General features: G+C 66.4%; 63 protein-coding genes and 1 pseudogene (2 of these 64 cut by a window edge). 26 read left to right on the top strand and 38 right to left on the bottom strand.

Going from position 1 to position 53775, the window contains the following annotated elements:
• From C491_RS20950 to C491_RS20960, 3 genes are all read right to left on the bottom strand, one after another.
• A protein-coding gene (locus C491_RS20950; protein WP_005559988.1) for a TIGR00366 family protein crosses the window boundary here: on the bottom strand, positions 1-1083 show its 5' portion. Its footprint begins 348 nt before the window's first position; only the first 1083 of its 1431 coding nucleotides appear in the window; it begins with the start codon at positions 1081-1083; its stop codon lies off the left edge, out of view.
• 5 nt (positions 1084-1088) lie between these two features.
• Positions 1089-2504, bottom strand: a complete 1416-nt coding sequence (locus tag C491_RS20955; RefSeq protein WP_049892458.1) for a short-chain fatty acid transporter — start codon at positions 2502-2504, stop codon at positions 1089-1091.
• A gap of 172 nt (positions 2505-2676) precedes the next feature.
• Positions 2677-3324 (bottom strand): nitroreductase family protein, encoded by a 648-nt coding sequence (locus C491_RS20960; protein WP_005559992.1) that lies wholly within the window; start codon positions 3322-3324, stop codon positions 2677-2679.
• A gap of 227 nt (positions 3325-3551) precedes the next feature.
• Here C491_RS20960 and C491_RS20965 point away from each other — a divergent pair, with 227 nt between their 5' ends.
• Positions 3552-4964, top strand: a complete 1413-nt coding sequence (locus C491_RS20965; RefSeq protein ID WP_005559993.1) for an RNA-guided endonuclease TnpB family protein — start codon at positions 3552-3554, stop codon at positions 4962-4964.
• A 103-nt stretch (positions 4965-5067) separates the two neighbouring features.
• Here the strand turns inward: C491_RS20965 and C491_RS20970 are convergent, their stop codons facing one another.
• The 3 genes from C491_RS20970 to C491_RS20980 form a co-directional block, all read right to left on the bottom strand.
• Positions 5068-6096, bottom strand: coding sequence for a thiamine pyrophosphate-dependent enzyme (locus C491_RS20970; protein ID WP_005559994.1), 1029 nt, complete (start codon positions 6094-6096; stop codon positions 5068-5070).
• Positions 6097-6208: 112 nt separating this feature from the next.
• Positions 6209-7282 carry a methionine synthase gene (locus tag C491_RS20975; protein WP_005559995.1) on the bottom strand — a complete coding sequence of 358 codons (1074 nt, stop codon included), beginning with the start codon at positions 7280-7282 and terminating at the stop codon, positions 6209-6211.
• A complete protein-coding gene (locus tag C491_RS20980; protein WP_005559996.1) occupies positions 7279-8283 on the bottom strand; it encodes a hypothetical protein in 1005 nt (334 codons plus the stop codon). Before C491_RS20980 ends, C491_RS20975 begins: the two co-directional genes overlap by 4 nt.
• A 155-nt stretch (positions 8284-8438) precedes the next feature.
• Between C491_RS20980 and C491_RS20985 the strand changes: the two genes are divergently transcribed.
• Positions 8439-9266, top strand: coding sequence for a VOC family protein (locus C491_RS20985; protein ID WP_005559997.1), 828 nt, complete (start codon positions 8439-8441; stop codon positions 9264-9266).
• A gap of 27 nt (positions 9267-9293) precedes the next feature.
• Here C491_RS20985 and C491_RS20990 read toward each other — a convergent pair whose 3' ends face one another.
• The 5 genes from C491_RS20990 to C491_RS21010 all read right to left on the bottom strand — a co-directional run bounded on the left by C491_RS20990 (position 9294) and on the right by C491_RS21010 (position 13767).
• Positions 9294-10508: an outer membrane protein assembly factor BamB family protein gene (locus C491_RS20990; RefSeq protein ID WP_005559998.1), complete on the bottom strand. Its 1215-nt coding sequence runs from the start codon at positions 10506-10508 to the stop codon at positions 9294-9296.
• A gap of 52 nt (positions 10509-10560) precedes the next feature.
• Positions 10561-11157, bottom strand: a complete 597-nt coding sequence (locus tag C491_RS20995) for a HemK2/MTQ2 family protein methyltransferase (RefSeq protein ID WP_005559999.1) — start codon at positions 11155-11157, stop codon at positions 10561-10563.
• A complete protein-coding gene (locus C491_RS21000) occupies positions 11158-12324 on the bottom strand; it encodes a mechanosensitive ion channel family protein (RefSeq protein WP_005560000.1) in 1167 nt (388 codons plus the stop codon).
• A 79-nt stretch (positions 12325-12403) separates the two neighbouring features.
• The gene (locus C491_RS21005) at positions 12404-13243 is read right to left on the bottom strand and encodes a 16S ribosomal RNA methyltransferase A (RefSeq protein WP_005560002.1); all 840 of its coding nucleotides are present in this window, start codon (positions 13241-13243) and stop codon (positions 12404-12406) included.
• 50 nt (positions 13244-13293) lie between these two features.
• Positions 13294-13767, bottom strand: a complete 474-nt coding sequence (locus C491_RS21010; protein WP_005560003.1) for a universal stress protein — start codon at positions 13765-13767, stop codon at positions 13294-13296.
• A gap of 265 nt (positions 13768-14032) precedes the next feature.
• Here C491_RS21010 and tnpA point away from each other — a divergent pair.
• Positions 14033-14524, top strand: a pseudogene (gene tnpA, locus C491_RS21015) (IS200/IS605 family transposase).
• Positions 14476-15630: an RNA-guided endonuclease InsQ/TnpB family protein gene (locus C491_RS21020; RefSeq protein WP_049892451.1), complete on the top strand. Its 1155-nt coding sequence runs from the start codon at positions 14476-14478 to the stop codon at positions 15628-15630. Before tnpA ends, C491_RS21020 begins: the two are co-directional and overlap by 49 nt.
• Positions 15631-15643: 13 nt before the next feature.
• Here C491_RS21020 and C491_RS21025 read toward each other — a convergent pair whose 3' ends face one another.
• The 3 genes from C491_RS21025 to C491_RS21035 are packed head-to-tail and all read right to left on the bottom strand — an operon-like array spanning position 15644 to position 16951.
• Positions 15644-16234 carry a DUF655 domain-containing protein gene (locus C491_RS21025; protein WP_005560010.1) on the bottom strand — a complete coding sequence of 197 codons (591 nt, stop codon included), beginning with the start codon at positions 16232-16234 and terminating at the stop codon, positions 15644-15646.
• 45 nt (positions 16235-16279) lie between these two features.
• Positions 16280-16636 carry an RNA polymerase Rpb4 family protein gene (locus C491_RS21030; protein ID WP_005560011.1) on the bottom strand — a complete coding sequence of 119 codons (357 nt, stop codon included), beginning with the start codon at positions 16634-16636 and terminating at the stop codon, positions 16280-16282.
• A gap of 6 nt (positions 16637-16642) precedes the next feature.
• Positions 16643-16951, bottom strand: coding sequence for a 50S ribosomal protein L21e (locus tag C491_RS21035; protein ID WP_005560014.1), 309 nt, complete (start codon positions 16949-16951; stop codon positions 16643-16645).
• 120 nt (positions 16952-17071) lie between these two features.
• Here C491_RS21035 and C491_RS21040 point away from each other — a divergent pair, with 120 nt between their 5' ends.
• From C491_RS21040 to C491_RS21050, 3 genes are all read left to right on the top strand, one after another.
• Complete coding sequence (locus C491_RS21040; protein ID WP_005560016.1) at positions 17072-18187, top strand: cystathionine gamma-synthase; 1116 nt, start codon at positions 17072-17074, stop codon at positions 18185-18187.
• A gap of 42 nt (positions 18188-18229) precedes the next feature.
• The gene (locus tag C491_RS21045) at positions 18230-18916 is read left to right on the top strand and encodes an MBL fold metallo-hydrolase (protein ID WP_005560017.1); all 687 of its coding nucleotides are present in this window, start codon (positions 18230-18232) and stop codon (positions 18914-18916) included.
• A 133-nt stretch (positions 18917-19049) separates the two neighbouring features.
• Entirely contained in the window at positions 19050-19541 is a 492-nt protein-coding gene (locus C491_RS21050) for a DUF3995 domain-containing protein (RefSeq protein WP_005560019.1), read from the top strand.
• A 13-nt stretch (positions 19542-19554) separates the two neighbouring features.
• Here the strand turns inward: C491_RS21050 and C491_RS21055 are convergent, their stop codons facing one another.
• Positions 19555-20673, bottom strand: coding sequence for an RNA ligase (locus C491_RS21055; RefSeq protein WP_049892459.1), 1119 nt, complete (start codon positions 20671-20673; stop codon positions 19555-19557).
• A gap of 68 nt (positions 20674-20741) precedes the next feature.
• The gene (locus tag C491_RS21060; protein ID WP_005560023.1) at positions 20742-21134 is read right to left on the bottom strand and encodes a zinc ribbon domain-containing protein; all 393 of its coding nucleotides are present in this window, start codon (positions 21132-21134) and stop codon (positions 20742-20744) included.
• A gap of 92 nt (positions 21135-21226) precedes the next feature.
• Here C491_RS21060 and C491_RS21065 point away from each other — a divergent pair, with 92 nt between their 5' ends.
• The 3 genes from C491_RS21065 to C491_RS21075 all read left to right on the top strand — a co-directional run bounded on the left by C491_RS21065 (position 21227) and on the right by C491_RS21075 (position 23577).
• A complete protein-coding gene (locus tag C491_RS21065) occupies positions 21227-21667 on the top strand; it encodes a hypothetical protein (RefSeq protein ID WP_005560025.1) in 441 nt (146 codons plus the stop codon).
• 48 nt (positions 21668-21715) lie between these two features.
• Entirely contained in the window at positions 21716-22390 is a 675-nt protein-coding gene (locus C491_RS21070) for an RNA ligase partner protein (protein ID WP_005560027.1), read from the top strand.
• A 176-nt stretch (positions 22391-22566) separates the two neighbouring features.
• Positions 22567-23577: a Bug family tripartite tricarboxylate transporter substrate binding protein gene (locus C491_RS21075; RefSeq protein ID WP_005560029.1), complete on the top strand. Its 1011-nt coding sequence runs from the start codon at positions 22567-22569 to the stop codon at positions 23575-23577.
• 42 nt (positions 23578-23619) lie between these two features.
• Here the strand turns inward: C491_RS21075 and C491_RS21080 are convergent, their stop codons facing one another.
• The 3 genes from C491_RS21080 to C491_RS21090 all read right to left on the bottom strand — a co-directional run bounded on the left by C491_RS21080 (position 23620) and on the right by C491_RS21090 (position 25469).
• Positions 23620-24903: an MFS transporter gene (locus tag C491_RS21080; RefSeq protein ID WP_005560031.1), complete on the bottom strand. Its 1284-nt coding sequence runs from the start codon at positions 24901-24903 to the stop codon at positions 23620-23622.
• Positions 24904-25020: 117 nt separating this feature from the next.
• Positions 25021-25287, bottom strand: coding sequence for an elongation factor 1-beta (locus C491_RS21085; RefSeq protein WP_005560032.1), 267 nt, complete (start codon positions 25285-25287; stop codon positions 25021-25023).
• A 2-nt stretch (positions 25288-25289) separates the two neighbouring features.
• Entirely contained in the window at positions 25290-25469 is a 180-nt protein-coding gene (locus C491_RS21090) for an HVO_2753 family zinc finger protein (RefSeq protein WP_005560033.1), read from the bottom strand.
• A gap of 150 nt (positions 25470-25619) precedes the next feature.
• On the opposite strand from C491_RS21090, the gene nreA reads away from it, so the two are divergent.
• The gene (gene nreA / locus C491_RS21095) at positions 25620-26978 is read left to right on the top strand and encodes a DNA repair protein NreA (protein WP_005560034.1); all 1359 of its coding nucleotides are present in this window, start codon (positions 25620-25622) and stop codon (positions 26976-26978) included.
• A gap of 54 nt (positions 26979-27032) precedes the next feature.
• Complete coding sequence (locus C491_RS23470) at positions 27033-27188, top strand: hypothetical protein (RefSeq protein WP_005560035.1); 156 nt, start codon at positions 27033-27035, stop codon at positions 27186-27188.
• A gap of 77 nt (positions 27189-27265) precedes the next feature.
• Here the strand turns inward: C491_RS23470 and C491_RS21100 are convergent, their stop codons facing one another.
• From C491_RS21100 to C491_RS21115, 4 genes are all read right to left on the bottom strand, one after another.
• Positions 27266-28348: an AI-2E family transporter gene (locus C491_RS21100; protein WP_005560036.1), complete on the bottom strand. Its 1083-nt coding sequence runs from the start codon at positions 28346-28348 to the stop codon at positions 27266-27268.
• A gap of 107 nt (positions 28349-28455) precedes the next feature.
• Complete coding sequence (locus C491_RS21105) at positions 28456-28920, bottom strand: DUF302 domain-containing protein (RefSeq protein ID WP_005560038.1); 465 nt, start codon at positions 28918-28920, stop codon at positions 28456-28458.
• Positions 28921-28976: 56 nt separating this feature from the next.
• Complete coding sequence (locus C491_RS21110) at positions 28977-29675, bottom strand: CPBP family glutamic-type intramembrane protease (protein WP_005560040.1); 699 nt, start codon at positions 29673-29675, stop codon at positions 28977-28979.
• A gap of 6 nt (positions 29676-29681) precedes the next feature.
• Positions 29682-29969, bottom strand: a complete 288-nt coding sequence (locus tag C491_RS21115; protein WP_005560042.1) for a DUF5789 family protein — start codon at positions 29967-29969, stop codon at positions 29682-29684.
• Positions 29970-30087: 118 nt separating this feature from the next.
• Here C491_RS21115 and C491_RS21120 point away from each other — a divergent pair, with 118 nt between their 5' ends.
• Entirely contained in the window at positions 30088-30960 is an 873-nt protein-coding gene (locus C491_RS21120) for a DUF7139 domain-containing protein (RefSeq protein WP_005560044.1), read from the top strand.
• 3 nt (positions 30961-30963) lie between these two features.
• Here C491_RS21120 and C491_RS21125 read toward each other — a convergent pair whose 3' ends face one another.
• Together C491_RS21125 and C491_RS21130 are read right to left on the bottom strand one after the other, a co-directional pair.
• Positions 30964-31449 carry a metal-dependent hydrolase gene (locus C491_RS21125; RefSeq protein WP_049892460.1) on the bottom strand — a complete coding sequence of 162 codons (486 nt, stop codon included), beginning with the start codon at positions 31447-31449 and terminating at the stop codon, positions 30964-30966.
• A gap of 102 nt (positions 31450-31551) precedes the next feature.
• Positions 31552-32070: a CinA family protein gene (locus C491_RS21130; RefSeq protein WP_005560046.1), complete on the bottom strand. Its 519-nt coding sequence runs from the start codon at positions 32068-32070 to the stop codon at positions 31552-31554.
• 117 nt (positions 32071-32187) lie between these two features.
• Here C491_RS21130 and C491_RS21135 point away from each other — a divergent pair, with 117 nt between their 5' ends.
• Positions 32188-33288 carry a pyridoxal phosphate-dependent aminotransferase gene (locus C491_RS21135; RefSeq protein ID WP_005560047.1) on the top strand — a complete coding sequence of 367 codons (1101 nt, stop codon included), beginning with the start codon at positions 32188-32190 and terminating at the stop codon, positions 33286-33288.
• A 101-nt stretch (positions 33289-33389) separates the two neighbouring features.
• Here the strand turns inward: C491_RS21135 and C491_RS21140 are convergent, their stop codons facing one another.
• The gene (locus C491_RS21140; protein ID WP_049892461.1) at positions 33390-33641 is read right to left on the bottom strand and encodes a hypothetical protein; all 252 of its coding nucleotides are present in this window, start codon (positions 33639-33641) and stop codon (positions 33390-33392) included.
• A gap of 217 nt (positions 33642-33858) precedes the next feature.
• On the opposite strand from C491_RS21140, the gene C491_RS21145 reads away from it, so the two are divergent.
• Complete coding sequence (locus tag C491_RS21145) at positions 33859-35004, top strand: ArsA family ATPase (protein WP_005560049.1); 1146 nt, start codon at positions 33859-33861, stop codon at positions 35002-35004.
• Here C491_RS21145 and C491_RS21150 read toward each other — a convergent pair whose 3' ends face one another.
• From C491_RS21150 to C491_RS21160, 3 genes are all read right to left on the bottom strand, one after another.
• Positions 35005-35478 (bottom strand): universal stress protein, encoded by a 474-nt coding sequence (locus C491_RS21150; RefSeq protein ID WP_005560050.1) that lies wholly within the window; start codon positions 35476-35478, stop codon positions 35005-35007.
• A gap of 132 nt (positions 35479-35610) precedes the next feature.
• Positions 35611-36807: an MFS transporter gene (locus C491_RS21155; RefSeq protein ID WP_005560052.1), complete on the bottom strand. Its 1197-nt coding sequence runs from the start codon at positions 36805-36807 to the stop codon at positions 35611-35613.
• A gap of 101 nt (positions 36808-36908) precedes the next feature.
• Positions 36909-37304 (bottom strand): tautomerase family protein, encoded by a 396-nt coding sequence (locus tag C491_RS21160; protein ID WP_005560054.1) that lies wholly within the window; start codon positions 37302-37304, stop codon positions 36909-36911.
• 156 nt (positions 37305-37460) lie between these two features.
• On the opposite strand from C491_RS21160, the gene C491_RS21165 reads away from it, so the two are divergent.
• Positions 37461-39260: an SLC13 family permease gene (locus C491_RS21165; protein WP_005560056.1), complete on the top strand. Its 1800-nt coding sequence runs from the start codon at positions 37461-37463 to the stop codon at positions 39258-39260.
• Positions 39261-39425: 165 nt separating this feature from the next.
• A complete protein-coding gene (locus C491_RS21170) occupies positions 39426-39656 on the top strand; it encodes a DeoR/GlpR family DNA-binding transcription regulator (protein ID WP_005560058.1) in 231 nt (76 codons plus the stop codon).
• A gap of 11 nt (positions 39657-39667) precedes the next feature.
• On the opposite strand, the gene C491_RS21175 is transcribed toward C491_RS21170, so the two are convergent.
• From C491_RS21175 to C491_RS21190, 4 genes are all read right to left on the bottom strand, one after another.
• The gene (locus C491_RS21175; RefSeq protein ID WP_005560059.1) at positions 39668-40234 is read right to left on the bottom strand and encodes a hypothetical protein; all 567 of its coding nucleotides are present in this window, start codon (positions 40232-40234) and stop codon (positions 39668-39670) included.
• 60 nt (positions 40235-40294) lie between these two features.
• Entirely contained in the window at positions 40295-41242 is a 948-nt protein-coding gene (locus C491_RS21180; RefSeq protein WP_005560061.1) for an SDR family oxidoreductase, read from the bottom strand.
• A gap of 496 nt (positions 41243-41738) precedes the next feature.
• Positions 41739-42530, bottom strand: a complete 792-nt coding sequence (locus C491_RS21185; protein WP_005560063.1) for an endonuclease V — start codon at positions 42528-42530, stop codon at positions 41739-41741.
• 57 nt (positions 42531-42587) lie between these two features.
• Complete coding sequence (locus C491_RS21190; RefSeq protein ID WP_049892452.1) at positions 42588-43526, bottom strand: rhomboid family intramembrane serine protease; 939 nt, start codon at positions 43524-43526, stop codon at positions 42588-42590.
• Positions 43527-43792: 266 nt separating this feature from the next.
• Between C491_RS21190 and C491_RS21195 the strand changes: the two genes are divergently transcribed.
• The 8 genes from C491_RS21195 (at position 43793) to C491_RS23475 (ending at position 50541) form a co-directional block, all read left to right on the top strand.
• Positions 43793-44764, top strand: a complete 972-nt coding sequence (locus tag C491_RS21195) for a hypothetical protein (protein ID WP_005560066.1) — start codon at positions 43793-43795, stop codon at positions 44762-44764.
• Positions 44761-45135, top strand: a complete 375-nt coding sequence (locus C491_RS21200; protein ID WP_005560067.1) for a response regulator transcription factor — start codon at positions 44761-44763, stop codon at positions 45133-45135. Before C491_RS21195 ends, C491_RS21200 begins: the two co-directional genes overlap by 4 nt.
• Positions 45132-46214, top strand: a complete 1083-nt coding sequence (locus C491_RS21205; RefSeq protein WP_005560069.1) for a HEAT repeat domain-containing protein — start codon at positions 45132-45134, stop codon at positions 46212-46214. The genes C491_RS21200 and C491_RS21205 overlap by 4 nt, the downstream gene beginning before the upstream one ends.
• Positions 46205-47605, top strand: a complete 1401-nt coding sequence (locus C491_RS21210) for a glycosyltransferase family 2 protein (RefSeq protein ID WP_005560071.1) — start codon at positions 46205-46207, stop codon at positions 47603-47605. The genes C491_RS21205 and C491_RS21210 overlap by 10 nt, the downstream gene beginning before the upstream one ends.
• 44 nt (positions 47606-47649) lie before the next feature.
• The gene (locus C491_RS21215; protein ID WP_005560073.1) at positions 47650-48090 is read left to right on the top strand and encodes a DUF5788 family protein; all 441 of its coding nucleotides are present in this window, start codon (positions 47650-47652) and stop codon (positions 48088-48090) included.
• Entirely contained in the window at positions 48087-49838 is a 1752-nt protein-coding gene (gene polX, locus C491_RS21220) for a DNA polymerase/3'-5' exonuclease PolX (RefSeq protein ID WP_005560075.1), read from the top strand. The genes C491_RS21215 and polX overlap by 4 nt, the downstream gene beginning before the upstream one ends.
• Positions 49839-50303, top strand: coding sequence for a Mut7-C RNAse domain-containing protein (locus C491_RS21225; protein WP_005560077.1), 465 nt, complete (start codon positions 49839-49841; stop codon positions 50301-50303).
• A gap of 73 nt (positions 50304-50376) precedes the next feature.
• Entirely contained in the window at positions 50377-50541 is a 165-nt protein-coding gene (locus C491_RS23475; protein ID WP_005560078.1) for a hypothetical protein, read from the top strand.
• On the opposite strand, the gene C491_RS21230 is transcribed toward C491_RS23475, so the two are convergent.
• From C491_RS21230 to C491_RS21240, 3 genes are all read right to left on the bottom strand, one after another.
• A complete protein-coding gene (locus C491_RS21230; RefSeq protein WP_005560080.1) occupies positions 50535-51299 on the bottom strand; it encodes a PHP-associated domain-containing protein in 765 nt (254 codons plus the stop codon). The genes C491_RS23475 and C491_RS21230 overlap by 7 nt on opposite strands.
• A gap of 385 nt (positions 51300-51684) precedes the next feature.
• Entirely contained in the window at positions 51685-52122 is a 438-nt protein-coding gene (locus tag C491_RS21235; protein WP_005560082.1) for a transcription elongation factor Spt5, read from the bottom strand.
• On the bottom strand, positions 52122-52307 hold the full coding sequence (locus tag C491_RS21240; RefSeq protein WP_005560084.1) for a protein translocase SEC61 complex subunit gamma: 186 nt from the start codon (positions 52305-52307) through the stop codon (positions 52122-52124). The genes C491_RS21235 and C491_RS21240 overlap by 1 nt, the downstream gene beginning before the upstream one ends.
• A 146-nt stretch (positions 52308-52453) precedes the next feature.
• On the opposite strand from C491_RS21240, the gene C491_RS21245 reads away from it, so the two are divergent.
• Positions 52454-52651, top strand: coding sequence for a hypothetical protein (locus tag C491_RS21245; protein WP_005560086.1), 198 nt, complete (start codon positions 52454-52456; stop codon positions 52649-52651).
• 39 nt (positions 52652-52690) lie between these two features.
• Here C491_RS21245 and C491_RS21250 read toward each other — a convergent pair whose 3' ends face one another.
• Both C491_RS21250 and C491_RS21255 read right to left on the bottom strand, forming a co-directional pair.
• Entirely contained in the window at positions 52691-53647 is a 957-nt protein-coding gene (locus tag C491_RS21250; protein WP_005560088.1) for a TIGR03557 family F420-dependent LLM class oxidoreductase, read from the bottom strand.
• A gap of 71 nt (positions 53648-53718) precedes the next feature.
• Positions 53719-53775, bottom strand: partial view of a S1C family serine protease gene (locus tag C491_RS21255; RefSeq protein ID WP_005560089.1) — the end only. It continues 1059 nt past the right edge of the window; only the last 57 of its 1116 coding nucleotides appear in the window; its start codon lies off the right edge, out of view; its stop codon occupies positions 53719-53721.

The following is a 53775-nucleotide window of genomic DNA, read 5'->3' on the forward strand; positions in this document are numbered from 1 at the left end:
CGCGAACGTCGCCGCGTACAGCAGGAACGGGATCGCCATGTGGTTGGCCCACCGCGTCGCGTCCTCGGTCTTTTCGCGAAACGCCATCGGCGGCCCCTGCACCGCGAGCCCGACCACGACCAGGCCGAACGCCAGCCAGGGCAGGGTCAACGCGCCGCCGGTGCCGAAGTGCCACCCCAGCGAGGCGATCCCGATCGCGACGACGATCCACGTGAGCGACTCGGCGTTCTCGAGGCGGTCCCCGGGCTCCCAGTCGACGGGATCGCGAACGGGCGCGTAGTGGTCGAAGGTCTCGCTGATCGAGCCCTCGAGGATTCGGTCCCGGTCCTCGAGCGGTTCGATCTCGCCGTCGTCGTCGGGCGCCAGCCACACCAGCAAGAGCGGCAGCGTCAGGACGAACAGTATCGTTGGAGCGAGGTTCGCCGGGTGGAGGAGGAACTCGCTCATTCCGATCGTCCCGACGTCGTCGACCATGAAGTTCGCCAGCCCGGTGTCGTCGGCCGCGATCAGGGCGCCGGGACTCGAGGGGCCCTGGTTGGCGACGACCAGCGCCAGCAGCCCGCCGGTCAGCACTGACGGGTAGTGAACCGCAGTGCCGCTCTCGCGGGCGCGCCGACAGAGCCGCTGGCCCAGCAGGATGCCGCCGATCAGGCCCAGCGCCCAGTTGAGCCAGCCGAGCGCGAGCGAGACGGTTGCCGTCGCGTAGATCACGCCGGCCTGACTCGTCGGCAGCGAGGCCGCGAGACGGTCGAAGGCGGCGCCGACCCGCGGCGACTCGACGGCGGAGGCGCTGAGAATCCAGTAGAGGAGCAACAGCATGTGCAACGCGAACAGGTCGTAGACGTAGAACCCGCCGCCGAGCAGCTCGAGCTGGGTCGTCGGCTCGAGTTCGGGGACGGTGGCGACCATCGCGAGGACGGCCAGCAACAGCGCACCGACCAGCGACTCGGGGAAGTACTTCCCGAACGTCGGAACGAACGCGGTCCGGAGGTCGGTCTCGCCTTCGCGGTCGGTGTTCACCTCGGTAGTGTCGACGCCGTCGGCGGGCAGTTCGTTCTCCGTCGAGGTTGGCTCTCCCGTCATCGGGATCACCCGAGCACCCCGATCATGAGCGCGCCGGTCCCCATTACGATCCCCGAGAAGACGAACAGCACGGCGACGTAGCCCATCATATCACGGATCGTGAGTCCGGCGATCCCGAGCACCGGGATCGCCCAGAACGGCTGGATCATGTTCGTCCACTGGTCGCCCATCGCGAACGCGATCATCATGTGGTTCATCTCGGTGCCCTCGATCGACTGGGTCGCGGAGGCGTAGATCTCGCCCATCACGACCCACTGGCCGCCCCCGGAGGGGACGAAGAAGTTGACGATCCCGCCGGAGACGAACACGAGCGCGTACCACGTCGTGTCGGTGGCGTACTGGGCGGCCGTGTTCGCGATCAGTTCGACCAGCCCCGAGAACACCATGATCCCCATGATGCCGCCGTAGAACTGGAACTGGATGATGATCTGGCTGGCACCGCGGATCGCCTCGTGGAAGACGTCGATGTAGCTTCGCAGCGACATGTGTGCAAGAAAACCCAGCCCGAACATCGCCGTGATGAGGACGTTGATGTCGAGGACGTCCATGAACGGCTGGGTCGAGAACAGATAGAGGAGGTAGGCCCAGATAGCGGCGCCGACGCCGACACAGACCAGCGTGCTGTCGAGCACGGCCGCCTTGAGCCGCGAGTCCCGTAGTCGATGGGGCCGCTCGCCGACGTCGCCGCTCCGTGCGCCCTCGCCGCGGGCGGCCCGCAGCTTCTCCTCGGGGACGGTCGTGACGTTCTCCCGGTCGGGCGCCATCAGCGGCATGAGGACGACGACGACCGCGACGATGGCGGCGATCATCACGAGATTGATCGGGTGGAAGATCGTCTCAGAGACCGGGATGACGCCCATCGTTTCCTCGGCGAAGTGGCCGTCGGTCGCGACGAGTAACAGCGCCGCGCCGGACAGCCCCTGGTGCCAGGGCAACAGTCCCGCGTAAGCCGTCGCGACCAGCAGCGGGTAGTGGACGTCGGTTCCCTGTTCGGCCATCGCGATTCCGACCTCACGGGCCAGAATCGCCCCGGCGATCAGGACGACGCCCCAGTGGAACAGCCCCAGGAGCTGGCCGCAGAGCGCGACCACGAAGATCGCCTGGGTCTGGCTGTTCGGGATCGAGGCGATCCGCCGGAGCCCGCGCTTAATCGGCGGCGAGTCGGCGAGCGCCCACCCCGTCAGCAGGGCGAGGGAGGCCTGCGTCGAGAACGTGATGACCTCCCAGAACCCCTCCCCCCAATGGGTCGCGACGCTCGCCGGCCCCTCGTCGGTGACGACCACCGCGATCACCATCGTCAGCAGCGTCAACAGCAGCGCGAAGATGAACGCGTCGGGCAGGAACCGCTTGATCAGCCTGCTCGAGACCTCTCCTAGCTGCGTGAAAAACCGTCCGACGACCCCGAATCCTACCGTACTCATCGTTCGGTCCGGACGGCCGCCTTCCGAGTCCACCACTCGGAACCGGCTCGACGATAGCGATCGTGATTCGGCACTGTCATCTGTTTGCTACCGTCTCACGAAGCCCGAAAAAGGTGCAGCCTGATTCGGAGTGTTGCCGGCTCTCCGATCCGAAATTGGCGGGACGTACGACCTACTCGAACCCGCCCCGGTGGGTGGTCTCCTCGAGCGGTTTGCGACCGCTCGGCCGCTCCTGGTCGCGGTAGTCGTCGTCGAGCGTCTCCGGCGGGGCGCGCTCGCCGAGCGCGAACATCGCCTCGACCTCGTACTCCTCGGGGACGTCGAGTTCCTCGGCCGCGCGCTCGTAGTCGAAGCCGGCCATCCCGCGGACCGCGAGTTCGCGGCGGGCGGCCTCGAGCGCGAGGTTCTGCCAGGCCGCGCCCGTGTCGAAGGAGTGGACCGAGACGGGTTTGTCGTTGTGGTCGAACGTCGTCTTCGAGACGACGACACAGAGCACGGCGGCGTCGGTCGCCCACGCACGGTTCCCCTCGACCAGCAGGTCGAGGAACGTCTCCCACTCCTCGTCCTCCCGGGTCGCGTACACGAACCGCCAGTGCTGGTTGTTGAACGACGACGGCGCCCAGCGGGCGGCCTCGAACACCGGCAGGTACTCGGCCTCCTCGAGCGGTTCGCCCGTCATCGCGCGGGGCGACCAGCGGTTGACGAACAGCGGGTCGATCTCGTGGTCGGGCTCGCGGTGGTCNGGTGGTCGGCGACCTCGTCTCGGATTTCGCGTCGCTCGGCGAACTTCTGCATACTCGAGTGAAGACGCTCGCGACACATCACCGTTCCCGGACGCTCGAGTCACCCGGTAACGGTCGTGTCGTCGGCTCGTGTTCACGGCTCTCTCGGTAGCCGGTAGCGGTGCCCGAACCGCCTTACAGGGAAGACAGGAGAAAGCCCACGACTGAAGTCGTGGGATGAATCCGTCACTGCTGACACGAGCCACGCTCCCATCCCCGGCTGCAATCCCAATGTTTACACTTCAATGAGTCAAACACGCGACACGTGAGCGACCGACCGCGACGCACGAACGAGTATACTGCCAAACCCACCAGCGACCGGTATAACCAGTGCTTGTTCGAGTGGTTGGCCGCCCACGCCCCACTGTGGAACCAGCTCAACTACCGACGCCTTGACGAATACTTCGACGACGACGGCGACGTCTGGGACGCGGAATACACAGACCTCTACGACAAGTACGCACCCGTCCTCGGCAAAGCCACCTGCCAACAAGTCGCCCGAAAAAACAGCGAAGCCTGGCGCTCGTTCTTCCGCCTGCTCGACAAATACTACTCCGACAACCCCTCAGTCACCGAGAAACCCAGCCCGCCCGGGTTCAAAGGTAATCGCGACGACGGCTACGAGTTATACGGCCTCGTCCGCAACGACCTCTACGAGTTCGACTGGGACGAAAACCAGAGCACCCTCGAATTCGGCGTCGGCGACGTCCTCGAAGAGAAATACGACTTCGACCACAACGAACGCATCACGCTGGAAGTCCGCGGCAACCCTCAATGGGACGGTGACGACGCGCGGTTGGAACTCGTCTACGACGAGGCGGCCGACACGCTTCGTGTCAAGCATCCAGTCCGCATACGGCCAGACAAATTGCGAGAACAGCGGTTGGATGCCTTCACTCACACACTCGATCCAGAGAACACGATGCACGCGGCCGCCATCGACGTCGGCGCAAACAACACCCTCGCCATCGTCACCACCACTGGGGAAACCACAGTGTACCACGCTCGACCCGAATTTGAACGGTTCCACGTCTTGTCCGAGTTGATCATCGAGTTGCAGTCACAATTGCCCGCTGACCAGTATACGAGCCCGCGCGTTCAACGCGTGTACGATGAACGCGCCGAGAGGCGCGACCATAGCCGTGACGCCGCGGTGAAACACGCGGCGGACTGGCTGCTCGAACGCAACATTGGAACTGTGTACGTCGGCGATCTAACCGACGTGTTGGAGGCGCACTGGTCGGCTATGGTGAACGAGAAGACGCACGATTTCTGGTCTCATGGGCAACTGGTCGACCGATTAGAGCTCACGCTCGGCGACGTCGGCATCACCGTCGAGCAGGTGAGCGAAGCAGGGTCGAGCAGCGAATGCCCGGCGTGTGGGAGCAACGAGGTGGTGCGGGACGGTGACGAGTTGTATTGCCGTGACTGCGAGTTGGACGCGCATAGTGATGTTTCGGGGGCGTGGAATCTGCTGCAAGCGAGAGAAGGGCCGATGGCTCGGCCTGCCGCCCTGTCTGCTGGACGCGGCAGGGACGGATCCGAGAACTCTTCGGAGTGTGATGGAACGTACTGGGAGTGGAATGGACACGACTGGAGACCCGCCCGGTTTGGGGAACAGTCGAGCCCGGTTGACCAACCCAGCGTCGGCGAACCCGCAAGTTCACAGCCGGGGTAATCAGCTGGCCGGATTGCCCACGGAGGAATCCCACAACTTCAGTCGTGGGAGGAGGTCAAAGTCGACGGGTGCCGGCTGGGCGACGTTCGTGCCACCGATACCATCATTTCTCCCAGTCGATCGCGTCCGTCCGTTCCGCCTGCCGAAGGATGAACGGCCCGAGCGAACCGGTTCGCTTCGAGATTGTTGCGATCCGCAGCACGTAGGCCGCGAGGAGGAAGAAGGGGACGAGGGTGATCGTCGTACTGGCGCTGACGACCCACACCATATTATCCACGCCGAGGAACGTCCCGGGGACGGAGTCCGGCTCGAGGTACAGCACCGTCGCCGTCGCGACGACCACGCCCGGCAGCCCGGCGTACAGTATCGACCGCGTCAGGTGAACGAGCTCCCACTGGAAGTACAACGACTTGAAGTGCTCGAGAGCAGGGCCGAACAGCCGCAGGACGTCGATCAGTTCGTCGAAGGTCTCCAGTTCCTCGTCCTCGAGGCTGTCCTCGTGCTCGTGTCGAAGCCGCCGCACCGCGTAGATCTTCCAGGAGTAGTTGTAGTTCAACCCCGACCGGAGAACGCCGAACTCGCCGAACCTGGAGGTCTCGAGCTGCGAATAGATCTCCTTGGAGTTTCGGCAGACGTTCTCGACCAGCCGATCGGTTCGACGCCGAAGCGTCTCGTCTGCGTTGTCGGCGACGGCCTCTTGAAGCGCCTCGGCTCGTTCGCTGCTCGTCTCCACGAGCGCCTGCAGGAACTGGGAGGGGTCGGGCGGACCGACGGTTCCGAACAGCTCCTCGACGCTGCGTCGGTACTCCATCGCCTCGTTCATCCACGCCTGCTGGTCGCCAAGCCGACCGAGTTCCTGTGAGAGCACCAGCTGATTGATCGAGACGACGAGCGTCACGCCGGTGAGGGTCGCGGCGATCAGCGCCTGGAACGCGGTATCGACGGGCGAGCCGTTCACCATCATCTCCCGGAGCGGCAGGGCGATCGCTCCGAGCCCGACGAGCAGTGCGAACGCCGTGGCTGAGAGGAGTCCCGCGAGCAGCCACCGGTTCGCGTCGAGGAGGATCCAGTGGGCGATCCGACTCTCGCCGGTTCGGCCCCTGAGCGTATCCGTCGACAGCGGGTTCTCCATACCCCTCGTTCAGCCTCCAGCGGAAAAGCGGTTGAGCTTGGAAGCGGAACCCGCGGGCGTCGAAACACTCCCATCCGCTCGGCTAAAAAATCGCTGCCCGTCGCTCGAGCCGTCAGTCGTCGGCCGGTGCCGGCTCGCCGCGCTCGACGTCGATCTCGCCCGCGTCGAGGGCGGCCTCGACGTTACGGGCGGCCTCGACCATGTTCGCCATCTTGCCGTAGGCGACCTCGCGGGGGAGCAGCTTCACGCCGCAGTCCGGCGAGACGACGAGCTGTTCGGGCGGGACGACCTCGAGTCCCTTCTTGATGTTCTCCTCGATCTGCTCGACGGACTCGACCTCGCCGACGTGGACGTCGGTGACGCCGAGTGCGAGGTCCGCGGTGAACTCGGGGTCCTTGAACACGTCGAGCTGGTCGTAGTCGCCGTTGGCGAGCTCGAGGTCGAACTCGTCGACGGGGAACTCGAGGATCTCGGGGTAGATGCGGGAGTAGTCGCCGTAACAGACGTGGAGGCCGATGCGGACCTCCTCGGGGATGTCGGCGACGATGTGCTCGAGCGCCTCGCCGACGATGGCGTGGTCGTCGGGCGTCGTCGCGAGCGCGGGCTCGTCGATCTGGATATAGCGGGCGCCGGCGTCGACGAGCTTCTCGATCTCTTCGTTGACGAGGTCGGCGAGCGCCAGCGTGAGCTCGTCGTCGTCGTCGTAGGCCTCGTTAAAGGACCAGTTCGCCAGCGTGTAGGGGCCCGTGATCGGGACCTTGACGGGGCGGTCGCTCGCCTCGGCGACGAACTCGTACTCGTCGACGAGCCAGCTCTCGTCGTACTTGACCTCGCTTACGACGCTCGGCTTGTCGAAGTAGTTGTGTCCCCAGACCTTGACGGGGCCGTTGAACTCGTAGCCCTCGATCCGGTGGGCGAAGAACTCAACCATCTCGTTGCGCCGCATCTCGCCGTCGACGACGACGTCGAGGCCCGCGCGTTCGTGTTCGTTCGTGATGAGCCGGGAGGCGTCGTCGAGCGCCTCCTGGTAGTCGTCGTCGTCGAAGCTGTGGTCGGGATCCTGGTAGAGCTCCTTCGCGCGGTTGAGCCACTTGGGCTTCGGGTAGGAGCCGACGACGGTCGTCAGCAGGAAGTGGTCGTTCTCGTGGTTCTCGGGTCGGAACTGGTCCTTGTTCTCGTTGCTCATGCTGCTTTCACCTCCGCGAGGTCCGCGGCTTCGGCGAGGACGGCGAGTTTCTCCTCGAACTTGGCGTAGGGGAGGTAGAACGTCTCCGTGTTCGTCGTCAGGTAGACCGTCTCGAACTCCGAGACGGGAACCTTGTCGTACACCCAGTCGACGCGGTCGCGGATCGCTTCCGGATCCTCGACGAGCGTGTTCTGGCCGTCGGCCAGCCCGAGCGAGAGCTGGTCGGTCGCGCCGTACTCCTGAAGGTTGTAGACGTTGTCGTCCTGGTTCGCGACGAAGTCGAAGCCGACCGCGTCGATATCGGCGTCGAGCAGGTGAGCGTACACCTTCTCCTCGAGCGCACCCCAGTAGGGCTGGACGACAACGTCGGCGTCGGTCGCGCTCGCGACCTGATCGATCGCCTCGCTGGCGCGCTCGTCGACGCCGTCTTCGGGGGCGTTTTCGACGAGCGAGGGCTCGAGCAGGAACAGCGTTTCGTGGTCCGGGAAGGCGTCGACCTCACCGGCGAGGAACTCGCCGACCGCGGCGAGGAACTCCTCGTCGTCGCCGTAGTGCTCGTCCGTCGCGAGGTCGGCCAGGGAGTAGGGGCCGGGCAGGACAGCCTGCAGATCGTCGTCGCCCGCAAGCTCCGCGGTGGCCTCGAGTTCCTGGGCGACGTCACCCGAGAAGTCGAGGTCGCCCTGCACGACGGGGTCGCGATAGAAGTTGTTGTTGTCGTAGTAGCGGACGATCCCCTGGGTGTCGACGTTGTCGTGGACGGCCAGCGGGTGGGCGAGCATGTCATCCCAGCGAAGCTGGCCCTCGCTGACTCGATCGAGGCCGGCTTCCTGCTGTACCCCGATTACTTCCTCGCGAGCCTCGTCGTAGGCCGCGGTGATCTCCTCGCCCTCGTCGCCGCTGACGAGGTCGCCCTTCTGGTGTCCCTTCAGATCCGAGAGGTCGTCTTTCGTCCAGTCCGGGAGCGGGAACAGCCCCGGCGTGGTCGAGACGTATTCGGTCATCGTGAGCGCGGCTAGGCTATGCCGGGGCTTAATATTTTCCATCCGACCTAATACGCCAGAGTAATTTCGCACGTTATCGGGGATGACTGCATTCCCACTGCGGAACTCTCGAGGGCCGAACGAGGAACTATACTCCCGGCTTGCGGACGGTCAGTATGGCTCTCACCGTCGATCACGTCCCCTTCGCGTTCGCGGGCCTCGAAGCGATCACCGCGGAGTTCGAGCGACTCGGCCTCGCGCCCGAGTACGGCGGCGCCCACGAGAACGGCGTCACCCATATGTCGGTCCTCGGCTTCGACGACCGATCGTACGTCGAACTCATCGCCGAGCGCGACGAGGGCGACCACGACTTCTGGCCCGAACACATCCGCGCCGACGCGGGGCCCGCGGCGTGGTGTGTTCGGGTTCCCGACGTCACCGAGGAGTGCAAGCGACTGCTCGAGCGCGGCGTCCCGGTTCGCGGACCCCTGCCTGGCGCTCGCGAGCGCGAGGACGGCACCCTCGTCGAGTGGGACCGCGCGGAGTTCGGCCGACCCGATCGACGGCTGCTGTTCCCGTTCGCTATCGCGGATCGGACACCCCTTTCGTACCGGGTCGAGCCCTCGCCGAGCGTCGCCGACGGGCCGCTCTCGGGGATCGGTCAGGTCGTCCTCGCCGTCTCGGATCTCGAGGACGCGATCGAGACGTTCGAGGCCGCCTACCGGTTCCCGACGCCCGTTCGCGACACGGTTCCGGGACTGGGGACCGTCGCCTCGGTCCCCGGCCAGCCCGTGGCGTTCGCCGCGAGCGAGAACGGCTGGCTCGCCGAGCGACTCGAGCGCTTTCCCGAGGGCCCGTGTAGCTGTCTCCTCGCAACGGACGATCTCGCGGCCGCACGCGAGACGTATCCGCTGGGCGACCCCCTCGAGTGGCCCGACGGTCGCGTTGCGTTCTTCGACTCCGAACTCCTGGGTCGGCGACTGGGCGTCGTCGAACGGGTCTGAGGCTAGCGATCCGTCCCCGAGCCGGCGTTACTCGAGCGCCAGCAACGCGACCTCGCCGTCGACGTCCGCGACGACGTAGAGCACGCCGTCGTCGAGTACCGGTCCGCGACCCACGGAGCCCTCGAACTCGTGCTCGAACCGGACTGCCGGCCCGTCGCTCGGATCCCCGCTCGGCGCAGGATCGAGCGCCCAGAGGCGATCGCCGCCGACGAACACGGTTTCGCGGCCGACGGCCGGCGCCGTCCGGCTCGAGTCACCGATCTCGAACTCCCAGCGCTGCTGCCCGGAGTCCGCATCGATCGCGCGCAGCGTGCGTCCGGCGACGGCGAGGACGAGGTCGTCCGCGACCGCGAGCCCCGTCGAGACCTGTCCCGTTTCCGCGGACCAGGCCGTCTCAGAGACGGCATCGTGGTCCGTCGTCAGGGCGTACGTCTCACCGTCGTAACAGGGAACGTAGACGACGTCCTTGTCCGCTGTCGGTGGACCGCTCGGGCGGGCCGGCAGCTCCCACCGGGCGTACGCGACGCCGTCGTACAGGACGTACACCATTCCAGCCTCGGTCGCGACGGCGACCCCGCGAGGACCCGTGTAGGCCGGGTGGTCGAGGGTCTGACCCAGGAGGTCGCGCCGCCAGCGCTCGGAGCCGTCCTCGGGGTCGAGTTCCAGAATTCGTTCACCGATCCCACAGAGCACCCCGTGGCCCCTGATCGTCGCCGGCGCCGTAACGCTACCCGGCGCGTCCAGCTCTCGGCTCCAGATTTCGTCGCCGGTGTCGGCCTCGAGGGCCGAGACGCCCTCGTACGTCGAGACGTAGGCGATCCCCTCCAGAATCAGCGGCGGTTTCTCCACGTCCTCGAGCGTCCACAGCTCAGTTCCGTCGTCGGCGTCGAGGACGCGCAGTCCCTGGTTCCCGACGAAGTAGACGCGCCCGTCGGCGACGATCGGTTCGGCGAAGCCGATCTCCGGGACGCCGACGCGCCAGCGTTCCGAAATGCCGTTGACCGGCGCTTCATCGTCCCCGACGGCCCGCGTGTTGGCCGCGTTGCAGCCGAAACTCGACCACGAGCCGTCGGCGCCGTGGACGTGGCTGTTCGGGTCGGGGAGTTCGTCGACGCCCGACTCGGGCGGCTCTCGTGGCCCGGGCGCCTCGCCTGTCTCGTCGCTCGCAAACTGCGAACAGCCGGCGAAGAGCGCGCTGCCGGAGCCGGCAGCCACGAGAAACGCGCGTCGCGATGGAGTCATCGTGTCCCCCTGCTGACGTAGGGAGCAAGTGTCTTCTGCTCGCCGAGCACCGTTACCGAAACAGCTCGAGCACTGTCAGCGTCTCGAAGGGGAAGGAGTGATCGGCGATGGCGGCGGCGCTGAACCCTTCCTGACCCGCGCGCTCGACGACCGCGTCGACGTCGGTGAGGCTGCTGACGAGCAGGTAGACGGTGCCGTCGGGAGCGAGCACGCGGTCGACGCTCTCGAGGAACGGGTCGATGATCGCCCGGCCGTCCTCGCCGCCCGAGAGGGCGTGTTCCATCCAGTCGTCCCACTCGCTGTCGGGGTCAGTAGGTAAGTACGGCGGGTTGAACGTGACGACGTCGAACGCACAGTCGACAAACGGCGAGACCAGATCGGCCCGAACGGCCTCGAGGCCCTTCTCGCGGGCCTGGCGAACCGCGTGCGGGTTCAGGTCCGAGGCGATCACGCGGGCGTTGGTCTCCTCGGCGATGCGGCCGGCGACGTAGCCCGAACCGGTTCCGACCTCGAGGACGGTTCGTCCGTTCTCGTCGCCACTACCCGAATCGCTCGAGAGGCGCTCGCAGACCGCCTCGGCGAGCAGCTCGGAGTCCTCCGCCGGCTGATACACGTTCGTCTCGAGTCCGCGTCGTTCTCCGAGGTCCATCTACTTGCCCTCCTGTGGTGAGGTCCGCCGTCGACCGTCGGTCGGCTCTCCGTCCGTCTGTGCCGTCCCCTCCGGGTCGTCCTCGTCGGCGACTCGGAAACCGCCGGTTTCGGCCCGTCCCGTAAGTTCGCGCTGCGGGTACGGGATCTTGATGCTCGCCTCGCCGAACGCCTCCTTGATCGCGTGAATCGCGGCCGTCCGGGCCTCCGCGTGTCGCCTCGCGCTCGGCTTGTCGATCCAGAAGCGGACGCCGAGGACGATCGACGAGTCGCCGAACGACTTCGTGACGACCTGTGGCGAGGGCGCGTCGATCGACTTCTCGAGGTCGGCGACCGTCTCCACCGCGAGCTCGCTCGCGCGCTCGACGTCGGCCGCGTAGTCGACGCCGACGTCGATCTCGACCCTGAGTCGTCCCTGCTTCGAGCGGTTCGTGACGACCTCGCTCGCGATCACGTCGTTGGGGATCATGATGAACTCGCCGTCGAACGACCGAATGTGGGTGTTGATGATCGAGATGTCGGTGACGATCCCCTGATCGCCCTCGACCTCGATCCAGTCGCCGATCTCGAACGGCCGGGCGAACATTAGGACGAACCCGGCGAGGATCGTCCCCAGCACCTGCTGGGCGGCCATCCCGATAATGATCCCGAGGAAGCCGGCCCCGACGAGCAGTCCGCCCAGATCGTCGATCCAGAGCGCGAGGATCACGATCACCGACACGGAGAGGATGATCACCTGCGAAAGCCGGTGGGTGACCTCGCGCTGATGGTCCGTCACCGCCGACGCCGAGCCGAGTACCTCGTCGATCAGGCGATGGACGACCCGCGTGACGATCAGCGCGGAGACGGCAATAACGAACGTGACGACCGCCCGGGCGACGGCGTCGCCGCCGATATCGTACTCCGTGGCGATAAACCGGAGCTGATCGGTCTGTCCCCAGACCCCGACGATCGTCGCGAGCGCGAGCAGGAAGGTCCCGACCAGCACCGCCGTCGAGACGATATCGCTGTACAGCGGTCGTATGCGCTCCTCGAGGCGCTCCTGAAGCCGCTGGAAGGTGAGCACGACGGCGACGAGCGCACCGATCGCTACGAGCGTCACCGCGATCCGAAGCGGCGTTGCCTGGAAAACATCGGCCAGCCAGTCGAGTCCCGTCGTCTCGGTCATCGTTCCGTTCTCGAGCGAGTCGGCGATCCAGCTACCTGTATCCGTCGGTCAGTTCGTTGCGTGAGCCGTTCCGATTGGATTAGCCGCCCGCTGGTTCGCCGACCTCGAGGGCGAGCGTTGCCAGTTCGGCGAACTCCGACGGCGCCATCGCATCGGCACGCTTCTGCAGGAGGTCGTCGTCGGCCGCCTCGACGACCGCGTCGGGGGCACCGAGGTTCGTGATGTGGGCCGTGTTCCGGATCGCGTTCCGGATCGTCTTCCGGCGCTGGGTGAACATCGCCTTCACGAACCGCAGGAAGAAGGCCTCGTCGTCGACCGCGTAGTCGGGCTCGCGGGGCTCGAGCCGAACCACGGCGCTTCGGACCGCCGGCGGCGGCGAGAACGCTTCTTTGGGGATGGACTCGACGAGTTCGGGCTCGGCGTAGTGCTGGGTCGACACTGAGAGCCGCCCGTATTCCGACGTCCCCGGATCGGCGACCATCCGCTCGGCGAACTCCTGTTGGAACATCAGGACGAGCGGGCGCTTCTCGGGCAGCAGCCGGAACGTAATTTCGCTCGAGACGCCGTAGGGAAGGTTCGACACCGACGCCGAGAAGTCGGGCAGGTCGACCTCGAGGGCGTCGCCCTCGAGCACGGTCAGTCGCCCGTCGTCGATCTCGTCGGCGAACTCCTCGCGGAGGAAGGCAGCGAGTTCGCGGTCGCGCTCGACGACGGTCACCGCGTCGGCGACGGCGAGCAGCCGATCGGTCAACGCCCCCGTTCCGCCGCCGATCTCGAGGAGGTGGCTCGTGTTGACGTCGATCTCGGTGAGGTAGGTCGGCAGGCGATCGAGCACGCGGTCGTCGACGAGAAAGTGCTGGTCGCGGTCGGGATCGCCGCGAACGCCCGCGCGCGCGATCAACCCGTCTGGATCTCTCATTGCCGAGGCTAGTGTCGGGCTCGGTGTAAACGCACCGTCTCGAGCCGCGTTCAGGACCGGTCGCGGACGTAGGTAACCGGACAGGGCGCGTTGAGCATGATCTTCTGTGCGGTGCTGCCGAACACGGCCTTCCCCGCCGGCGAGCGCTTCCGGCCGCCGACGACGATGTTGTCGGCCCCGCTCTCCTCGGCGATCCGGAGGATCTCGGACTGTCGGTTGCCGACCGAGGCCCTGACCTCGACGTCGATCCCGGCCTCCTCGAGTCGATCGACGATCTCGCCGACCGGCTGGGTCTCCTGTGCTACCTTCTCCGCGGGCAGATCCCGGCTCTGGATGTCGAACCCGATCTGTGCGACGGCGTCGGGGTAGCTCTGTACGTCGTCGTCGTACTCGTCGGAGCCGACGACGTGTGCGACCACGACCGTCGCCCCTGCCGGTTCGGCGACGTCAATTACGTGTGTGACGAGGTCGTCGACTCGATCGCTGTCACCCGTTCCGACTGGAAGCAGAATCGTCGAGAGCATTGGTACTGGTTAACTCGGTTATCTCTTAAAGATGGGGGTATCGGATACGGAGGGTACAGCGCGGTGGAGCCCGGATTTCGCTCCGTTCGCCGTCGGGTGGAAGAACTCGTCCCGGCGTCCGGTGATTACAGCGGTAGCGAGGCGAAAGCCCACCCCTTCAGGGTGGGATGAAGCCGACAACTGGGAATCTCTCCACGCTCATAGCCATGGTTGGGGTTGGATGTCTGCGTAACATCTTTAGGTGAGTGATTTCTATATACCGACAATGCCTCGTGGGTTCGACAGGGAACGTACCAACGTCCACAAACTCCAGTACCACTTCATCTGGTGTCCGAAGTCAAGCAAAGCGTAGCTTTGCGTACCTCGCGGGATCGAAGATCCCGCTCAGTACCGCAAAGCGGTGCTTGAGGGCGAGGTACGCGACCGCCTCGAAGAACTCATCGAGGAGAAAGCCGACGAACTCGGGTTAGAGATACTGGAGTTGGCGATTCGGCCCGACCACGTACACTTGTTCATCACAGGCGACCCGACGTTCGCCCCGAACAAAATAATGCAACAGGTCAAGGGCTACTCCTCGCGCCACCTCCGCGACGAGTTTGACTTCGGCTTGCCGTCGCTGTGGACGCGCTCGTACTTCGACTCAAGTGCGGGCGACATATCCAGCGAAGTCATCAAGGAGTACATCGACGCCCAAGCAGGTGAGGAATCATGCAACGGAACGTCTCAACCACGGTGCGGGTCAAACTCCACTCGTTGACCAACAGAAAAGCCGACCTACTCACCCGTGAGTACGAGGCGTTCCAGACTGAGGTTCACGGCGGAGACGCCAACCTCTACTCCGCGACCGACCAGCAGGCGTCCAAAGTCCAACGACAGAAAGACCCGAACCCCGGCACCGAACAGCCTGTCGTTCTCCGCAACGACGTGTTCAACGTGTCCTACGACGAGGACACCGTTCTCTCGTCATGGTGGGTGAAGGTTCCCGTCTACGACCCCGAGTGTGGACGGGGCAACTCCATCTGGTGCCCCGCCCGCGTTCCGCACAAGGACGAACAACTCGTCCGTGAGGGCGATATTCGGGACAGCGAACTGGTGCGCCGTGACGGTGACTGGTACGTCCATCTCGTCGTGAAGCGGTCTGTGACCGTCCAAGACGAGTACGACGACGTACTGGCTATCGACATGGGCGCACGCTGGGTCGCTACCTGCGCGTTCCTCTCCGACCGCAAAACCACCTTCTACGGCGAGGAAGTGCGCCGTATCCGAGAACACTACAAGCAACTGCGGAAGTCCATCGGGAAATCCAAACCCCGACAGGGACAACAGGTGGTCGAGCGTATCGGTGACGCGGAAGCGCGGAAGGTGGACGACCGCCTCCACAAAATTGCTCGCCAAATCGTGGAGGATGCCGAAGAACGGAACGCGGTCATCGTTGTGGGCGACCTCGTCGGGATTCGCAAGGACAACGACAAAGGGCGGTACGTCAACGACAAGACTCACAAGATGCCGTTCGCCCGCCTGCTCAACTACATCGAGTACAAAGCCCACGACGCAGGCATCGACGTGCAGTTGGTCAAAGAATACGACACGTCGAAGACGTGCAACCGCTGTGCCTGCAAGGGCGTCCGAGAGACGCAGGGACGCTTTGAGTGTTCCGAGTGTGGGCTGGACGACAACGCCGATAAGAACGGTGCGCTGAACATCGGCAAACGAGCCTTGGGCAAGTTCTCGAAACCGCTGTCCGAGGCGGGGGCTGTACTGGCACAGCCCGAAACGCAGGTCATCGTCCCACGTGACGACGAACCTGCGAACCTCTCCGTATCCGTGGGTTCAACCCCCAGTGGGGGAACCCCACGGCTTTAGCCGTGGGAGGATGTCAGTCCTGTTCCTGCTGGCGGCCGACGAACGTGCGGTACTTCAGATCGTCGTCGCGAAGCTCCTCGAGGATGCGCTCGACGAGGATGTCGCTTGGGTCGTGGAGCCCGGAGACGCGTTCGGAGAGCTCCTCGAAGCTCTCGAAGGGCTTTCGCTTTCGCTCGTCGAGGATGCCGTTTCGCAGCTTCTTGCCGATCCCCGGCAGGAGATTGAGCTGGTGGAGCCGCAGCGTGATCGGCTGGGCGTCGTTGTAGAAGTCGACGAACCGCTCCTCGTTCTCCTCGACGAGGTCCTCGACGACGTACTCGAGTTCGGTCTGTGCACCCGATGAGAGCGCTCCGTACTCGACCTCCTGGCAGTCGACGACGACGTCCCGTTCGTCGGCCGGTTCGATCACGACTTCGCTCCCGATGGTGAGTCGGGTATCTTCGTCGAACGCGACCTGGTAGAGTCCGAAGTCCTCGACGTCCAGTGCGTACCCCGCCGGCGACTTCGCGTACTGCGGTCGGCCGTCGCCGGAGAGCCCGTGTGCGAGGTAGTCCAACACGACTGCGCGTCGAACGTCCGTCTCGTCGCTATCGACTTCGCTCATTGGGCGAGGGTACGGCGACGTTACACTTAAAGAATCGGCCCGCCGTCAGGCGTACTTCGCAACGACGTCGAGGATCTCGTCGAGTTCGTCGCCCGACAGCGAGTAGCGCTGCTGGGCGTACACCGATCGGAGCTCGTCCCGGTTGCGGGGCAGGAGGTCGGTGATCTTGTAGGCCGTCGGCTCGTCGACGTACTCGAGTTCCTGTAAGTCCGCGACGAGTTCGAGAGACTCCTCGGGCTCGAGGACCGCAAAGCGGTTGGCGTGTTCGATCGCTCGCGCGAGCTCGTAGCGCAGCTCGCGGTCCTCGTCCATCGCGCGCTCGGTCTCGATGTCGGCGAGCAGTTCCTTCGTTTCCGAGACGGTCAGGAACTCCTCGTCGACGATCTCTTTGAAGATCGTCATCGGTTCTCAGACCTGAACTTCGTCCTGGTCCTGTGCGCGGAGGTGGGCGGCGGTGACGATCACGGTCTTGTCCTTGCCGCCGTCGGTAATCTGCACCTTGAAGGCGTTGCCCTGTTTCCCGAGGACTTCGCCGGTGAGACCGTCGAAGCGGGGGTGGAAGCGGCCGTTCTGGACGCTGGGGTCGATCTTCAGGTGGACTTTCTGTCCCTCGTCGTACTGCTGAATCGCGCGCTGGGGCGGCGAAGCGCCGCGGTCTCGTGGATTGTTCGAGAGCTTGTCTCGGGTTCCCTGGCGAGGTCCATTAGAGTTCGGCATAGTCGTACGGCTCCCTTACCTCGTGACAGTTATAAAACGCACGTTTGTTCCTCGAGCGCGGCCGTCGCCGACCGAGAACGAACGGCAAGAGTAACCCTCCCCGGCCTCGTTGGGCCGGATATGGACGACGACCCCGCAAGCGACGAGCACGAGCGCTTCCGGTTCGAGACCCGATCGATCCACGCCGGACAGGAACCCGACGAGGAGACCGGCGCGCTGATGACGCCGATCCATGCCAACTCGACCTATCAGCAGGACGCCCCCGGCGAGCACCGCGGCTACGAGTACTCTCGAACCGGCAATCCTACGCGTACGGATCTCGAGGAAAACCTCGCGAGCCTCGAGAACGCCGACTACTGTCTCTTATACACATCTCTGAGCGGCCTGNCCCACCGTATCTTCACGCAGGTGTACGAGGACTACGACGTCGACTTTACCTTCGTCGACATGACCGACCTCGACGCCATCGAGTCGGCGTTTCGCGAGGAGACCGAGCTGTTGTGGCTCGAGACCCCGACCAATCCGCTCATGTCGATCGTCGACATCGAGGCCGCTTCCGAGATCGCCCACGCTCACGATGCGCTGTGTGCGATCGACAACACGTTCGCGACGCCGTACCTCCAGCGCCCGCTCGAGCTGGGCGCCGACATCGTCTCGCACTCGCTGACGAAGTACCTCGGCGGTCACTCCGACGTGGTCGGGGGCGCCCTGCTGACTAACGACGAGCAACTCGACGAACGGTTCGGCTTCTACCAGAACGCCGTGGGCGCGACGCCGGGTCCCTTCGATAGCTTCCTCGTCCTTCGCGGTACGAAGACCCTTCCCGTTCGGATGGATCGCCACTGCGAGAACGCCCGCCAGATCGCCGACTGGCTCGCGGACCATCCGGACGTCGATCGGGTCTACTACCCCGGGCTCGAGTCCCATCCCGGCCACGAGATCGCCCGCGAGCAGATGGACGACTTCGGCGGGATGTTGAGCTTCGAGCTCGACGCGAGTCTCGAGGAGACCAGCGAGGTCGTCTCGAACACCGAGGTCTTCACCCTCGCGGAGAGCCTCGGCGGCGTCGAGAGTCTGATCGAGCAGCCCGCACCGATGACCCACGCCGCGATCCCCCGTGAGGAACGCCTCGAGGCCGGACTCACCGACGGCCTCGTCCGCGTCTCGGTGGGGATCGAACACGCCGACGACCTGATCGCCGACCTCGAGACGGCCATCGAATCGGCGCTGCGCTGATCGGCCACAATCCTTTCGTCCCGGCGTCTCGAGCCACCGGCTATGAGCACCGACAGCGAGGACCCCGGCGTCTACCTCCTGCCGATCACCGTCGACTACGGCGGTCGCGAGCTGACGATCACCCCGACGGCCGTCGAGACCGACCGCGGGCTGGTCCTGATCGACGTCGGCCCGCCTGGCGCCGTCGACGGGCTTCGAACCCACCTCCGCGGGCTGGGGTTCGACCTCGAGGACGTCTGGCTCGTCCTCGTCACCCACCACGACGGCGACCACGTCGGTGGACTCGAGGAGCTGCTCGAGCGGGTCGATCCGATCGTCGCGACCCACCGCGAGGAGGCGCCCTACGTTACCGGCGACCGGGACCCAATCAAGGGCGACCCGGACGAGTACCGATCCATTCCCATCGATCTGGAGATCACCGGTGGTGCCCGGGTGCCGACGGTCGCAGGACCGATGGAGATCGTCGAGACGCCCGGGCACTCGCCGGGTCACGTCTCCTTACACTTCTCGGATCACGGCCTGCTGCTGGCCGGCGACGCGCTCGTTGCCGACGGAGACGAGCCGCTTTCGGGCCCGAAACCCGAGTTCACGCCCGACATGGAGCGTGCGGCGGAGTCGGTCGGCCGGCTCGCCGACCTCGAGATCGAACAGGTCGTCTGCTTCCACGGCGGCCACGCCGAGGCCGGGAGCGAGCGCCTCGCGGAGATCAACGAGGAGCTGCGCGGGTAATCGAGACCGACGAGCACCGAATTTCGATTGAAACGCCGTCGAGCGCGGCGACGTCGTCGGCTCGGCGCGGCCTCGAACGCGGGCCGCGCGACTGACAGCGCTATGCCCCTCGCTCGAGTAGCGGGACGACGACGTGGCGTCTCACCGATCGTCGACGGTGCGGATCGCGTACGCGGCGACCGGCTGGTGGGTCGCGTTCGCGGCGCTCAGCTTCTACTGGGCGGCCGGCGGGACGATCGGGGTTTCGACGCTCGGCGCGGGAATCGGGGCACTCGCGGCGGAGCGAGAGCCCTGGTTCGTCGCGACGGTCGCGGCGACAGGCGTCCTGAAACTCGTCCCCGCCGTGCTCGCGCTCTCGCTGGTTCGGCCGTGGGGTGATCGGCTCCCGAGCCGGTTCCGCGCCGTCGCGGTCGGCGGACTGGGCGTTCTCTCGGTGCTGTACGGTGCGGTCGGGATCGCGGCGAAACTGCTCGTACTCGTCGGCGTCGTCACTCCCGGCGGAATCGACGCTCGAGGGTTCTGGGGCCACCTCCTCGTCTGGGATCCGGTCTGGGTGCTCGGCGGTGCGTTGCTGTGCGCCGCGGCGGTTCGCTCACGCCGAGAGCCGAGCGAGGCGTCGCACTGACGTCGCCTCGCCGTCACTCCGTGACGACGTGGCCCTCGAGGTAGTTCTCGATTTTGTCGTTGCTCGACTGTACCCGCTTGCAGAAGGTGAGGACTCGGTCGCCGTCCTCCCGACGATCGCTCTCGATTTCGAGGGTCAGTCCCTGCTTGCGGAGGTGCTCGAGCAGCGCCTCGACCGTTTCGGAACTCGCGCGGACGGTGTGGCGTTCGCCGACCGTCCCGCCGTCGCCGACGGTGTCGATGGCCTCGCGCATCGACAGCAAGATTGCCTCGCCCAGTTCGTGAGCCCGCTTGCGGGCGATATCGTCGCTCCCGTCGACCTCGATCGTTCGGAACCCCTCCCGCAGCAGCCGTCGGAACATGAACGGCTGTCCGTAGTCGAACGGTAGCGAGAACGCGTACGCGAGGTCGCTCCGCGTCGAGGCCGACGTCGTGTACTTCAGCAGCGTCGTCGCGTCGGGCGAGCGCATCACGACGCCCTCCCGGTTCTCGGCCTCGAGATCCTCGACGATCCGTAACACCTCGTCCGCCGCCTCGTCGACGTCGTAACTGCCGAACAGTCGGGTCTGGGGGACACCGTACCGATCGTAGCGCTCGCGGCGCGCTTCGACGGCGAGGGGCTCGCCGGACTGTCGGTCCCGCCAGTCGAACGCTCGGAACGCGAGCGAGTCGACCTCGGGGTAGTCGTGGGCGGTGTAGGGGTTCTCCGGGCCGATCATCTCGCCACAGACCATCGCCCCCGGATGGTCGTCGAACAGCGCCTCGAGGTCGACCAGGCGCTCTATGATCCGGGTCGTGAACGGACAGACCATCCCGCTGCGGGTAAACGCCAGCCGCTCGCCCTCGAGGCAGACGACGCGGACGTTGTAGCCGTTGAGCTTCTCCTCGACGACGACTCGATCCTCGAACTGAGTCGGGATCCCCGTCTCGAGGACGAGGGCCCGAGGAACCTTCGGGAACCCGCGGACGACCTCGCGGTCGATCAGGACGGTCCCTCGCTCGATACCGCGGCGGTAGTCCGGGACGTGGCGGTACTCCCGGCCCTCGTAGCTGCGGTCCTCGAGATGCTCCTCGAGGCCTTCGAATGCAGACTCGCCGATCCCGAGCGGCCTGTGGTACTCGGTATCACTCATCATAGGTAGGTACTACGGCGAGCGAAATAACTGCCGGGGCGCTCGGAGAGGACGGACGATTGGGTCGGCTACAGCTCCAGCCCGCAGTGGGTACACATCGTTCGATCCGGATCGTTCGGGGCGCCGCAGTCGGCGCAGTTCACGGTCGAGCTGGCGGCTTCGTTCCCCGTTTCGGCACGAACCGGCGCACCGCACTCGCCGCAGTACCGGACCGACTCCCCGGGCTCGATACTGTCGACGTCGAACTCGAGGCTCGTCCCGCAGCGGGTGCAGTAGTTCGGCCAGCCGGAACCGTCGTCGCTCCCGCCTCGCCGTCGTTCCCGATGCACCTGCACGACGCCGACGACAAACAGGGTTCCGAACGCAGCCCAGCCGATCGGACCCAGCGCGAGGAACGCCGTGAACAGCACGTAGGCGAGCGCGAGGAGGCCGATCGCCTGGAGTGCGGTGCGAACGCTCATATCGATCGTGTCGAGTCGCTCCGGATAAGTTTTCTCTCCGAATGGGGTCCCGAAGCGGAATTCTCATCGGTGCGCGGCGACAACTCGCGGCCATGCGAATCGAACTCCGCGTCTGCCAGCACTGTCTCGAGGGCGACCACGGCAACGAGCGTCGCACCGAGGTCATCAACGACATGGTCGCCTGCGCGGAGCGAATCCGCGAGCACAAGGACGTCATCGACCTCGAGGAGGTCGTCATCCGTCGGGTGACCGAGACCGACCCCGGCAAACCCGAGTCGCTGCCGGTCGTCTCGGCGACGATCCAGGATGATCAGATCGTGCTCAACGACCTCCAGCTCGTTACCGAGGGGCCGGACGGGAACATGCTCATGTACGTCGATCCTCAGGACATCATGACCGTCCTCGCGGGCAACGTCGACGAGATCAGCAAGGCCGTCCACGAGGACGTCACGGTCGACCTCTCCTCGACCAGCGCGGAGATGATCTCGGAGGCCGACCTCGGGGCCCGGGGGCCGAACACCGACGAACCCTGATCCGGCTGCGAACCCAGCTATTTCTCCCTCGAGGACGTACCCCCGTTCATGTCCGTCGACGCGTTCAAACAGCGGTTCGTCCTCGACACGTCGCTGTTTCTCACCGAGGAGATTCGCCGGGACGGCGAGTCGCTCGAGGACGCGGTGCTCCGGCTGCTCGAGCTGATCGCGAACGCCCGCCTCAACCTCGGCATCTCCTGTTACGTCCCGCCGACGATCCACGACGAGCTGACGACGATGCTCGAGGCCCGCGGCGTGAGCGAGGAGGTCTACTCGAAGCTCAACACCTGGGTGATCCGCAAACACCCCGATCGGTACGCCGTCTCGATTCCCGCTAACGTCGTCTACAGCTTCGTCGACGAGATGAGCGGTCGGGTCGACCGCGGGTTACGGGTCTCCGAGAAGGCGGTTCGTCGCGCCGAGGACAGCGCCGACGAACTCCTCGAGGACCACGATCACAAGACCGAGGTCGACGCGGTGATCTCGGAGCTACGCGAGAAGTACCGCGACGCGATGCGCACCGGTGTGCTCGACTCCCGCGAGGACTTCGACCTGCTGATCCTCGCCCGCGAGCTCGAGGCCGGCGTCGTCACGGAGGACCGGGGAATCATCGACTGGACGGAGGACTTCGGGCTGCGGTACATCCGCGGCCGGGAGTTTCCGGACCTGCTCGAGCAGTACCTCACGGCCGTCGATTCCGACTCGAAGCGGACGATCGACTGACCGGTGGCTCCGTGTCCCGGTCGTGCCACACGAAACCGTGTCATATCTACCCTTGGGCAGATCTATCAAACGCTCGTCCGCCCACAACTCTTTTCGATGGTCGTTCGTGTACGAAATAGCTGTAACTCTTGCAGGTGCGGTCACCCTTATCACCGCCTCGGCGGCTACGATTCGTCGTGAACCGACGCAATCTTCTGAAGGGTATCGGTGCAACGTCTGCAGTCTCGATTTCCGGACTTGCGGGCTGTCTCGACGACGAGTCGGGTGACGGGGAGTTCCCCTCGGACTCGCTCACGTGGATGATCCCCTGGTCGGAAGGGGGCGGCACGGACACCTACGCGCGCCAGCTCGAGCCGCTGATGAGCGACGCGCTCGACGAGCCGATCGAGATCGACAACAGGGCCGGCGCGGCGAGCCTGCTGGGCATCGAGTGGCTCCACGGCCAGGACGACGACGGCTACACGTTCGGAACGGCCAACACCCCCAGCTGGCAGTTCGCCTGGCGGATGGAGGACGTCGAGGCCTGGGAGCCGACCGAGTTCGAGCCGATCGCGTACTTCGGCGTCTTCGGGTACACGATCATCGTCAACGACGACTACGACGTCGAGGACTACGCAGACCTGCAGGACGCCTACGCCGACGGCGAACTCGAGAACTTCGCGGTCCAGGGGGTCGGCCACGACAGCCACGTCGCGGCCTACCTGCTCCGGGACGACTACGACCTCGCATGGGACAACGTGGTCCCCTACGACGGCGGCGGCGAGGTCAACGAGGCGGTCATCTCCGGCGAGGCGCCCGCGGGCATCGCGACGAACACCTCCGCGATCACGGCCGAGGAATCGGGTAACGTCTCGGCGGTCGTCAACCTGATGGACACCGAGCTCGACGCCTTCCCCGAGATCGATCAGATCACCGACTACGGCGACAGCATGGCCTACCTCACCGAGTTCCGTCAGACCCAGATCGCGCCGCCCGGAACGCCGACGGACGTCCGGGAGGAACTCGAGGCCGCGACCGAACACGCCGCGACCCACGAGGAGGCCGAGGAGTGGGCCGAGGAGACGGGGAACGTCCTCGAGTTCGGCGACATGGACGACGCTGCCGCGGACATGGAGGGCGCACTCGAGGAACTCGAGGAGAACATCGACTTCGAGGGGTTCCAGCAGCAGATCGAAGACGACGAGTAGCCCCACCGATCGCGACGGCACGTCCGTCCGCGTTCGCTTTTCTCACTGCGATCGAGCCCGCTCCCGCACCATGAGCCAGCACGCACAGCAGAAGCCGACGGCGACCGTCGCCGCGAGAATGCCGAAGGCGATCCGGTAGCCGAACTCGGTGTACGCGACGGTGCCCTCGACGGTCTCGCCGGTCTGGTAGGCGTCGAGCGCCACCCCCATCGCCGCTGGCAGGACTGTGCCGCCGACGAACCCCGCAGTGTTGACGGTCGCGGTCGCGATCCCGCTCGCGCTCGGCGGGTAGCGCTCCTTGACGACCGACAGCGACAACATTGCGGCGCCAAAGAGGAATCCGCAGGCCAGATAGGAGACGGCGACGACCGCCAGCGGCGGCTGACCGAAGACGGGGACGGCAGCGAGCGCGACCGCGAACAGCCCGATCCCGACGGTCATCGGCAGCAACCGCCGTTCGATCCGGTCGGAGAACCAGCCGATCGTCGTCGGCCCGAGCAACACGCCGACCGACGCGAGCAGGGTGAAATAGGAGGCCGTCGTCACATCGAGTTCGTAGACGACAACGATGTAGGGGACGCCCCACATCCCGACAAGGGTCAACATCGCCCCGTTACCGGCGAAGAAGACGATCGACAGCAGCCACTGATCGAGATCCCGAGCGAGCGTCCGCAGGTGGTCACCCAGCTCCGCGAGCGTAATGTCGGGCTGTTCGGGGACGCCCTCGATCGGCTCGAGGCCCGCCGCGGCCGGGGACTGGCGTGCCAGGACGAAGACGGCGCCCGCGGCGACGATTCCGACGCCACCAAGCGAGAGAATCGTCGCGCGCCAGCCGAACTGACCGACGGTGACGGCCAGCGGCGTCGTCGCGAGGATCGCCCCGAGACCCGCGATACTGCCGGTCAGCCCGGTCATCGTCGCGAACTCGTCGGGGCGGTACCAGTTGGCACAGAAGCGCAGGATCGAGACGAAAATAACGCCGCTCCCGAGGCCGATGAGCGCCCGCGAAGCGAACGCCGCGAGGTAGCTCCCGCTCAGGGCGAACCCGACCGCGCCCAGGCTCAGGACGATCCCGCCGATCGAGCCGACGTAGCGCGGGCCGAGCCGGTCGGCGAGCACGCCAGTCGGGATCTGGATGGCGGCGTAGATGAGAAAGAAGGAGGCGTGGAGCGTCCCTAGCTGGGCTGCGCTGGTCTCGAAATCGACCGTCAGCTCCTCGGAGATGACAGCCGTCGAGAGCCGGTGGAGATTGACTAGCAGGAAGACGGTCGCCAGCGCGGCCCACGCGAGCCACCGACGTTTCGTCGGGTCCGACAGAACGTTCACACGGCAGGGGTTTCTCGAGAGGTGAAGTAAGCGTTCGGAGACCCGTCGGTCTTGCCGATTCGAGAGCGCGGCCGCTCTCGAGTTTGCGGTCGGAAAACGACTATCGCTCGAGTCGGATCAGATGCGGCCGACGTTCTCGACGCCGACGCTCTCGACGCCGTCGACCTCGGAGAAGTTCTCCTCGACGGCTTCCGTGCCGCCCGAGCCGTCGGGAACGATGACCGTCGGGTAGAGGGCGATGAGGCCGAACGCGACGTCTTCGCGCTCGACGCCGTTGATCTTGGCACCCTCGGGGAGGGCGCTCTCAAGGCGCTCCTGGAGCGCGTCGAGGTCGATATCGGGACTGTCCGGCATGACCTTGATTTTGGCAGCGACTTTTCCCATTGTTATGGTCCGGTGAATCCGCAGTCGGGACACTCGTAGAGGTTGCTCTGCTTGCGACACTTGGCACAGCGGAAGACGCGCGTGCCACAGTCGGGACACTTGAACGCGGCGGCGTTCGTGCCCGCGATGTTGATTCCACAGGAGACACAGGAGCGTCTGTCCTGCCCGTCCGTCGTACTCATACCCCTCCCTTTTTGCCCGTCGTTTTTAACCCTTGCGAGGTCGAACTCACCGACCGAATCTCCGCACAGCGGGATCGACTCGCCCGCCTTCGACGAAAGCGGGCGCGTCGAACTCAACATTCAAATTCGTGTAGCCCGAACCCTCGTCGAATGCGCCTCGACGACTATATCGAGAGCTTAGAGCCCGACGAGGAGGCCGAGCGACGCCGGCTCGCGAAGGAGAAGTCCTACGCGATCACCGACCACCTCGAGGAGTTCGAGCGCAACTTCGAGCGGGCGCTGTCGGGCGACAGCCTCGTGGGGTCGACCGCACCCTCGATCTTCGTCGGGCGCTCGAACTACCCCGATATCCCGATCGGGGTACTCTCGCCGGTCGGCGACGAGGGCGCGGCCGAGGAGTACGTCACGGACGGCGACTGGTACCGGCAGGGGTACGGGATCGACGACGTGCTCCAGCGCCGGACCGGACTCCTGAACTCGAACAAGCGCGCGAACGTCGACTCCCCGAGCATCGCCAGTCGGCTGGCGCCGACCGTCCACGACAGCTGGGACGGGTTCGTCGGCGTCCAGCGGGAGGTCGCCATCGCCGACCGTCCCGTCGACCTCGAGATCGGTCTCGACGACAAACCGGATCTCGGGCTCGAGCCGGGGACCGACGTCGCGACCCCCCGCGGTCCACGCGCGAACGCCCGGAACGCCGAACTGCGGGAGAACCCCCACGTTCCACGCCCGGTCAAGAAGACCCTCGAGGACGACGACTGGCAGGCCCAGGGCGCGATGACCTACCTCTACCGGCGCGGGTTCGATGTCTACGAGATCAACTCGATCCTCTCGGCGGGCGCGCTCGGCGAGCGCGACCAGCGCCGGCTCGTCCCGACCCGGTGGTCGATCACGGCCGTCGACGACACGGTCGGCCAGTTCCTGCGGGGTCGCATCTGGAACGAGCCGAGCATCGACGAGGTCCAGGTGCGGGTCAACGAGTACATGGGCAACCGGTACTGGATCGTGCTCGCCCCCGGTACCTGGGAGTTCGAACTCGTCGAGATGAAGGCCCCGGGCAGCATCTGGAACCCCAATCCCGACGACGGGGTCTGGCTCCAGAGCGCCAGCGAGGGGTACGAGGGGCGGACGAGCTACGTCGAGGAGACCGCGGGCGCCTACTACGCCGCCCGCCTGGGCGTCCTCGAGTACCTCGAGTCGATCGGCCGGCAGGCGAAGTGTCTGGTGCTCCGGGAGGTCAGCGACCACTACTGGGCGCCCGTCGGCGTCTGGCAGGTCCGCGAGAGCGTCCGCAACGCCTTCGACGGCGTCCCGGGCGAGGCCAGCGAACTGTCCCTCGAGGGTAGGGAGGGCCTCGCCGGGAAGTACGGCGAGGCCGAAACCTTCCACGACGCGGTCGCCGGTCTCGCGCCCCAGCTGCCGATCTCCGCGGCCCGGCTCCGGCGAAAGTCCGAGCTCGCCGCGGGGCTGCAGTCGAACCTGAGCGCCTTCTCGAGCACCGACGGCTGAGTCGCGAGATTCCGAAACCCCTTCCTCTAAGCGGACGCCGAACGTAGACGATCCATGCTTCCGTTCCTCGGTCCCGACCTCGTCCCGATCCTGGCGATGCTCGTCCTTCTCGTCGGGGTTCCCGCCTTCGTCGTCGTCGTTCTGGCGGTGGTTTCGGGGTACATTCAGCACGACGCGGAGCAGCGACTGGCCGAACTCGAGGAGGAGTAGTCCGGGTTTTCGTCGACGGCGACCAGCCGGTCAGGAATCGGCGCTCGCACCTGTCGATCCGGTTCACCGATCAGAGGTCAGTCGTCGGCCGTCCCGGGATCGGCACCGGGAACGTCTCGAGAGGTCGACTCGAGGCGGACGTCGTCGGCCGTAAGCGCGGTCTCGTTGAAGACGTTCAGTCCGGCCTTGAAGACGGCGAGCAACACGGGTCCGAGGAACAGGCCCATGATTCCCAGCAGGTAGATGCCGCCGATGACGCCGATCAGGACGACTGCGGGGTGGAGCCCGGTACGGCGGTCGACGAAGATCGCCCGCAGGTAGTTGTCGACGACCGAGAGCACGGCGAGTCCGTACAGCAACAGCGCGATCCCCGGAAGCGGGCCGGCCGTCATCAGGAGGTAGGCGACGGCGGGGCCCCAGACGAGCCAGACGCCGATCGCCGGGAGGAAGGAGACGACGACCATGACGATCGTCCAGAAGGCGACGTTGGGGACGCCGAGCAGGTAGAAGCCGAGCCCGCCGAGCAGTCCCTCGACGACGGCGACGAAGACGTGACTCTTGATCACCGCCCAGGTGACGACGTCGACCTCCGCGAACAGCTCGTCGCGAACCCGATCCTCGAGCGGGGCGACCGCGGCCAGCCAGCCGACGAACGTCCGCCCGTCGGCGAGCAGGTAGTACAGCAGGAAGACGAGGACCAACAGCCCGAGGCTCAGTCGGATGCTCGCGTCCACCAGCCCGACCAGCTCTCCGAGCATGACGTCGACCGCGTTGTCGAACAGTCCGTTCACCTCCGCGACCAGCTGCGCGCGGGTCGCCGCAACGAGTTCGGGATCGATCCCGAGACCGATCGCCCACTCGCTGGCGGTCTCGATGGCGGCCGCCTCGTCGAACCGGTTCAGAAAGGAGAATATCGTCTGGACGGTAACGATCGAGAGATAGAGGATCGGGATGACCGCGGCGACGATGGCGACCCCGGTGAGGACGAGCGCCGATGGCCGGGAGCCGATCCGCCGCTCGAGGCGTTCGTGGGCGGGGTAGAGCACGAACGCGAGCAGCCCGGCCGCCAGCACGTACTGCAACAGCGGCGCGAGGATGAGCGTCGTGACCGCCGCGAGGGCGAATAGGAGGAGGGCGAAGAACGTGGTTCTGACGTCCATACGCTACGCATGCTATGAATGTATGTACATCTTGACCTTCAAGGATACTAACGTAAAGTCCGACGACCGTCGTGCGGTCGTCGGACACGGTACGGTCTCGAGCCGGCTTAGTGGGCCGTCTCGGCGTCGACGGAGTCGAACTTCTCGAAGGCCTCCACGGTGAGGTCGCCCGTGGTGTCGACGATGTCGGCCCACTCCTCGTTATCGGGGGCGATATCGAGCAAGCGCGCGATCTTCATGATCGAGAGGTGGTACACCCGCTGACGGCCCGGCTCCTCCTCCCAGACGATCATGTTACACGGGAAGAGCCCGCCCATCCGCATCGTCTGGTCGAGCGCCCGGTCCGCGATCCCGGGGTTACAGGCCCCCAGTACGTAGTAGGGGTCCCGGTCGGCGTCGACCTTCTCGTTCAGCAGTTCGGAGGGGGAGAACTCCACGGGGATGCCGAATCCGACCTCCTCGCAGACCTCGCGGACGTGTTCGATCGCCTCCTCGTGGTCCATCTCGAGGACGGCCTGTTTCTCGCCGATGTCCTCGGGATCGATCTCGGCCGGGTCGATTGGCAGACTCATATACGTACCGTCGGTCGGGAGCCACTAAAGCCCCACCGTCGCGGCTGCCGCGGGTCTCAGATCGGGATCGGCAGCCACTCGAGGTACTGAAGAAAACGCGTCGGATCGAACAGCGGATCGTGCAGGACAAGCCAGTCAAGCAGGACGAGCCCGGCGCCGTGAGCGATCACCGACGGAAGGATGGAGTTCGATTTGTAGTCGACGGCGCCGAAGAGGACGTCCGTCGGCCCCGACAGCAGGAACTCGAGGGGCGGTTTCGACATGTGGTGGATCATGTAGACGACGGGGCTGATCAGGACGGCCTTGAACCCGATCTCCCGAACGCCGACACAGAGCAGCCCCCGGTAGTAGGTCTCGGCGGCCAGCGCGAGTGCAAACAGCTGGATCGCGTGGGGGACGAACTCGCCGGGTGCGGCCGAGGTCTCCCACATCGGGTAGAAGGCCCGAATGGTTGGTAGCGTCGATCCCACGAGATAGAACGGCAGGACGAACATCGAGAGCAAGACAGCGTTGCGGACGGCGGTTCGGTTGACGTTCCAGCCGATGTGGTTGCCGTGGGTCAGCCCGAGAACGAGCGGGCCGCCGATCAGCAGGATCGAGTCGACGACGACGCGACGCTCGAGCTCGCCGGGAACCAGCTGCATCCACAACAGAGTGAGGACGGCTCCAGTCAGCAGTGACTTCTGGAACCAGCTGAGCCCGTCGAGCCGGTCCGGAAGCCAGTCGACGCCGCTCTGTTCGCCCTCGGCCGACACGGGTGGTTACTCCTCGGCGGTCGGGACCGGGCCGGTGCCGATGACCGAGCGAACGTGGCGCTCGAACTCCTGGTGGCGCTGGAAGTAGGTCTCGTCGATCTCCTCGAGCACCGTCGAGAGCTCCCGCGGGCCGTCGGGCGTTCGGATGACGCTCTCGCCCTCGAGGCGGTCGATCTCGCTCTTTTCCTTGGGCCAGAAGAGCCGCGAACTGATGCGGGCCAGCGGCGCCCCCTCGACGGGCGTTCGGTCGCCGAGTTCGACGGCGGGCTCGGTTTCTTCCTCGTCGTCGCTCATGACCGGGAGTTTTCGAGCCCGGCGATTCAACCTTTCGTTTCCGCGGGTGTCCTACTGCTCTATTATCTGACCTATGTCTGACGTTATTGTTTTGTAACTGAAACTCAACTATACGTTCATGACCAGCTTGACGGAAGTCTACCGTGGCGACGCGCGGGCGGGGCCGGGTCGCCGACGGCGACACGCGGGGACGGCGCTCGTCGCCGTCGGGGCCGCCCTCGCCGTCCTCGGCGTCGTCGTCGCGGCGACCGAACTCCTCGACGGGGCCGTCGCCGCGCTCACCGACTGGGAGATGGCGATCCAGTACGCGACCGTCCGGATCGCGGGCGTCCTCGCCGGAATCGGCGTTCCCGTCGCCCTCGTCGGGCTCGTTCTCGTCCTGCCGGCGAGTCGCCGCGTTCGGACCATCGGTGCGGTCGGCGCCGGGCTCTGTCTGCTCGGCGTCGCGCTGTTTTGGTTCGCCTACCCGTACCACTGGCGCGGTGTCGGTGCCGACCTGACCCTCGAGGTCGCCGCAGTCTACCTGCTCGGGCTGTTCGCTGGGGTGTGGTGTCTGTTCGTCGGCGTGGTCAACTTCAAGACCCGCAACGACCCCGGTGGGGCCCTCGAGTTGAACGTCACTCGCCACAATCGGACGATCGTGGAGCGCCCCATCGATGACGACGCGGATGGACTCGGTGGACTCGGCGGGATCGGCGTTCTCGGCGCCGAACCCGACGGGGAGATCGAGCCCCGGGCTGACGCTCGCCGTGACGGCGGCCCGATCGAGACTGCCGCGCCCGCGACCGACGTCGAGGGGACCGACGCCGAACTGATCGACGGTGGGGACGACCGACCCCGGGCGCCGACGGACCGCTACTGCGGGAACTGCGGCGACTTCGAGTACGCTCGCGCTCGCTCGACGGGAGAGATGGTTCCCTACTGCACCCGCCACGAGCAGGCGATGACGGGAATGGACGCCTGTGAGGAGTGGACGCCGAACCGCCGATAGTTCTCAGAACCAGAGCCCCAGCTCCGCGACGTCGAACCCGCGACGGGGAAGTTCGTAGAGCAGGAGGACGGCGACCGCGAGCTCGAGTCCCGTTACGAGCAGCGTCACCAGATCGGTCCGGCCGCTGCTGACCGGGACCCCGGTCGGCAGATCGAACTCCCGGCTCGAGAGCGGGTAAAACAGCGCGATGCCGCGCCTGCTACCCGTGACGTCGAGGACGTAGTGGGTCAACACGCCGATCCAGACGTAGTGGAGGTTGCCGAAGACGAACGGGAAGGCGACGAACAGCGCCAGCACGGGGAGGTTGTGCAGCGTCTTGCGGTGGCGGCCGAAGGCGGTGTCGACGTCCGGAAAGAGCGCGCCGAGCGTCACCGGCACGGTGATCGCGACGACCGACTCGAGCGTTCCCAGATCCCCCGCGGGCTCGAGCAAAATTCCGAGCCCGACGCTCAACAGGACAGCATTGAGCACGTGTCCCCGCTTGTTCATGGGGGACGTCGCGGGGGGACCCTCGAATAGTTTTCTCTCGAGGACGGTCAGCGTCGACGAGGGGTCGTCGCGGTCCATCGTGTCCCGCCCGCCGCGGGGTCGCTACCCCCGAACTTCCGCGACGGCGGCGAGCAGGTCCTCGAGCGCCCGGTCGACGGTCTTCGCTCGCACCGTCGCGCGGTCGCCGTCGAACACGTACCGCGAGACGTTCGTGAACGAGGACTGGGTCCCCCACGGGCCGGCGTAGGAGACGCCGATGTAGACCGTTCCGACCGGGTCGTCCTCGGTACCGCCGGTGGGGCCGGCGACGCCGGTGGTCGCGACCCCCCAGGTCGTATCCGCCACGTCACGGACCCCCTGGGCCATCTCGCGGGCGACCGGCTCCGAGACGGCGCCGTGTTCGTCCAGGGCCTCGCGGCTGACTCCGAGGTGACGACGTTTGGCGTCGTAGGCGTAGGTCGTCAGCCCCGAGTCGAAGTAGTCGCTGGCCCCCGGAACCGCGGTGATCGCCGCGCCGATCAGCCCGCCCGTACAGGATTCGGCGACGGCGAGGCTGTCGCCGGCGTCCCGCATCCTGTCGGCGACGTCCATCGGCAGTTCGCGGTCGATGTCGTCGTTCATAGATGACTCGAGGAGCCAGGCCGGTTTCAAAGGAAGGGTTGCGCCGAGTCGGCGCTCGGCCAGACGTCTCGAGCGCGCGACGAAAGAACGACGATGTGCGAGCACCCAGTGGGCCGCATGGAGTACGAGACGCCGCTGTTCTTCCGCGTGATGCAGTACGCCGACCGGGCCGACCGGGACGTCATCGACATGGTCAGCGGAAACCCCGACTGGGAGCCGCCGGCGGCACTACGTGAGGGGCTGCACGAGTACGCCGACCTCGAGCCCGACCAGTTCCAGTACCCGCCCAGCGAGGGGCTTCGAGAGCTGCGCGAGGAGATCGCCGCCCGACGGAACGTCGACGTCGAGCAGGTCGTCGTCACTAACGGCGCGGGGGAGGCGAACTACCTCGCGATGGCGCGGGCTCTCGAGCGCGATCGCGGCGACGAGATCGTGCTGACCGATCCCGTCTATCCCTACTACCCGGGAAAGACGACGATGCTGGGAGGAACGCAGCGGTTCGTTGCGGCCGACGAGGCGGGCCAGCTCGATCCGGCTGACGTCCGCGAAGTGGCGAGCGAGCGGACGGCCGCGATCGTCGTCAACTCGCCGAACAACCCGACGGGGGCGGTCTACCCCGAGGAGACAGTGCGAGAACTCGTCGAGATCGCCGAGGAGTACGACGCCCTGCTGATCAGCGACGAGGTGTACGACCACTTCGACCTCTCGGGACGATTTGCCTCCGCGCTCGGGGTCGACTCCGACCACCGGATCGTCACCAACGCCTTCTCGAAGTCGATGGCGATTACGGGCTTCCGGGTCGGGTACGCGATCTTTCCTCCGGAGCTCATCGAGAACGCCAAGAGCCGCCACATGCTGGTCAACGTCGCCGGCAGCCGCCCCTCGCAGTACGCGGTGCTGCGGGCGCTCAGGGAGACCGAACCGGAGTACTACGAGGAGAGTCGGGAGCTACTGGCCGAGCGCGTCGAGACGTTCACCGACGCGCTCGAGGCCGCGGGTGCCGACTACACCACGCCCCAGGGTTCGTTCTACGTGATGGCGCGCTTCGATGGCTATCCGGGCACCCTCGAGAACGTCGAGCGGCTGATCGACGAGGCCGGCGTCGCGGGGATGCCCGGCGAGGCGTTCGGCGATTCGCGATCCGAGTGGCTCCGCTTCGCCCTCGTTACGCCTCGCGTCTCGGCGGCTGCGGATCGGCTCGCAGCGTACTTCGAGTAGTCACCTATTTGAACTAACCCACCTATTGCGGAATAGCTCTAACAGCTTAACGTCGTAACTGTCGCTCCGAGGGCTCGAGTACCGCAGAAAAACTCGGTCGTCTATCGGAGGGAGCCGCTCCAGGCGCAGTCCGCACACGCGAACAGGCCCGCGCCGTTGACGGTCTCGCCGCCGCAGTCGGGACAGTCCGTCGAACCGGCAGCGCCGACCGCACCGGTCGGGTCGTCGGGTCGGAGGACGCCGCGGGCGTTCGCCTGCGGAAGGGTCAGTCCCCGTTCGTCGCCGTGGTAGGGGAACGGGAGGTCGTTCGTGGTCGATTCATCGGGTCGGAGTTCGGCGAGTTGTGCGTTCATGATCGGGAACGTTCGAAGCGCCACCACCAGCTTCGGACACGTGTCCCGACGCTGTCATCGGCATTAAATCCTGCCACTAATATGGATATACAGATAAGGATACCCTCAACTCCTTATATCGAAAGCTCTGTGTTAGTATTGTTCACGGGTCGTCGACCCACGCGACTCCTCGCTCGAGACCGACGGGTACTCGTGTGCGCACCGGAAACCGGACCGCATGAGCGGAATCGACGTCGAGCCGGTCGACGAGGCGGGCGAGGACTCGACGGAGAGCAACGAGGACGCGAACAGGATCGAGGTGACGCCGACAGAGTCGGTCGACGAGAGGGAGACGATCTCCGTCCGGCCGTCCGACGACGATATCGAGGGCCCCGACTACGTGCTCTACGGCGGGAAGGGCGGCGTCGGCAAGACGACGATGGCGGCCGCGACAGCCCTCGACAGCGCCCGCGGCGGCATCTCGACGCTCGTGGTCTCGACGGACCCGGCCCACTCGCTGTCGGACACCTACGAGACGGAGATCCCGTCTGAGCCGGGACGGATCCGAGATGATATCCCGCTGTACGCCGCCGAGATCGATCCCGAGGCCGCCGTCGAGGACGCCGGCTTCGCCGCCCAGGCGCAGGCACAGGGCGAGGGGGGCGGGATGTTCGGCGGTCTCGAGGGAATGTTCGGCGAGGACTCCCCGATGGAGTCACTGCTGGGCGGGCCGATGCCGGGTTCCGACGAGGCCGCCGCGATGCAGCTGCTGCTCGAGTACCTGGACGACGATCGGTTCGAACGGGTCGTCGTCGACACGGCGCCGACGGGCCACACGCTGCGCCTGCTCCAGCTGCCCGAACTCATGGACACGATGATGGGCCGTATCATGAAATTCCGCCAGCGAATCGGCGGCATGTTCGACGGGATGAAGGGGATGTTCGGCGGCGAGGAGATGCCCGACGAGGAGCCCGACCTGCAGAACCTAGAGGAGCTGCGCGAGCGCATCGAACGACTGCGGGCCGCCCTGCGCGATCCCGCGCGGACGGACTTCCGGATCGTGCTGGTTCCCGAGGAGATGAGCGTCCTCGAGTCAAAGCGGCTGCGCGAACAGCTCGAGGAGTTCGGGATTCCGGTCGGCACCGTCGTCGTCAACCGTGTGATGGAACCGCTGTCGGACGTCACCGACGACGTCGAGGGCGACTTCCTCCAGCCCGACCTCGAGCGCTGCGAGTTCTGCCAGCGCCGCTGGGACGTCCAGCAGTCGGCGCTGACGGAGGCCCAGGAGCTGTTCCGGGGCACCGACGTCCGCCGGGTGCCGTTGTTCGCCGACGAGGTCCAGGGCGAGGGGATGCTCGAGGTCGTCGCGGCCTGTCTGCGGTAGCTACTGTTCTTCCTCTTCGGCCGCGGGAACGGTCGTCACCGGCCGATCGCTGTCGAGGATCACGCCCTGGGCGACACTGCCGAACAGCACCTTCCCGACGGGCGAGCGCTTCTGGATCCCGATGACGATCGCGTCGCTGTCACGCTCCGTGGCGGCCGCGAGGATCGTCTCCGCGGGCTTCCCGACGGACTCGTGAACTTCGTAGTCGATCTCGCTCGCCTCGAGCAGCTCGGTCGCGGTATCGACGGCGTTGGGAAGTTTCGTCCGATTCCGGAGGTTCTCGTCCATCTGCTCGGCGTACTCCTCGGAGAACCCGCCCGCGGCCCACTCTGCGTCGGGACCCGACACCCCCTCGTGGACGTGGAGGACATCGACCGTGATCTCGTCGGTCGCGTGGGGTAACTCGAGGACGGCCTCGGCCTGGGCGCGAGCACGGGGCTCGCTGTTGTCGATCGGCAACAGAACGCGGTACATAGCTGGGGGTTCGCCCGCCGAGCCCATAGTGGTTCGTTCTTCGGCTCGGATCATACGGACCGTTGTCGTTCTTTGCCGGTGATCGCCGTCCCCGCCGGAGTGATCGCCGGTTGAACGCTACAACGACCCGTATCAATCGTCCATCGCGGGATCGTCGACGGGCGGATCGCTCCGGACCGCAACGACCAGCAGTCCCGCGGCGACGACGCAGCCGGCGCCCAGCAGCCACCACGAGGCCCGGTAGCCGACGACGTCGGCGAGGTAGCCGAACGCGGGCGGGGCGACGATCGAGCCGGCGACCAGCGCGAGCTGTCCGCCGGCGGTCGCCCCGCCCATCTCCTCGCTGCCGACCAGCGTCGCCATACAGGAGTAGTAGACGCCCGTGTTCCCGAGGACGAAGAAGCCGAGCGCCGCGAACGCGACCGCGGACCCGATCGGGCTCGAGGTCGCGGCGACGACGGCGAACAGGACGGCGCTGGCGAGCGCCTGCACGATCAGGATCGAGCCGATCCGACGCTGGGGATCGCCCGGGAGCGCGTCGCTCAGCCAGCCGGTTGCGAGCCGGCCCGCGCTGCCGAACAGCTGGACCGTCGCGAGCACGACCCCGCCGAAGGCGACCGAGGCGCCGACCTCCTCCTCGACGAACAGGACGGTGTAGCCGGTCGTCGTGAACAGCGCCGCGCCGAGAAAAAAGCCCGCCGCGACCAGCCAGCGGTACGGCCGGTTCCTCGAGAGCGACCGAAAGTCGGGGTACTCGGCGGTCCCCCCGCCGCCGGAGCCGTCGTACAGCACCGCGAAGAGGGCGGCGACGACGAGGCCGAAGCCGGCGGCGACGAGAAAGCCCGCCTGCCAGAACAACACGCCCGCCAGCCCGGTCACGAGCAGGGCGCTGATCCCGCTGCCGGCGGTGACCCCGACCTGCTTGATCCCGACCGCGAGGTTCTGCCGTCCCGCTTCGACGTTGTCGTAAACGGCCTTGTTCGTCCCCGGAATCGCGCTCGCGTACGTCGAGCCCAGAAAGAACGCGGCGACGAGCAGCAGGGAGACCGACGGCGCGCCAGCGACGAACGTCGCGCCCGCGGCGAGTCCGACGAGCCCGAGCACGAGCGAGCGGTACTCGCCGAAGCGGTCGATCAGCGCCCCGACCGGGAGCAGAAAGACCGCGTAGCCGAGGGTCAAGGCGGTGACGACGAATCCGACCTGAAACCGGGAGAGGCCGAACTCCGCGCGGAAGAAGGGCGTCGCCGCGAAGACAGTGTAGTAACAGATACTCGCGGCGACCTGCCAGAGCGCGATCAGCGAGACCGTCCGCCAGTATGACCGATCCATCGACCGCGCCTTTCCGACGGGGCCGCTTTACCGTGACGGAACCGGCGGACGGCGCGGTGTTCTCGAGTCTCGACGCGCCTCGACCCCTCAGCTATCCTCGCTCAGTCGTTTTCGTCGTCCCCGCCGTCCCCGCTCCACTCGCCGCCGACACGATCGACGCCCATCATCGCCTCGCCCTCGTGTTCGGTGAACACCACCTTCATGTTCTCGTCGGGGATCTCGAGGGCGTCGCCGGCGTACGCCATCGTCTCGAGCGCGAACGCACGCTTTCGCTCGAAGGAACGGCCGCGGCGGATTTCGGCGTCGAGAAAGAGCAGCGGCCCCTCGACCTCGCGGCCGAGATGCATCGCCGAGGGCTCGTGTTCGCGAATCGTCACCGCGACGTGGCCCGCGGTCGTCGCCATCTCCTCGGTGTAGAGCGCCGTCACCCGCTCTGCGAACGCCGACCGTTCGTCCGCCGACAGCGACCGAGTTGTGTCGAACTGTAACAGGGGCACAACTCGAGTTCCGCCGGCTCGGGGATGTAGGTTTCGACGAGCGCCGACCGACCCGCGACGGTCGTCCGTCCGCGCTCGGCGGGTGTTGTTCGGTGGTAACACCCCGACGGCCGAATCTCGGCGTTTTTTAATCCCTGATTCGAAACGCTCGAGCAGATGGTATCGAACGCTCTCGACAGGTGTCAGCTGGCTATACAGCGGTTCTGGGCGTACCTGTGGTTTCTCAACACGCAGACGAAGGCGTACGTCACGCTCGACGGACGGGCGATCGCCGAGGACTTGGACGCGCTCCCACCGGAGAAGCGACGCGTCGCGGAGCAGGCGTTTACCGACGGGGGCCGCAATCCGACGGACGACCCCGAAAACGGCAACGGTGGCGAAAGCGGGGGCTCGAGCGGCGGTGACGACGACTCGCCGTTCGACGTCGGCGGCGAGTACAAGCTCCGACAGAAGATCGGTTTCGTCCTCGGGCCGATCTTGTTCGCGCTGATCCTGCTCGGTCCGACGCCGGGCGATCCCGCGGGCTTCGAGGGACAGGCGGCGGGGGCCGTTACGGCCTGGGTCGCCGCCTGGTGGGTCACGGAGGCGATCCCGATCCCCGCCACCTCGTTGCTGCCGATCGTGCTCTTTCCGCTGACCGGAGCACTCCCGGTCGCGGACACGACGCCGTCGTACGGCGACCCGCTGATCTTCCTCTTCATGGGTGGGTTCTTCCTCGCGATGGCGATGCAGCGCTGGGGGCTCCACCGACGGATCGCCCTGCGAACGATCAAACTCGTCGGGACGACGCCATCCCGGTTGATCCTTGGGTTCATGCTGGCGACCGCGTTTCTCTCGATGTGGGTCTCGAACAGCGCGACGGTGATGATGATGGTGCCGATCGCGCTCGCGGTCATCTACAAGACGGCCGACCTCGTCGACGACACCGAACTCGACATCGACACCACCGAGGGGAACTTCACGTTCGGCGTCGCGCTCATGCTGTGTATCGCCTACGGCGCCTCCGTCGGCGGCGTCGCGACGCTGATCGGCACACCGCCGAACATCCTCTTTGCGGGACAAGCGGGCGAGCTGTTCGGCGAGAACATCACCTTCGCCCAGTGGATGTTCTACGGGGTTCCGATCGCACTTATCGGGCTCGCGACGGTCTACCTCTGGGTTACCCGCGTCGCGCTCTCGCCCGAACTCGATCAGCTTCCCGGCGGGACGGAGACGGTCGACGAGGAGCTGCGAAAGCTCGGGGCGATGACCAGACAGGAGAAGATGGTGCTCGTCGTCTTCGTCGGCATGGCAGTCTCCTGGATCAGCGCCAGTCTGATCGGCGAGATCGGGCTGGCGCCGGTGCCCGACGACGCCGACACGATCGTCGCCATCGGCGGCGCACTGGTGTTGTTCACGCTCCCGACGAAAACTGAGGACGGAGGCCACACGTTCCTGCTCGACTGGAGCAACGCGGTGGATATTCCGTGGGGCGTCATCCTGCTGTTCGGCGGCGGGCTCGCCATCGCCGCGGCGTTCGACCAGACCGGTCTGGCGCTGTGGCTCGGCGAACAGCTCGAGCTGCTCGAGGGCGTCTCGATGGTTATCCTCATCCTCGCCGTCGTCGCGCTGGCCGTCTTCATGACCGAGGTCACCTCGAACACGGGGATGACGGCTATGCTGCTGCCGGTGCTGGCGTCGGTCGCGATCGGGATCGGCGTCCACCCGTTCGGGCTGATGATCGCGGGCGCGACGGCTGCCTCCTTTGCGTTCATGCTGCCGGTGGCGACGCCGCCGAACGCGATCGTCTTCGGCAGCGGGTACATCACCCTCCCGCAGATGGCCCGCGTCGGCGTCGGGCTGAATTTCATCGGGATCGCGCTGATCACGATCTTCGCGCTGCTGTGGCTGCCGGTGGCCTGGGGGATCGATATCACGACGCTGCCGACCGAGTTCGTCGAGGCGTTCGACGACTGACCGGCGCCAGCGGCCGGTTCGCGGGTCGCCGGTGACGACGCTCGAGCGAGGAAGGCAGGTTCGGTGACCGAACGTCGGCTCGAGCGGATCCGTGAAAACCGTTCTCACCGATTGGGAACCGGAGCGCCATTCATCCGTCAGTTCGCCAATGTGGAGGTAGCTATCATGCCGACGGACGAACCGCCTTCCGACCGGAACGAGCGCGAGATCCTCGACCGACTGGCCGACGACGGCCCGATGACGGTTCCCCAACTGGCCGACTGCCTCGCCACGCATCCGGTAACGATCGACCGTCGGTGTCGTGACCTCCTGCGGGCGGGATACGTCCGTCGGTGTTCAGGCGGGGCGTTCGCTCTCGACGACTCCGAAGACGAAGCTCGAGCTACTGGCGACTGACCCCGAACCGACTACCGCTCCACGCGCTCGAGGCTGCGATCCGACCGATCGGTCACGGCGTCCGACGCCGAGTCGGCGACGTCCTTGCCACGGAGCTCGGTGGTCGCACACTCGAGACAGTAGTGGTTGTACCCCTCCGACCGCGTGTAAACGGGTAGCCCCGCGAGCGCGTACTCCTCACGGTAACGCCGGACGAGCCCCTTCTCGACCCGATCGCCGCAGTCGACACAGCGCTCGAGGCAGTTCTCCTCGGGTCGGACGACCCGCTGATCGACGGACCGGACCCAGCCGAACGTGGAGCGCCCGTGGCGCCGATCCAGCCGGCGTCGAAAGCGGGGGTTGACGAACAGTCCCAGCGCGACGGTTACGAGCCCCGCCAGGCACAGAAACAGTGCGAGAAAGGCGGCACCGGCCACGGCGTCGACCCGGGCGGTGCCGGCCGCGACGCTGTAACCGAACGTGAGCGCAGCGCCGGTCAGCAACAGCCCGAACCCGACGGTCAGCCAGCCGGCGATCCCGTACAGCAGCGCGGAGATCCTGTCGGCGAGCTCGATGACTCCGGCGGGAGCGTCCGACATCGTTGTGCGATCCGTCTCCGTGCCGAAATATAAGTATTCTGCAACGACCGTCCCGCTGCACTAGACGAGCTTCCGGACGACGCCGTAGAGGGCGTCCTGGAGCCGATCGGGAAGGAACCGGGCGTAGACGCCGAACTGGCCGATCGGGCCGACGGGGTAGCGAGCCGGTGGCTCCGAGCGGATCGCCGACTCGACGATCGCCGTCGCGACCTCCGCGGGCGTGGAGGCGAAGGGGCCGCCCTGCCCGCCGCCGATCAGCTGGGCCTCGTCGTAGATCTCGTACAGCGACTCGTAGGCCGGCGTGCGCCGGGACTCGGGGAGCTCCTCGTCCATCCGATCCGAGAATTCGGTCTCGACCGGACCGGGCTCGATCAGCACGACGTCGATGCCGAACTCCTCGACCTCGCCCCGGAGCGCGTCGCTCATCGACTCGAGGGCGTGTTTCGACCCCGAGTAGGCGCCGTAGCCGGGGAACGAAACCCGGCCCGCGACGCTCGAGACGTTGATGATCCGGCCCTCGCCCTGGGCGCGCATGTGCGGCAGCGCGGCGCGGGCGAGGCGGTGGGGACCGTAGACGTTGACGTCGAACTGGCGGTGGAGGTCGACCGTCGAGACGTCCTCGATCGGTCCCATCTGGGCGTAGCCCGCGTTGTTTACCAGACAGTCGATCGCCCCGCCGATCTCGACGGTGCGCTCGACGACGTCGGCGACCTGGTCGGGGTCGGTGACGTCCAGCTCGAGGGTCGTACAGCCCAGCTCCTCGAGGTCCGTGATGTCGTCGACGTTTCGGGCCGTCGCGATCACCTGCCAGTCCTTCTCGAGGAACGCTCGCGCGGTCGCGTGACCGATCCCCGACGAGCAGCCGGTGATCAGCACGCACTTTTTGCGCGTGTAGCGGTCCTCGGTCGCGCCGGCCGTCTCGGTTCCGTCCGTCGGTTCCCGGCGAGTGTCGTCTGCGGCGGTCGCGTCGTCGCCCGCCCCGTCGTCGGCTTCCTCAGCGATGGCCATGCGTGACCGTTTCGAGAGTGGATACCTAAGTATCGACGGTTTATCGTGCCGGTCTGAAAGTCCACTCGAGCGGAGTGAATACTGATGCTGCTGGCTCGAGGACTCGCGACGAGGCGTGCAGCGCCGTCGTTCGGGTTCGGACTCGCGCTCGAGGAACCGAATGATGTGGCACGCGCTGAACCGCGACGAGCGCAGCGAGGGGCGGTTCGACGTCGCGTAAGGGACGAGCGACCGGGAGGAGCGAGTCGGCTGGGGAGGGTGTGGTAACTCCCCGTGTTCGGGTCGGAACGACGCTGTTCTCGTTCGTAGAGACGGGTTCCGAAGCGAACCGGCATCGAACTCCTTCGATTCGCTCGAGTCAGCCCCTCGCTCCGGCCGAGGAACGGTCGCGCCCGAACTGTTCCCGTCGAACCTATCTCCTCCAGACACGGATGTCGGCCCGCACTCGCCGAGATACTGACGAACGCGGCCACGTCGCGACACTCGTTTCCGTTGCCTACTCCTCGAGCCCGTGTTTCGCCTCGTCGGCGTAGCTATCGGCCAGCCGAACGGGATCCGGAAGCTTGTACGACGACGACAGCGCGAGCGCAACGTCGGCCGCCGTCTCGGGACCGACGCGGTGGCCCGGGCTGACGTACAGCGGGTTGATGTACCGATCCGGCGAGTCGTACTGGCGGGTCTGGACGGCGTACCCGAGCAAGGTGCCGTCCTCGACGTCGACCCTCGAGTTGGCCTCGATCCCGACCCGCGTCCCCTCGGGCAGATCCTCGAGGTCCTCGCGCGGGCTGCCACAGAGCAGGCTCTTGGCGACCCCGACACTCGGCGCGTCCAGCACGACGCCCATGTGGGTTGCAATGCCGGCCTGCCGGAAGTGGATGCGGCCGCTGCCGTCGAACAACAGGAGGTCGGGCTCGACGGAGAGCTCCTCGAGCGCGTCCCGAATCGGCGCGCCTTCCCGAAACGAGAGCAGGCCGGGGATGTAGGGAATCTCGAGGGAGGTCACCGCGTGGACCCGTTCGATCACCTCGCCGCCCTGCACGGCGACGACGGCCGACAGCGCCCGGTCCTGGTCGCCTGCCTCGTTCGTGAGAAACGACTGATCGACGCCCGCGACGATCGGGGGCTCGCCCTCGCTCGACGAGGCCGCCAGCGGATCGCCGAGGACGGCGGGATCGAACTCGAGGTCGTCCTCGAAGACGGCGGCGTCGGCGATCTCGCGCTGGAGGGCTTCCATCTCCGAACGATCGAGCGAGGCGTCGGGAACGAGGTCGGGGCGGGAAACGTGCATCGGTACGGCGGGATTGACGGCGCGGGAAAATCAGTGGGTGGGCTTTCGGCTGCGCGCTCAGAAGCGACGGCGACCGCCCGGTCCACCGGGGCCACCGGGACCGCCAGGGCCGCCCGGGCCGCCACCGCCGAGCTGGAACTGATCGGGCGCTCGCACGTTCTGTGTGCGTTTGATGTACTCGCCGTAGGCGAGTCCGATCACGAGCCCGACGAGGTGGGCTGCGTGGGCGATGTTTCCGCCGCCGCCGGTGCCGATGAAGAAGACGCTGATCACTGCCGTCCCCGCCGCGAGGATCCAGAGCGGGACTGGCAGGATGAAGTAGAGGTAGACGGTGAGGTTAGGGTTCAGGATCGTGAGCACGCCCATGATTGCCAGTGCGGCACCACTGGCGCCGACCACGCCGCCGAAACCCGGCGGCACGCCCTGCAGGATCTGGATTCCGATCTGGCTGAGTCCGGCGACGGCGCCGCTTATCAGGAACAGTCCCAGGAAATCCCGCGAGCCGACGTAGCGCTCGACCAGCGGGCCGAAGAAGAAGATCACGATGCTGTTGAAGACGATGTGGAGGAACCCTCCGTGGGCGAAGATGGAGGTGAACCACGTCCAGACGTACTCCGGACTCTCGGGGGCGAGAACGAACAGCGATCGATGGATGCCCGAGCCGAGCGTGAGCTCGACGATTGCCTGAAGCGCGAACGTGACCCACATCAGCGCCAGCACCGTGTAGGTCATGTTCCCGCGGAAGTACCCCAGCGGACCGCCGGGACCGGTGTCGATCGGGAGCTTGTCGGTCAGACTCGAGCTCTTCGCCGTTCCGCCGTTGTTGACGCTGTCGTCGAACCCGCTGTCGAAGACCCCCTGGGGATCGTTCCAGTTGTTGAGACTGGTACAGTCGTGGTTCTCCGGCAGTCGGTGTTCCGAGCAGTAGGTGCCCCCACAGTGCCGGCAGTTGTAGGGCATGCTTTCCTCCCTCCCACACACGTCGCACGTGGCCATTGGACCGAAGTAGGGGTGGCACTGTCAAGGGATTTGGGGTTCAGCTCCGACGCTTGCGGGTGAATTTCCCAATCTGACCGACGGATCGCCTCCGGAGACGCGCATCTTCGGTCCCCTGGAGCGACGAAGTACTCGTTACAGCGTGCCGGCTCGAGGGCGCCGTGCCTCGACCGCTCGAACGCGTCGCCCGCAGGACGGAACCTCTCGCTCGCTACCGTCGGCCATGACAGTGTTTATACTGGTTGTCTAACTGGTATCACATACAAATGAACACGAGCGAGGACGAGCAGGCGGCGCTCGCCTACGAGTTTCGCCGACAGCTCACCGGAATTCAGGCGAACGCCGAGCTGTTGCTCGACGAGGCGTTCGGGCCCCTCGAGCCGGAACAGCGCGACGCCCTCGAGGAGATCGTCGCGAGCACGGGCGACGTGACGACGCTTGCGGCACACGCCTTCGAAACGGAGGATCCCGAGACGGTGGTCCCGGTCGACGGCGAGTCGGACGCCGATCCGCAGCCACACGCGACCGATCCGGACGCCCTCGAGGAGATCACGCTCGGTCTCGCCGGTACGCTCGGCGAACAGGTCGCGGCACAGCTCGAGCGAGCCGGCTACGCCGTCCGTCTCGTGGAGCCGACAACCCTCCTCGAGGCCGAACGGGCGCCGACCTCGCTCGCGATCGACTGCGGGGTGCCGACCGCCGGTGTCCTCGACTCACTCGCGTCGCTGGCGGAGGCCAGCGACTCGCTGTCGTTGCTCTCGACCCTCGAGACGGACGCCTCGCCGGCGGCGTTTCTCGGGATCTCCGGGGTCCTCGCTCCGACCGCGACCGACAAGGCACTCGAGGCCGCGCTGACGGCGGTCGACGTGGCGATCGATCCGCGAGTGGGGTACGTCGGCGACGAGGCCGACCTCCCGGAACGCCTCGCGAAGCTGGGGTGCGAGGTGGTAACCCCGTCGGCGGCCGACGATCTCGAGTCGCTGGCGCTCGATCGCGTCGACTGTCTGTTCCTCGAGGCGACGGCGGTCGACCGCGTGGATCCGACCGTACTCGCGACGGTTCGCGCGCCGAGCGAGGGCGCGCAGCGTCCGGTCGTCGTCGTCGGAACGCCCCCATCGAGCTCGAGCGAGGAGTGGGTTCCGACGGTCGGCAACCGAACGTTCGCCAGGAAGCCACCGACGAGCGTCGATCTCGCCGCTGAACTGGCTCGCGCGCTTCCGGCGGGTGATCGCGAATGAGCGACGATCGGATCCTGGTCGCTGAGGACGACGAGCACGTCAACGAGCTGCTGGTCTACCGCCTCGAAACGGCCGGCTTCGAGGTTACCGCCGTCGACGACGGCGCGGCGTGTCTCGAGCACGTCCGCCTGGCGGAGCCGACTCCGGATGCGATCCTGCTCGATCTCATGCTGCCGGAGTACGACGGGTTCGACGTGTTGCGCCGGCTCGACGAGCGCGACCTCGAGCCCGAACCGGCGGTGATCGTCGTCTCGGGGCGGGGGCTCGAGGACGACGTAGTTCGCGGGTTCGAACTCGGCGCGGACGACTACGTCACCAAGCCGTTCAGCCTGTCTGAGATCGTGGCCCGACTCCGCAGGGCGCTTCGATGACCGAGCGGCTATGGATCGCGTTCGTCGTCATCGTCGCGGCGACTGCGGTAGTCGGGACGGGCACGCTCGCACTGTCGATCCTGCTCGCCCGATTCGAACGCCGTCGCGAGGCCGCTCGCCACGTCGTCCGTCCGGCGATTCTCTCCCGGCTGCACGGACCGGACCCCGAGTGGGAGACGTGGTACGACGGGCTCTCTCGGATCGAGCGACACGTCGCCCGCCGAACGGTCGCGACGTACCTCCGGCGGCTCCGCGGCCGCGAGCGCGAGGAACTGACGCGGTTTGCGGAGGCGGTCGGGATCGACGAGCGGGCGCGGTCGTCGCTCTCGAGCCGGCTCGTCCTGAACAGGCTTCGCGGGCTCGTCTGGCTCGCGTTGCTCGAGCGGCCGGTTTCGCGACGGCGACTCCGCGAGTACTGTACGGGCCGTGCCGAAACGCGAGCCGGAGCGGCTCGCGTCGTGTACGCGAGTGACACCCCCCACGCGGCTCGTGACGGCACGGCGTTGCTCTGCTGGGACGGCGACGATCGGCTGTCGGTGTTTGCCCTCGACACCCTCTACCGTCTCAACGACGACGACGCGACGGCGCTGTTGTCGCTCGCGACGACGGAGGGGACGTGGTGGAACGAGGAGCTGCTGGTGCAGGCGCTGACCGTCCTGGCTCACTGTCGCGCCCCGGGAGCCGAGACGGAAGCCCACGTCGAGTGGATCCACACCCTGCTCGAGCACGACTCGCCCCGGATCCGCGCCGGCGCCCTGGTCGCGCTGAGCCGCCAGAGCTGGTCGCAGTCCCTTCGGAGGCGCGTGCCGGTCGAGCGGGCGGTTGCGGACCCCGATCCGAACGTTCGCACCGCGGCCTACGAGCTGCTCGGACAGTGGAACGATGAGACGTCGACCCGTTGGCTCGAGTACGGCGTCCGTAACGATCCGGACGACAGGAGTCGGCTGGCCGCTGCGCGGCGACTGTCCCGGAGCGACCGGGCGCTCCCAGACCCGTCGTCGGACCCGGTTGAACGGACCGTCGACTGGGTCCGCGCGGAGCACCGCACTCCACGGAGGGTTGCGACGGGATGGTCGTAGCCGTTGACTCGGTCGCCTGGATCGCGAGCTGGTTCTTTCTGGCGTACTTCGCGCTCGTCAACGGCGGGTACCTGCTCATCCATCTCGTCTCCCTGCTCTCGTTCGAACGAACCCTTCGCGACTGGCTTCTCGATCCGGTCTATCATCCCCACAACTCGCCGTTTCTGCCGGGGATCGCCGTCGTCGTCCCCGCGTACAACGAGTCAGTGACGATCGTCGACACCGTTCAGTCGCTACTGAACCTCGAGTACGGCAACTACGAGCTCGTGATCGTCAACGACGGCTCGCGAGACGACACGCTCGAGCGACTCGTCGAAACCTTCGAGCTCGAACCGGTCGGCAAACCGGTCCCCGTCGACCTCCCCTGTGAGGAGGTCCGGGAGGTGTACCAGTCCTCGCGACGGGATCTCGTCGTCATCGACAAGGAAAACGGCGGCAAAGCCGACGCGCTCAACGCGGGCGTGTTCTTCACCGATCAGCCGCTGTTCTGTGCGATCGACGCCGACAGCCTCATCGAGCGGGGCGCCCTCCTCGAGGTCGCACAGCCGTTCCTCCGGGCACCGGATCGAACGGTCGCGACCGGCGGCACCGTCCGGGTCGCCAACGGCTGTTCGATCAGCCGGGGCGTCGTCACCCGCGTCGGTCTCTCGAGGAACGCGCTCGCGAACCTCCAGAGCGTCGAGTACCTCCGGGCGTTTCTCTCCGGTCGGATCGGGCTGAGCGGGGTCGGCGGACTGCTCATCATCTCCGGAGCGTTCGGACTCTTTCGGACGGACGCCGTTCGGGAGGTCGGCGGCTACTCGACGTCGACGATTACCGAGGATATGGAGCTCATCGTCAGGCTCCACCGCCACTTCGCCGGGACGGACTACCGCGTCGAGTTCGTCCCCCGACCGGTCGTCTGGACCGAGGTACCCGAATCCAGGACGGTGCTTGCCCGCCAGCGGAGCCGCTGGTTCCAGGGGATGCTCGAGACGCTGTGGCTCCACCGCGACATGATCGGCAGGAGGCGGTACGGCGTCGTCGGACTCTTCGCGCTGCCGTTTTTCCTGTTCGTCGAGGCGGTCGGCCCGCTCGTAGAGGGGATCGGGTACGTCCTCGTGCCGCTTCTGTTCGTGCTTGGCCTGCTGAACGTCCCGTTTTTCATTCTCTTTCTCGGCGTCGCGGTCGGGATCGGCACCCTGCTGTCGTGGCTGGCCGTCCTCAACGAGATCGTCGGCTTCCGCCGGTACCGCGAGCCCCGAACGGTCGCGACGCTGCTCGGCTACGGGCTGCTCGAGCACGTTCCCTACCGTCAGTGGAAGGCGTTCGTCTCCTGGCTCGCGCTCGTGCGGTACCTCCGGGGTGAACACGGCTGGGGCGAGATGGTCCGGGTCGGCTTCGACTCCTGACCGTGGAACGTACATTTTTGCCGTTCAGCCCCCAACGACGAGGCGTGCAAGAGTACGAGCGCAAGCAGCTGCTCGAGCGCGTCGAGCGCGAGGGCGCTACCGTCGGCGCGGATATCCCGGAGACGATCACCGTCCAGGGCGAGGAGATCGACCTCCGAACGTTCGTCTTCGAGATCAAGCGCCGCGAGACGGTGCCCCCCGGCGAGCGCGACCGCGTCGAGCAGGCCAAACGGAACCTGCGACGGGAGCGCCTCGAACGCCTCGAGGCTATCGAGGAGGGTGCGGTCTCCCGCGAGGAGGGCGAAGAGCTTGCCCGGGGTGTCATCGGGATCGACCGGGCGCTGAACGCCCTCGAGAACCTCGGTCCGACGAACCTCGAGCAGGAACAGAAGGCCCAGCAGGCCGCCGACAAGAAGCGCTGGATGTCGTTCCTGAAGAAGGCGCTTGGTCACGAGGACGCCAACAGCCAGGGGCGTGGCCGATGACGACCAACGCCGAACTCGCGGGTCGCTTCGAGGAGTTCGCCGACCTGCTCGAGGCCGACGACATCGAGTACAAACCCCGTGCCTACAGGCGGGCCGCCGAGAGCGTCCGCGCCCACCCGACGCCGATCGCCGACTACGTCGCCGCGGACGATCTGGAGTCGATCGAGACGATCGATCACGTCGGCGACGCCATCGCCTCGAAGATCGTCGAGTACGTCGAGACCGGCGAGATCGAGGAGCTCGAGGAGCTTCGCGCCGAACTGCCGATCGACATCGCCGACCTCACCCGCATCGAGGGCGTCGGCCCCAAGACGGCGGGCAAGCTCTACCGCGAGCTGGGGATCCAGACCCTCGATGACCTCGAGGAGGCCGTCGAGGCCGGCGAGGTCCAGGAGGTCAAGGGGTTCGGTCCCAAAACGGAGGAGAACATCAGGGAAAACCTCGAGTTCGCCCGCACGATCGGCCAGCGCCAGCTGCTCGGGGAGGCCCGACCGCTGGCCGACGACGTGCTCGGGTTTCTCGAGTCCGTCGGGACGGTCGAACGCTGCGAGGTCGCCGGCTCGATCCGCCGCTGGCGTGAGACGATCGGCGACGTCGACGTCCTCGTCGGGACCGAGGACGCCGAGGACGTTATCGAGGCGTTCGTCGGCTGGGACTCCGTCGACAGCGAGATCGAGTCCGGCCCCGCGAAGGCCAGCGTCCGCGTCGGCGAGATCCGCGTCGACCTCCGAACCGTAGTCCCTGCGGAGTTCGGCTCCGCGCTGCAGTACTTCACGGGGAGCAAGGACCACAACATCACGCTGCGAAACTACGCGATCGACCGCGACGTGAAATTAAACGAGTACGGCGCCTTCGACGTCTCCGCTATCGACGAACCCGAGTCGGGGCAGCGCGTTGGCGAGCGCGTTGCCGGCGAGACGGAGGAAGGAATGTACGAGGCGCTCGGCCTCGAGTGGATCCCGCCCGAGCTGCGCGAGGATCGGGGCGAGATCGACGCCGCGGCCAACGGCGACCTGCCGGACCTGCTCACCCGCGACGACATTCGGGGCGATCTACACTGCCACACCGAGTGGTCCGACGGCAACACCCCGATCGACGCGATGGTCGAGGCCGCCGCGGATCGCGGCTACGACTTCCTCGGGATCGCCGACCACGCCGAGGGCCCGGGCGTCGTCGCCGACATGGGCCTGACCGATACCGAGATTGTAGAGCAGGTCGAGGCGATCCGCGAGGTCGCGGCCGCGGCCGATATCGAGGTCCTTGCAGGAATCGAAGCGAACGTCGACGCCGACGGCGAAATCGGGCTCGGCGAGGAAGTCATCGAAGCCCTCGACGTGATCGTCGCCTCGCCCCACAGCGGGCTCGGCCAGGACGCTGAGACGGCAACCGATCGGCTCGTTACGGCGATCGAGAACCCCGCCGTCGACGTGCTCGGCCACCCCAGCGGACGGCTGCTCAACGAGCGCTCGGGGCTCGAGTTCGACGCGACCGCGCTCGGCGAAGCCGCGGCCGAACACGGGACGGCACTCGAGGTCAACTCCAACCCGCGACGGCTCGATCTCTGGGGCAGCGCCGTCCAGGCGGCAGTCGAGGCGGGCGCACCGATCTCGGTCAACACCGACGCCCACCAGCCCGCGACCCTCGAGTACATGCGCTGGGGCGTCCACACCGCCCGACGAGGGTGGGCCGAGCCCGCGGACGTGATCAACACCTGGGAGCTCGAGGAGCTACGCGAGTTCCTGCACTGAATGCGGATCCTCCTCGATATCATGTGCGGCGGCCTGCCCGCCTACCTGCGGATGTGCGGCCACGACACCGTCTACGCCGTCGATCGGGGAATCGAGGCCGACGACGCGCTGCTCGCGGTCGCGGCGGACGAGGACCGCACGCTCGTCACGCGGGACGTCCAGCTCGCGGATCGCGCCGAGGAGACGATCCTGCTCGAGTCGCGCGACGTCGAGGCCCAGCTCGCGGAGCTCTCGGCAGCGGGACTCGACCTCTCGCTCGAGGCCGAGCCGCGATTCTGCGGGCGCTGTAACGGCCCGCTCGAGTCGGTCGGTGCGTCGCGGTCGACGCCCGAGTACGCGCCCGATCCTGCCGAGACGGCGGTCTGGGTCTGTGCCGACTGCGGGCAGTGCTTCTGGCGGGGGAGCCACTGGGAGCGCGTCGAACGGACCCTCGAGCGAGTTCGGGCCGACGCGCGCCGGGAGTAGACCTCTGAAAGTGGTTTCTCACCGAATGCCTCGATCCGAAAACCTTCCCGGATCGGCGACAAACCCGACACCGATGCCAGACGATACCACACAGCTCGACCGAGCCGGAAAGCAGGCCGCCTACATCACCGACGAGTGGACGACCGATCCGGCGATCATGCAGACGCAGGCGCTTTGCTACGTGGGGCTCCAGCTCGAGCGCATCGCGGAGGCCCTCGAAGAAGAACCGGATCAGTAGAGCGCGACGTCGTCGAACCGACCGTCGTAGGCGATGTGGCCGGGATGGGTCGGCTCGATCCCCGAGAGGAAGAGTCGGTCGGCCTTCTTCCAGGTGTTCTCGTAACAGAGGTGGGCGAGCTCGCCCGCTGTCGTTCGGATCCGTCTGGGGCCGTTGTCGTGGATGACTCGCCGGGCGACGCGGTTCTCGAGGGCATCGACCAGATCGGCCTCGCTGTCGATCGACGTCTCGAATGCGGTGTAGGCGACGCCGACCGAACTCGGCAGGTGGGCGTACGAGGAGGCAAACGGCGGATAGGAGAGCATGTCACACAGCTCTCGAGCGCGACGGTTGTGCGACGGGAGGTGTTTGGGGTTGAAGATCTCGACCGCGTCGATCGTCTCCGCGTACGTTCGCAGTTCGGGCTCGCCGAGGCTCACGGTCGCGAACTCGGGATGGGGAGCCAGTACTGCGGCGCCCTGGCGGTCGAATTCGGCCATGGCCACCTCGAGGGGGATAAAGTCGGGGACGGGTTCCTCGAGACCGATCGCGAGGACGTGTTTGCGGTCCCGCCAGGAGCCCGTAAAGACCTCTCTGGCCGGGACGACGAGCAGGTCGTCGCTCGAGTAGGCTGCCGCGCGCTCGCGGATCTCCGGCAGGCGGGTAAAGTGCGGTGCGTAGACGATTGCGTCGAGGCCGGCACGCGTCGCGCGCTCGACGACGTCGTCGTTGAGCACCTTCACGTGACAGTCGACCCGAACTTCCTCTCCATCGCTCACGAGTATGCTGGGATTTTCGCGGGGGTCGAGTTATGAATTCTGATTCGATCGCCGCCTGACGGCGCGGTGATGAGTCCTCGAGACGGAGCGCGCTCGAGGCTGTTTACTACGAACTACAGCAGAAGCGTTCGCATCGCTTCGAGCCGTTCGAACCGACGAACTACCGTTCGTCGCTGTATTCAGCGCGGCTCCGCCGCGTTGACTGCTTGGCGAGCGCGTTAGCGCTCGTCACTGTCGAGCACGCGAATCTGGTCGCCCCGCACCGTCACGCGCCTAAATTTTACGTCGTCGGGTGCCTCGCTTCGCGTCGGTACCCCTCCTCGCAAAATTTAGTACAAAACGTCCTCGGCGCTCTCCTGCGGATCGCGCCGAGCGAACCGACTCGCTACCGCTCGTCGGAGTCCAGCACCCGGATCTGGTCTCCGCGAACCGTCACGGGAATCGGGACCGTCGCCTCGTACAGTTCGACCGTCACCTGATCCTTGCCCTCGTCGATGCGCTGGACCTGGGCCTTCTCGCCCTTGAACGGGCCGGCGATGAGCTCGACGATGTCGCCCTCGGCGATCCCCTCGACGTCCGGCTTCGGCGAGAGGAAGTGTTCGACTTCCGAGATGTCGGATCTCCCGGGGACCATGCTACGCGCGTGGGGAATGTCCTCGAGTACCCGCGTGATGACGGCGTCGTCGTCGGCCTCGACCATCACGTAGGAGGTCAGCGAGTCCGGCGCGAGCGCGGCGTGGATTTCGGGCTCCTCGCGGTTGATGATCATGTCGGCGACGGTGCGCTCCTGGCTGGCCGTCGTCTTGACCGCGTAGATACCCATTAGAAGCCACCACCGGCGTCGCCGGTCAGCAACAGCATGATTCCGCCGATGATGAAGCCGAGGAATCCGACGAGCAGGATTCCGGCCCCGGCGATCTTCGATACTTGGAAGAACTCCTCGGTAGTGGGTGTCGTCGCCATCTTCAACACCCGAACGTACGAGGTGAGGTCGTACGGAACGTCCATGTCTATCCGTTCACAGTGCGGGCTCTTTTATCTGTCTTTCGTGTCAGCCCCCCTGTTCTTGAAACGAAACGAGAGATCGCGCCGCGGCCAACGTTGCAGTCGACGGCCCGAGGACCATACTGTTCGCTCTCAAAGCCACAGTCGTTATGGCCGAAGACGACACCGACCGCGCCGACGAGTACGAGGCGGAACGAGAGGCAGAGGTCGAGGAGGAACTCGAGCGCGTCGACCGCGACCCCGACGAGGTCGACGACGGCGACGACGACCTCGGCACCCAGAACGCGCCCCGATCCGACGAGCAGCCCGACGATCTCGAGGAAGCGGAAGGCGAAACCGACTCCTGACGCTCGAGCACCCGTTCGAACGCTCGAGCCGTCCGTCGGCTACTGCACTGCCGGCAGCACTTCCTCCTCGTAGAACTCGACGAACTCCGCCTGGTTCGAGCCGACGTTGTGGACCGCGACGTGGTCGAACCCGGCGTCGACGTACTCCCGAATTCCCTCGATGTGATCCTCGGGATCCGAGCCGCAGACGACGACCTCCGCGACGTCCTCCTCCGTGACCGCTTCGGTCGCCTGTTCGAAGTGCGCGGGCGTCCGCAGCTCCCAGAGCAGTTCCCCCGGAAGCGCGGCTTGCGGCCAGATTTCGTGGGCAGTCTCGATCGCTCCCTGCTCGTCCTCGGCGTAGCAGACGTCGATCTCTGCGTACCGGGGCTTGTTCTCGCCGCCGCCCGCTTCGAACGCCTCGATCAGCTCCGGGTCGGGCGCGACCGCGACGAGGCCGTCGCCGATCTCCCCCGCTTTGCGCGCCGTCTTCGGGCCGTCCGCGGCGATCGGAATCGGCGGAAGCTCCTCGGGCAGCGTGTATATTTTGGCGTTCTCGACGGTGTAGTACTCGCCCCGGTAGCTCGTCGTCTCACCCTCCCACAGGGTTCGGATGAGGTCGACCGCTTCCTCGAGCATCTCGAGGCGAACCTGGTGTTCGGGCCACCGATCGCCCAGGACGTGTTCGCTCAGGTTCTCGCCGGTGCCGACCCCGAGGAAGAATCGACCGGGAAGCTGGACACCTGCGGTCGCGGCCGCTTGGGCGATGATCGCGGGGTGGTATCGCAGGATCGGACAGGTGATGCTCGTTCCCAGGGTGAGGTCGTCGGTCGCCTGTGAGATGGCGCCGATCACGTTCCAGACCAGCGGGCTCTCGCCCTGACTCGAGGTCCAGGGGTGGAAGTGATCGGAGATCATCGCGAAGTCGAACGCCGATCGGTCGGCGAGTTGGGCGTAGTCGGCGAGGTCGTTCGGACCGTGCTCCTCGCAGATGAGCTTGTGACCGATTTCCGTCATACCCCACTCGAGGACGGTCTCGTCCCTAATCGGTACACCTGTGTGCGCCTGTCCGACCCGTCCCGCGACGATCAGGGGAGGTCGACGTCCGGCCGGGGCTCGAGCGTCAATTCGACCGTCTCCCGCTC

The sequence above is a fragment of the Natronococcus amylolyticus DSM 10524 genome (genome assembly GCF_000337675.1).
Classification (GTDB): Archaea; Halobacteriota; Halobacteria; order Halobacteriales; family Natrialbaceae; genus Natronococcus; species Natronococcus amylolyticus.

What these genes read in the sequence shown, in the direction of transcription:
- C491_RS21030 (WP_005560011.1), bottom strand. Translation starts at nt 16,636, where the DNA reads ATGACGATCTTCAAAGAGATCGTCGACGAGGAGTTCCTGACCGTCTCG.
- C491_RS21130 (WP_005560046.1), bottom strand. Translation starts at nt 32,070, where the DNA reads ATGAACGACGACATCGACCGCGAACTGCCGATGGACGTCGCCGACAGG.
- C491_RS21000 (WP_005560000.1), bottom strand. Translation starts at nt 12,324, where the DNA reads ATGACCGAGACGACGGGACTCGACTGGCTGGCCGATGTTTTCCAGGCA.
- C491_RS21185 (WP_005560063.1), bottom strand. Translation starts at nt 42,530, where the DNA reads ATGCACGTTTCCCGCCCCGACCTCGTTCCCGACGCCTCGCTCGATCGT.
- C491_RS21245 (WP_005560086.1), top strand. Translation starts at nt 52,454, where the DNA reads ATGGCCGAAGACGACACCGACCGCGCCGACGAGTACGAGGCGGAACGA.
- C491_RS21115 (WP_005560042.1), bottom strand. Translation starts at nt 29,969, where the DNA reads ATGAGCGACGACGAGGAAGAAACCGAGCCCGCCGTCGAACTCGGCGAC.
- C491_RS20985 (WP_005559997.1), top strand. Translation starts at nt 8,439, where the DNA reads ATGGCTCTCACCGTCGATCACGTCCCCTTCGCGTTCGCGGGCCTCGAA.
- C491_RS21010 (WP_005560003.1), bottom strand. Translation starts at nt 13,767, where the DNA reads ATGCTCTCGACGATTCTGCTTCCAGTCGGAACGGGTGACAGCGATCGA.
- C491_RS21175 (WP_005560059.1), bottom strand. Translation starts at nt 40,234, where the DNA reads ATGTCGGACGCTCCCGCCGGAGTCATCGAGCTCGCCGACAGGATCTCC.
- C491_RS21150 (WP_005560050.1), bottom strand. Translation starts at nt 35,478, where the DNA reads ATGTACCGCGTTCTGTTGCCGATCGACAACAGCGAGCCCCGTGCTCGC.
- C491_RS21225 (WP_005560077.1), top strand. Translation starts at nt 49,839, where the DNA reads ATGCGGATCCTCCTCGATATCATGTGCGGCGGCCTGCCCGCCTACCTG.
- polX (WP_005560075.1), top strand. Translation starts at nt 48,087, where the DNA reads ATGACGACCAACGCCGAACTCGCGGGTCGCTTCGAGGAGTTCGCCGAC.
- C491_RS21190 (WP_049892452.1), bottom strand. Translation starts at nt 43,526, where the DNA reads ATGGCCACGTGCGACGTGTGTGGGAGGGAGGAAAGCATGCCCTACAAC.
- C491_RS21035 (WP_005560014.1), bottom strand. Translation starts at nt 16,951, where the DNA reads ATGCCGAACTCTAATGGACCTCGCCAGGGAACCCGAGACAAGCTCTCG.
- C491_RS21235 (WP_005560082.1), bottom strand. Translation starts at nt 52,122, where the DNA reads ATGGGTATCTACGCGGTCAAGACGACGGCCAGCCAGGAGCGCACCGTC.
- C491_RS21250 (WP_005560088.1), bottom strand. Translation starts at nt 53,647, where the DNA reads ATGACGGAAATCGGTCACAAGCTCATCTGCGAGGAGCACGGTCCGAAC.
- C491_RS21105 (WP_005560038.1), bottom strand. Translation starts at nt 28,920, where the DNA reads ATGAGTCTGCCAATCGACCCGGCCGAGATCGATCCCGAGGACATCGGC.
- C491_RS21100 (WP_005560036.1), bottom strand. Translation starts at nt 28,348, where the DNA reads ATGGACGTCAGAACCACGTTCTTCGCCCTCCTCCTATTCGCCCTCGCG.
- C491_RS21045 (WP_005560017.1), top strand. Translation starts at nt 18,230, where the DNA reads ATGAGCACCGACAGCGAGGACCCCGGCGTCTACCTCCTGCCGATCACC.
- C491_RS21155 (WP_005560052.1), bottom strand. Translation starts at nt 36,807, where the DNA reads ATGGATCGGTCATACTGGCGGACGGTCTCGCTGATCGCGCTCTGGCAG.
- C491_RS21055 (WP_049892459.1), bottom strand. Translation starts at nt 20,673, where the DNA reads ATGAGTGATACCGAGTACCACAGGCCGCTCGGGATCGGCGAGTCTGCA.
- C491_RS21120 (WP_005560044.1), top strand. Translation starts at nt 30,088, where the DNA reads ATGACCAGCTTGACGGAAGTCTACCGTGGCGACGCGCGGGCGGGGCCG.
- C491_RS21145 (WP_005560049.1), top strand. Translation starts at nt 33,859, where the DNA reads ATGAGCGGAATCGACGTCGAGCCGGTCGACGAGGCGGGCGAGGACTCG.
- C491_RS21020 (WP_049892451.1), top strand. Translation starts at nt 14,476, where the DNA reads ATGCAACGGAACGTCTCAACCACGGTGCGGGTCAAACTCCACTCGTTG.
- C491_RS20995 (WP_005559999.1), bottom strand. Translation starts at nt 11,157, where the DNA reads ATGGACCTCGGAGAACGACGCGGACTCGAGACGAACGTGTATCAGCCG.
- C491_RS21070 (WP_005560027.1), top strand. Translation starts at nt 21,716, where the DNA reads ATGTCCGTCGACGCGTTCAAACAGCGGTTCGTCCTCGACACGTCGCTG.
- C491_RS23475 (WP_005560078.1), top strand. Translation starts at nt 50,377, where the DNA reads ATGCCAGACGATACCACACAGCTCGACCGAGCCGGAAAGCAGGCCGCC.
- C491_RS21135 (WP_005560047.1), top strand. Translation starts at nt 32,188, where the DNA reads ATGGAGTACGAGACGCCGCTGTTCTTCCGCGTGATGCAGTACGCCGAC.
- C491_RS21165 (WP_005560056.1), top strand. Translation starts at nt 37,461, where the DNA reads ATGGTATCGAACGCTCTCGACAGGTGTCAGCTGGCTATACAGCGGTTC.
- C491_RS21090 (WP_005560033.1), bottom strand. Translation starts at nt 25,469, where the DNA reads ATGAGTACGACGGACGGGCAGGACAGACGCTCCTGTGTCTCCTGTGGA.
- C491_RS21125 (WP_049892460.1), bottom strand. Translation starts at nt 31,449, where the DNA reads ATGAACAAGCGGGGACACGTGCTCAATGCTGTCCTGTTGAGCGTCGGG.
- C491_RS20990 (WP_005559998.1), bottom strand. Translation starts at nt 10,508, where the DNA reads ATGACTCCATCGCGACGCGCGTTTCTCGTGGCTGCCGGCTCCGGCAGC.
- C491_RS20980 (WP_005559996.1), bottom strand. Translation starts at nt 8,283, where the DNA reads ATGACCGAATACGTCTCGACCACGCCGGGGCTGTTCCCGCTCCCGGAC.
- C491_RS20970 (WP_005559994.1), bottom strand. Translation starts at nt 6,096, where the DNA reads ATGGAGAACCCGCTGTCGACGGATACGCTCAGGGGCCGAACCGGCGAG.
- C491_RS21200 (WP_005560067.1), top strand. Translation starts at nt 44,761, where the DNA reads ATGAGCGACGATCGGATCCTGGTCGCTGAGGACGACGAGCACGTCAAC.
- C491_RS21140 (WP_049892461.1), bottom strand. Translation starts at nt 33,641, where the DNA reads ATGAACGCACAACTCGCCGAACTCCGACCCGATGAATCGACCACGAAC.
- C491_RS21005 (WP_005560002.1), bottom strand. Translation starts at nt 13,243, where the DNA reads ATGAGAGATCCAGACGGGTTGATCGCGCGCGCGGGCGTTCGCGGCGAT.
- C491_RS21085 (WP_005560032.1), bottom strand. Translation starts at nt 25,287, where the DNA reads ATGGGAAAAGTCGCTGCCAAAATCAAGGTCATGCCGGACAGTCCCGAT.
- C491_RS20975 (WP_005559995.1), bottom strand. Translation starts at nt 7,282, where the DNA reads ATGAGCAACGAGAACAAGGACCAGTTCCGACCCGAGAACCACGAGAAC.
- C491_RS21170 (WP_005560058.1), top strand. Translation starts at nt 39,426, where the DNA reads ATGCCGACGGACGAACCGCCTTCCGACCGGAACGAGCGCGAGATCCTC.
- C491_RS21240 (WP_005560084.1), bottom strand. Translation starts at nt 52,307, where the DNA reads ATGGACGTTCCGTACGACCTCACCTCGTACGTTCGGGTGTTGAAGATG.
- C491_RS21060 (WP_005560023.1), bottom strand. Translation starts at nt 21,134, where the DNA reads ATGAGCGTTCGCACCGCACTCCAGGCGATCGGCCTCCTCGCGCTCGCC.
- nreA (WP_005560034.1), top strand. Translation starts at nt 25,620, where the DNA reads ATGCGCCTCGACGACTATATCGAGAGCTTAGAGCCCGACGAGGAGGCC.
- C491_RS23470 (WP_005560035.1), top strand. Translation starts at nt 27,033, where the DNA reads ATGCTTCCGTTCCTCGGTCCCGACCTCGTCCCGATCCTGGCGATGCTC.
- C491_RS21180 (WP_005560061.1), bottom strand. Translation starts at nt 41,242, where the DNA reads ATGGCCATCGCTGAGGAAGCCGACGACGGGGCGGGCGACGACGCGACC.
- C491_RS21205 (WP_005560069.1), top strand. Translation starts at nt 45,132, where the DNA reads ATGACCGAGCGGCTATGGATCGCGTTCGTCGTCATCGTCGCGGCGACT.
- C491_RS21025 (WP_005560010.1), bottom strand. Translation starts at nt 16,234, where the DNA reads ATGAGCGAAGTCGATAGCGACGAGACGGACGTTCGACGCGCAGTCGTG.
- C491_RS21195 (WP_005560066.1), top strand. Translation starts at nt 43,793, where the DNA reads ATGAACACGAGCGAGGACGAGCAGGCGGCGCTCGCCTACGAGTTTCGC.
- C491_RS21210 (WP_005560071.1), top strand. Translation starts at nt 46,205, where the DNA reads ATGGTCGTAGCCGTTGACTCGGTCGCCTGGATCGCGAGCTGGTTCTTT.
- C491_RS20955 (WP_049892458.1), bottom strand. Translation starts at nt 2,504, where the DNA reads ATGAGTACGGTAGGATTCGGGGTCGTCGGACGGTTTTTCACGCAGCTA.
- C491_RS21065 (WP_005560025.1), top strand. Translation starts at nt 21,227, where the DNA reads ATGCGAATCGAACTCCGCGTCTGCCAGCACTGTCTCGAGGGCGACCAC.